This is a genomic window from Hymenobacter sp. BT188, from assembly GCF_014333585.1.
Classification (GTDB): Bacteria; Bacteroidota; Bacteroidia; order Cytophagales; family Hymenobacteraceae; genus Hymenobacter.
The window spans coordinates 229,794-287,464 of sequence record NZ_JACSCW010000003.1; the positions used below are offsets into that span (position 1 = coordinate 229,794).

Annotated in this window: 47 protein-coding genes (2 of these 47 cut by a window edge); 36 read left to right on the plus strand and 11 right to left on the minus strand. The window is 54.4% G+C overall.

The features are described from left to right. Positions 1-996: the 5' end (the start) of a sensor histidine kinase gene (locus H8B13_RS21195; protein ID WP_261990296.1), read on the minus strand. Its footprint begins 1,170 nt before the window's first position; the window shows 996 of its 2,166 coding nt (coding positions 1-996); the start codon lies at positions 994-996; its stop codon lies off the left edge, out of view. A 411-nt stretch (positions 997-1,407) separates the two neighbouring features. On the opposite strand from H8B13_RS21195, the gene H8B13_RS09115 reads away from it, so the two are divergent. From H8B13_RS09115 to H8B13_RS09135, 5 genes are all read left to right on the plus strand, one after another. After that, positions 1,408-2,892 (plus strand): sensor histidine kinase, encoded by a 1,485-nt coding sequence (locus H8B13_RS09115; protein ID WP_187310498.1) that lies wholly within the window; start codon positions 1,408-1,410, stop codon positions 2,890-2,892. A 351-nt stretch (positions 2,893-3,243) separates the two neighbouring features. Then, positions 3,244-3,768 (plus strand): RNA polymerase sigma factor, encoded by a 525-nt coding sequence (locus H8B13_RS09120; RefSeq protein WP_187310962.1) that lies wholly within the window; start codon positions 3,244-3,246, stop codon positions 3,766-3,768. Next, positions 3,758-4,690, plus strand: coding sequence for a HEAT repeat domain-containing protein (locus H8B13_RS09125; RefSeq protein WP_261990297.1), 933 nt, complete (start codon positions 3,758-3,760; stop codon positions 4,688-4,690). The genes H8B13_RS09120 and H8B13_RS09125 overlap by 11 nt, the downstream gene beginning before the upstream one ends. Continuing rightward, positions 4,638-5,510, plus strand: a complete 873-nt coding sequence (locus H8B13_RS09130; RefSeq protein ID WP_187310499.1) for a DUF4097 family beta strand repeat-containing protein — start codon at positions 4,638-4,640, stop codon at positions 5,508-5,510. The genes H8B13_RS09125 and H8B13_RS09130 overlap by 53 nt, the downstream gene beginning before the upstream one ends. Next, the gene (locus tag H8B13_RS09135) at positions 5,507-6,394 is read left to right on the plus strand and encodes a DUF4097 family beta strand repeat-containing protein (RefSeq protein WP_187310500.1); all 888 of its coding nucleotides are present in this window, start codon (positions 5,507-5,509) and stop codon (positions 6,392-6,394) included. Before H8B13_RS09130 ends, H8B13_RS09135 begins: the two co-directional genes overlap by 4 nt. A 91-nt stretch (positions 6,395-6,485) precedes the next feature. On the opposite strand, the gene H8B13_RS09140 is transcribed toward H8B13_RS09135, so the two are convergent. Beyond that, entirely contained in the window at positions 6,486-8,627 is a 2,142-nt protein-coding gene (locus H8B13_RS09140) for a carboxy terminal-processing peptidase (protein ID WP_187310501.1), read from the minus strand. A 264-nt stretch (positions 8,628-8,891) separates the two neighbouring features. Between H8B13_RS09140 and H8B13_RS09145 the strand changes: the two genes are divergently transcribed. The 9 genes from H8B13_RS09145 to H8B13_RS09185 all read left to right on the plus strand — a co-directional run bounded on the left by H8B13_RS09145 (position 8,892) and on the right by H8B13_RS09185 (position 20,395). Continuing rightward, the gene (locus H8B13_RS09145; RefSeq protein WP_187310502.1) at positions 8,892-9,398 is read left to right on the plus strand and encodes a MarR family winged helix-turn-helix transcriptional regulator; all 507 of its coding nucleotides are present in this window, start codon (positions 8,892-8,894) and stop codon (positions 9,396-9,398) included. 160 nt (positions 9,399-9,558) lie between these two features. After that, positions 9,559-12,027: a TonB-dependent receptor gene (locus H8B13_RS09150; protein WP_187310503.1), complete on the plus strand. Its 2,469-nt coding sequence runs from the start codon at positions 9,559-9,561 to the stop codon at positions 12,025-12,027. Positions 12,028-12,465: 438 nt separating this feature from the next. Next, on the plus strand, positions 12,466-15,492 hold the full coding sequence (locus H8B13_RS09155) for a M16 family metallopeptidase (RefSeq protein WP_187310504.1): 3,027 nt from the start codon (positions 12,466-12,468) through the stop codon (positions 15,490-15,492). 353 nt (positions 15,493-15,845) lie between these two features. Continuing rightward, complete coding sequence (locus H8B13_RS09160; RefSeq protein ID WP_187310505.1) at positions 15,846-16,385, plus strand: RNA polymerase sigma factor; 540 nt, start codon at positions 15,846-15,848, stop codon at positions 16,383-16,385. 5 nt (positions 16,386-16,390) lie between these two features. Further along, positions 16,391-17,242, plus strand: a complete 852-nt coding sequence (locus tag H8B13_RS09165; protein WP_187310506.1) for a zf-HC2 domain-containing protein — start codon at positions 16,391-16,393, stop codon at positions 17,240-17,242. A 326-nt stretch (positions 17,243-17,568) separates the two neighbouring features. Beyond that, positions 17,569-18,348 carry a DUF4097 family beta strand repeat-containing protein gene (locus tag H8B13_RS09170; protein ID WP_187310507.1) on the plus strand — a complete coding sequence of 260 codons (780 nt, stop codon included), beginning with the start codon at positions 17,569-17,571 and terminating at the stop codon, positions 18,346-18,348. 51 nt (positions 18,349-18,399) lie between these two features. After that, entirely contained in the window at positions 18,400-19,116 is a 717-nt protein-coding gene (locus H8B13_RS09175) for a hypothetical protein (RefSeq protein WP_187310508.1), read from the plus strand. Between the two features lie 348 nt (positions 19,117-19,464). Continuing rightward, entirely contained in the window at positions 19,465-19,785 is a 321-nt protein-coding gene (locus tag H8B13_RS09180) for a hypothetical protein (protein ID WP_187310509.1), read from the plus strand. 262 nt (positions 19,786-20,047) lie between these two features. Continuing rightward, positions 20,048-20,395: a hypothetical protein gene (locus H8B13_RS09185; RefSeq protein WP_187310510.1), complete on the plus strand. Its 348-nt coding sequence runs from the start codon at positions 20,048-20,050 to the stop codon at positions 20,393-20,395. A gap of 76 nt (positions 20,396-20,471) precedes the next feature. Here the strand turns inward: H8B13_RS09185 and H8B13_RS09190 are convergent, their stop codons facing one another. From H8B13_RS09190 to H8B13_RS09215, 6 genes are all read right to left on the minus strand, one after another. Then, positions 20,472-20,831, minus strand: coding sequence for a hypothetical protein (locus H8B13_RS09190; protein WP_187310511.1), 360 nt, complete (start codon positions 20,829-20,831; stop codon positions 20,472-20,474). A gap of 30 nt (positions 20,832-20,861) precedes the next feature. Further along, a complete protein-coding gene (gene uvsE / locus H8B13_RS09195) occupies positions 20,862-21,779 on the minus strand; it encodes a UV DNA damage repair endonuclease UvsE (RefSeq protein ID WP_187310512.1) in 918 nt (305 codons plus the stop codon). A 49-nt stretch (positions 21,780-21,828) separates the two neighbouring features. Beyond that, positions 21,829-22,788: a cation diffusion facilitator family transporter gene (locus H8B13_RS09200; RefSeq protein ID WP_187310513.1), complete on the minus strand. Its 960-nt coding sequence runs from the start codon at positions 22,786-22,788 to the stop codon at positions 21,829-21,831. 175 nt (positions 22,789-22,963) lie between these two features. After that, on the minus strand, positions 22,964-23,644 hold the full coding sequence (locus tag H8B13_RS09205) for a carboxypeptidase-like regulatory domain-containing protein (RefSeq protein WP_187310514.1): 681 nt from the start codon (positions 23,642-23,644) through the stop codon (positions 22,964-22,966). Between the two features lie 111 nt (positions 23,645-23,755). Beyond that, positions 23,756-24,412, minus strand: coding sequence for a hypothetical protein (locus H8B13_RS09210; protein WP_187310515.1), 657 nt, complete (start codon positions 24,410-24,412; stop codon positions 23,756-23,758). Between the two features lie 157 nt (positions 24,413-24,569). After that, positions 24,570-25,808, minus strand: coding sequence for a metallophosphoesterase (locus H8B13_RS09215; protein WP_187310516.1), 1,239 nt, complete (start codon positions 25,806-25,808; stop codon positions 24,570-24,572). Between the two features lie 124 nt (positions 25,809-25,932). Here H8B13_RS09215 and radC point away from each other — a divergent pair, with 124 nt between their 5' ends. The 7 genes from radC (at position 25,933) to H8B13_RS09250 (ending at position 33,566) form a co-directional block, all read left to right on the plus strand. Beyond that, complete coding sequence (radC, locus tag H8B13_RS09220; RefSeq protein WP_187310517.1) at positions 25,933-26,676, plus strand: RadC family protein; 744 nt, start codon at positions 25,933-25,935, stop codon at positions 26,674-26,676. A gap of 211 nt (positions 26,677-26,887) precedes the next feature. Beyond that, positions 26,888-27,508 (plus strand): DUF1684 domain-containing protein, encoded by a 621-nt coding sequence (locus H8B13_RS09225; RefSeq protein ID WP_187310518.1) that lies wholly within the window; start codon positions 26,888-26,890, stop codon positions 27,506-27,508. Positions 27,509-27,693: 185 nt separating this feature from the next. Next, positions 27,694-30,114, plus strand: coding sequence for a phenylalanine--tRNA ligase subunit beta (gene pheT, locus H8B13_RS09230; RefSeq protein WP_187310519.1), 2,421 nt, complete (start codon positions 27,694-27,696; stop codon positions 30,112-30,114). A gap of 132 nt (positions 30,115-30,246) precedes the next feature. Next, positions 30,247-30,543 carry a hypothetical protein gene (locus H8B13_RS09235; RefSeq protein ID WP_133273963.1) on the plus strand — a complete coding sequence of 99 codons (297 nt, stop codon included), beginning with the start codon at positions 30,247-30,249 and terminating at the stop codon, positions 30,541-30,543. 28 nt (positions 30,544-30,571) lie between these two features. Further along, positions 30,572-30,862 carry a cell division protein ZapA gene (locus H8B13_RS09240; RefSeq protein ID WP_133273962.1) on the plus strand — a complete coding sequence of 97 codons (291 nt, stop codon included), beginning with the start codon at positions 30,572-30,574 and terminating at the stop codon, positions 30,860-30,862. 112 nt (positions 30,863-30,974) lie between these two features. Then, a complete protein-coding gene (rny, locus tag H8B13_RS09245; RefSeq protein ID WP_187310520.1) occupies positions 30,975-32,642 on the plus strand; it encodes a ribonuclease Y in 1,668 nt (555 codons plus the stop codon). A gap of 249 nt (positions 32,643-32,891) precedes the next feature. Next, entirely contained in the window at positions 32,892-33,566 is a 675-nt protein-coding gene (locus H8B13_RS09250) for a hypothetical protein (RefSeq protein ID WP_187310521.1), read from the plus strand. Positions 33,567-33,725: 159 nt separating this feature from the next. Here H8B13_RS09250 and H8B13_RS09255 read toward each other — a convergent pair whose 3' ends face one another. Together H8B13_RS09255 and H8B13_RS09260 are read right to left on the minus strand one after the other, a co-directional pair. Continuing rightward, on the minus strand, positions 33,726-35,369 hold the full coding sequence (locus H8B13_RS09255) for a RagB/SusD family nutrient uptake outer membrane protein (RefSeq protein WP_187310522.1): 1,644 nt from the start codon (positions 35,367-35,369) through the stop codon (positions 33,726-33,728). A 53-nt stretch (positions 35,370-35,422) separates the two neighbouring features. Then, positions 35,423-38,389: a SusC/RagA family TonB-linked outer membrane protein gene (locus H8B13_RS09260; protein ID WP_187310523.1), complete on the minus strand. Its 2,967-nt coding sequence runs from the start codon at positions 38,387-38,389 to the stop codon at positions 35,423-35,425. A 404-nt stretch (positions 38,390-38,793) separates the two neighbouring features. Here H8B13_RS09260 and H8B13_RS09265 point away from each other — a divergent pair, with 404 nt between their 5' ends. The 5 genes from H8B13_RS09265 (at position 38,794) to H8B13_RS09285 (ending at position 46,652) form a co-directional block, all read left to right on the plus strand. After that, the gene (locus H8B13_RS09265) at positions 38,794-40,239 is read left to right on the plus strand and encodes an IS1182 family transposase (RefSeq protein WP_261990298.1); all 1,446 of its coding nucleotides are present in this window, start codon (positions 38,794-38,796) and stop codon (positions 40,237-40,239) included. A gap of 223 nt (positions 40,240-40,462) precedes the next feature. Continuing rightward, positions 40,463-41,386, plus strand: a complete 924-nt coding sequence (locus H8B13_RS09270; RefSeq protein ID WP_222841390.1) for an MBL fold metallo-hydrolase — start codon at positions 40,463-40,465, stop codon at positions 41,384-41,386. Positions 41,387-41,843: 457 nt separating this feature from the next. Beyond that, positions 41,844-43,262: an FAD binding domain-containing protein gene (locus H8B13_RS09275; protein WP_187310526.1), complete on the plus strand. Its 1,419-nt coding sequence runs from the start codon at positions 41,844-41,846 to the stop codon at positions 43,260-43,262. Positions 43,263-43,411: 149 nt separating this feature from the next. Further along, the gene (locus H8B13_RS09280; protein WP_187310527.1) at positions 43,412-45,718 is read left to right on the plus strand and encodes a xanthine dehydrogenase molybdopterin binding subunit; all 2,307 of its coding nucleotides are present in this window, start codon (positions 43,412-43,414) and stop codon (positions 45,716-45,718) included. Then, positions 45,684-46,652: an XdhC family protein gene (locus tag H8B13_RS09285; protein WP_187310528.1), complete on the plus strand. Its 969-nt coding sequence runs from the start codon at positions 45,684-45,686 to the stop codon at positions 46,650-46,652. The genes H8B13_RS09280 and H8B13_RS09285 overlap by 35 nt, the downstream gene beginning before the upstream one ends. A gap of 136 nt (positions 46,653-46,788) precedes the next feature. Here the strand turns inward: H8B13_RS09285 and pucL are convergent, their stop codons facing one another. Then, positions 46,789-47,634 carry a factor-independent urate hydroxylase gene (gene pucL, locus H8B13_RS09290; protein WP_187310529.1) on the minus strand — a complete coding sequence of 282 codons (846 nt, stop codon included), beginning with the start codon at positions 47,632-47,634 and terminating at the stop codon, positions 46,789-46,791. A gap of 57 nt (positions 47,635-47,691) precedes the next feature. Here pucL and allB point away from each other — a divergent pair, with 57 nt between their 5' ends. From allB to H8B13_RS09340, 10 genes are all read left to right on the plus strand, one after another. Next, positions 47,692-49,068 (plus strand): allantoinase AllB, encoded by a 1,377-nt coding sequence (gene allB / locus H8B13_RS09295; protein WP_261990299.1) that lies wholly within the window; start codon positions 47,692-47,694, stop codon positions 49,066-49,068. A 4-nt stretch (positions 49,069-49,072) separates the two neighbouring features. Beyond that, positions 49,073-50,317: an allantoate amidohydrolase gene (locus tag H8B13_RS09300; RefSeq protein WP_187310530.1), complete on the plus strand. Its 1,245-nt coding sequence runs from the start codon at positions 49,073-49,075 to the stop codon at positions 50,315-50,317. 6 nt (positions 50,318-50,323) lie between these two features. Next, on the plus strand, positions 50,324-51,070 hold the full coding sequence (allE, locus tag H8B13_RS09305) for a (S)-ureidoglycine aminohydrolase (protein ID WP_187310531.1): 747 nt from the start codon (positions 50,324-50,326) through the stop codon (positions 51,068-51,070). Positions 51,071-51,171: 101 nt separating this feature from the next. Then, on the plus strand, positions 51,172-51,759 hold the full coding sequence (gene uraD, locus H8B13_RS09310) for a 2-oxo-4-hydroxy-4-carboxy-5-ureidoimidazoline decarboxylase (RefSeq protein ID WP_261990300.1): 588 nt from the start codon (positions 51,172-51,174) through the stop codon (positions 51,757-51,759). Next, positions 51,756-52,094, plus strand: a complete 339-nt coding sequence (gene uraH, locus H8B13_RS09315; protein WP_187310532.1) for a hydroxyisourate hydrolase — start codon at positions 51,756-51,758, stop codon at positions 52,092-52,094. The genes uraD and uraH overlap by 4 nt, the downstream gene beginning before the upstream one ends. A gap of 47 nt (positions 52,095-52,141) precedes the next feature. Beyond that, entirely contained in the window at positions 52,142-53,578 is a 1,437-nt protein-coding gene (locus H8B13_RS09320; RefSeq protein WP_187310533.1) for a DUF6986 family protein, read from the plus strand. Between the two features lie 164 nt (positions 53,579-53,742). Continuing rightward, a complete protein-coding gene (locus H8B13_RS09325; RefSeq protein ID WP_187310534.1) occupies positions 53,743-54,615 on the plus strand; it encodes an EboA domain-containing protein in 873 nt (290 codons plus the stop codon). Between the two features lie 61 nt (positions 54,616-54,676). Further along, positions 54,677-55,582 carry a TatD family hydrolase gene (locus H8B13_RS09330; protein WP_187310535.1) on the plus strand — a complete coding sequence of 302 codons (906 nt, stop codon included), beginning with the start codon at positions 54,677-54,679 and terminating at the stop codon, positions 55,580-55,582. A 12-nt stretch (positions 55,583-55,594) separates the two neighbouring features. After that, the gene (gene eboC / locus H8B13_RS09335) at positions 55,595-56,506 is read left to right on the plus strand and encodes a UbiA-like protein EboC (protein ID WP_187310536.1); all 912 of its coding nucleotides are present in this window, start codon (positions 55,595-55,597) and stop codon (positions 56,504-56,506) included. 137 nt (positions 56,507-56,643) lie between these two features. After that, positions 56,644-57,671: the 5' portion of a 3-dehydroquinate synthase gene (locus H8B13_RS09340; RefSeq protein ID WP_187310966.1), read on the plus strand. Its footprint extends 130 nt past the window's final position; only the first 1,028 of its 1,158 coding nucleotides appear in the window; its start codon is at positions 56,644-56,646; the stop codon falls past the right edge of the window.

Here is a 57,671-nt window from a genome sequence, read left to right on the forward strand (position 1 = left end):
AAAGCCCAGCGCAATAATGCCCGCTGCCCGCTTCGCCTGCCGAAGGGCGCCTATGGTAATGCGTAGCTGCTCTGCTGTAACCAGCAGCATAAAGCCCACGGTAGGATACCAATGGAGCCCCTGCCCGAACATCAATAGCAACAAGCTGAAAATATTGGCTATCCAGAGGGCGTAATAAATGCGCCCAACGCGCATATAGAAGAAGCTGTAGAGCGCCCGCACGGCCAACACGCTCCCTATCTGTAGGCTCGCGTAGGATACGATATCCATTCCAAGGCGTAGCCCATGCGCGCCTATATCATCCAGAAAACCAGTGCAGAAAAAGGCGCTGGCTTCAGCCATAGTATACAGCGCGAAGTAAAAATTAGCCCGCTGATTTGGGTTATAGACATAGAAAGCGACATGCAGCGTGCTTAGCAGGAGCAGCGCCCCAAACAGAAGCATGTCAGCCACCTTATACTTGGCTTCCTGCTTAAACTCTTCCTCGATCTGCTGCAGGCCGCCCAGATGCCCTTGAAAGAAAGTGGGGACAAAAAAATCGTTGAAGGTGGAAAAAGCCCCCCAGTGCGCAATTCGCACGGCTAGTACCTGCTCGTCTTCATCAGCGAGGGGCAACTCGATAGGCTCCCTATTGGGCCAATAAGCCTTTACCAGCACGGGTATGGAGCTAACCACTCCGTATTGACGCAGCAGCTGCCCATTCAGGTAAATCTCTGAGGCGGCGTATTGGGAAACGGTCAATATCAGGGCTTTGCGTTGAAGCTCAGGACTTACTTGGAAGCGCAGCCGCAGCCAGCCAATACCCGCCTGCTCCACTTGCGGCAGCTGCCGGGGCGGAAGCGTGGGGTTGATCGGTTGCCAGTTTCGGTCGTCGATGTCCGGCTGCGCCCACTGCTCATTGTCGCCGGGTTGAAATTTCCAGCCCTTATCGAGTACAATACCGCCGGGGGGCATTTTATCGAAATAAACAGCCGTGTCAGCGCCCGATTGTGCCATTCCTACCCGTATGACACAAATAAGTGCCAGTAGCAGCAGAGCTCTTATAGGCAGATAGCAGTGCATAATAGGCAGGGGTGCTTCTGATGCGGTATCGAGAAATACCAGCTTCTGCAGCCGGTTATGCTCGTAAGAAGACAAAATACTTATGTCTGATCAGGCATAAGCGTGAGGGAGTAAGAAAGGCACTATAACCGGCCTGCGCAGGGCCTTAACGGGTAGATGAGCAAAACTAAATGCAGTATGATTATAGGCGGAACAATTATAAATGAATCCATTTCAACTAAATTACTTATTCTTAACCATTCAGCCTATCTGTTTCATTTCTTAAGCCATAAGCAACGGTAATGACACGCCCTTGTCATTCTGGTGGCTTCAGCATCAATCTACCCTTAGTCAGTTAGTTCTGCTATGCTCACACTTCACAAGTCGGCGGGGGATAGTGCTCCGGCTGGGCTTCTGGCTAAGCTAATTTTGCCCTTTCAGCAAGTGTGGAAGCGCATCATTAACATCGGAGTGCACAAGGAGCTTACCGAATGGCAATGGAAGCGGGTGCGACTGCTGAATGGTATAAGCGCTATTACGATTACCATTTATGCCGGCTACGTTGTCGTGTTCTTCAACTCCCCCGACTGGCTAACGTTTCGGATCTGCCTCGCGGGCGTTTTCCTGAATTTGCCGCCTTTTATTCTTAATCATTACCGGCGCTACAATGCCTCGGCTTACTACTGCATTCTGAGTGTCACGGTGTTGTGCTCGTTTATTGCTGTTGCCCGCAGGTACGATGGGGTAGAGTATTACCTGATTTCCAACAGCATTGTCGCCATGCTGTTCTTCCGCAAATTCTGGAAAATACTCATGCTGTTTTCGCTCAACTTGGCCGCTTATTTTGCGGTACGATACGCTATGGAACATGTGCAACCCTTTCTTTATGTGAAGGATAGCTCGTATTTCTATAATGCCAACGTGCTGCTGTTTTTCATGACCTTGTTTTTTGTGGTGTATTATTTCCGCGCCGAAAACTTTCGGCAGGAACAGATGCTCAGCCAGAAAAACGAAACCCTGGGCCAGTCGCTGGAGCATTTGCAGAAGACCCAGGACCAACTGGTGCAGCAGGAAAAGCTGGCTTCCCTGGGTGCCCTCACCGCCGGCATTGCCCACGAGATTCAGAACCCCCTCAACTTCGTTGATAACTTCTCGGAGGTGGGCATAGAGCTGGTGGAAGAGCTACGCCAGGAACTGGACCACGAGCCCATTTCGGAAAAGCGCAAGCACACCATAACGATGCTATTGGATGATCTGGCCCAAAGTCAGAAGAAGGTAAACGAGCACGCCGACCGCGCCGGCAACATTGTGCGGGGCATGCTTTTGCATTCGCGCGCCAGTCGGGGGGAGCGGCAGCCCACGGACCTGAACGCGCTGGCCGACGAGTACCTGCGCTTGGCCTACCACGGCCTGCGCGCCAAGCACAAAGACTTTAACGCTACCCTCTCTACCGATTTTAACCTGCAATTGGCGCCCATAACCGTGGTAGTTGAGGATATCAGTCGGGTGCTGCTGAATTTGTTTACGAATGCCTTTTACGCGGTTCATAAAAAGGCTACCCAGTTGCCGCCCGGCAATAATTATAAGCCAACCGTTTCGGTGAGTACGCAGCGGGCGGTGAACGGCGTGTTGCTGCGGGTGCGCGACAATGGCACGGGCATTCCGCTGGAAGTCATCGACAAGATTTTCCACCCGTTTTTCACGACCAAGCCGCCGGGCGAAGGCACCGGCCTGGGCCTCTCCCTCAGCTACGACATTGTCACCAAAGGCCACGGCGGCACGCTCACGGTGAACTCGGAAGTCGGTGAGTACAGCGAGTTCACAGTCTGGCTGCCGGAGTCGCGCGCCTGAAAAAAGCCCCCCGTCCAGTTTGGCTGTAGAGACGCGACACTTCGCGTCTCCCGTTGCTGAGGTTGTTTAGTTGTTTAGTTACCACGCGGTTGGTCGTTCAACGAGGAGACGCGAAGTGTCGCGTCTCTACATTCTTTGCGAAAACCTAACCGACACAGAAGAACCCAACGCTAAAAAAGCCCCCAGCCCGCTGTATCTGCACTTTGAGGTTGGGTAAATAGGTCTGGGGGGCTTTTTTATAATAAAGTTGACGACTTCCTGTAACCTTCGGGAGTTGGCGCGGTGTCCACATCAAAATAAGCCCAAAAACTACCTTTCAACCGGTTGAACTCGCTCACAGACAATGCGCTCATGCTTCGGGTGAAGGCCGGAGACGTGGACCGGATGGGGTTGCTTTTTGAGCGCTACCACCGCAAGCTGTTCGGCTTTCTGTATCACATGCTGGGCCAGGCCGATGCCAGCGAAGACCTGGTGCAAACGGTGTTCTACCGGATGCTGAAATACCGTCACACCTTCACTGGCGACGGGGAGTTCAGAACCTGGATGTACCACCTGGCCCGCAACGTGCTGGCCGACCATGTGAAGAAGAATCGGCACTCGGTTCGGCATTCCGATGTGGCCGATTACGCCGAGAAGATTGGCGGCGGAATGGGAGCTGATGAGCAGCTCCAGCGCGAGCAGGAAGTAGCTGCCCTGCACAGCGCCCTGGCGAAGCTAAGTGCCGAAAACCGCGAGGTGTTGGTGCTGAGCCGCTTCCAGGAATTGAAATACGAGGAAATAGCCCGCGTGATGAACACGACCGAAGGGGCCGTGAAGGTGCGCGTGCACCGGGCCATGAATGAATTGAAGTCAATCTACTTGCGAATTGAAAACTGATGGGAAGGCAATGAACTGCGACCACATAAAAGAGCAACTACCTGATTATCTGAACCACCAGCTGCCGGATGCCGACCAGTTTGCGCTGGAGGCTCACGTAGCCAAGTGCCCCGAGTGCCAGGAAGAGTTGCAAACCATGCAGCAGATGTGGCAGATGCTGGGCAGCGTGCCTGTGCCGGAGCCCAGCGAAAACCTGCGTCCTGAGTTCTACGCTATGCTCGCTTCCTACAAAGAAAGCCTGCCCACGGCATCAGCTAACCCGCTGGGGGGCTTTTTTGGCTGGCTACAAAGCTTAATGCTGCCCCAGTCCGCGGTGCGGCTGGCATACGGCCTCAGCTTATTGGCTATTGGGCTAATAGGCGGGTATTGGCTGAACAATAAAAAAACGGCCGCCACGCCGGAGCAGCAGCAACTCGCCACGCTGACCACGCAGGTAGAGCAAATGCGCCAGGTAATGCTGCTCTCGCTCATCAAGAACCCCTCGGCCAGTGAGCGGCTGCGGGCCGTGAGCTACACCAAGGAAATAAGCGGCCCCAATGACCGCGTGATTGACGCTCTGCTCAGCACCCTGAATCATGACGATAACGTGAACGTGCGCCTCGCCACGCTGGAAGCCCTGGCCGAACTGGCCGATGAGCCGAAAGTAAGAATGGGCCTCGTGCAATCATTACCGCAGCAGGAGTCGCCACTGGTGCAGTCGGCCCTGGCCGATGTGATGGTGCAACTCCAGGAAAAGCGGTCGGTGCAGCCCTTGCGCCGCTTGCTCAAGCAGCCTGATCTGAATCAGACTGTGAAAGATAAGATCAAAGAAAGCATCAAAAACTTGTCAAACGGCCAGCCTGCTGCGCCCTCCATTTCAAACGACTACGATGAAACGTTCCTTTCTCCCCAGCCTGATCGGTCTGTTGGTGCTATTGTCTAGCTGCCAGCTCTGGGCTCAAGACCGCGAAAACACTGAAAAAATCAACAAAGAGTTTGCGCTCACCGCTGACGCCGCTCGTAGCACGCTGGCTGTATACAACATCTTCGGCTCGGTGCGCGTGCAAGGCTACAGTGGCAATAAAGTGGTTATCGAAGCCACCAAAACCATCACCGGCCCCGATGCGAAAACCATAGAGCAGGGCGTGAAGGAGGTAAAGCTAGGCTTTGAGCAGCGCGGCGATAGTGTTATCGCCTACATCTCTGAGCCGTACGACTCCCGCCCCCGGCGCAATAACAACCGCAACAATGACCGCGACATAGAATACAAAGCCATCATCGACTACGTGGTGAAAGTGCCGTCGCAAATGCACGTACACGTCTCGACAGTAAATGATGGCGAGGTGATGGTGCAAGATGTCAGCGGTTCGCTGCGCGCCTACAACGTGAACGGCGCAGTTACGCTTAAGAATGTGAAGGGCACCACGAAAGCGCGCACCGTGAACGGCAATGTGGAAGCTACCTACCTGGCCAGCCCCCCCGAAGCTTCCTCCTACAACACCATCAATGGGGATATCAAGGTGACGTATCCCGCCAACTTCTCAGCGGATGTGCATTTCAAAAGTATGCACGGCGAACTGTTCACGGACTTCCCCCAAGTGGAAACGCTACCGGTACAAGTAACTCAAAACAAGCAAAGTACTGGCAGCGGTACCAAATACAAATTAACCAAGGACACAGCGGTACGGCTGGGTAAGGGCGGAAAGGACTTCCGCTTCGAGACCCTCAACGGCGACGTGACCATCAAACAGCAAACCAAATGAAATCCCCTTTGCATAGTCAATTCCGCCTTCGCCAACTACTCCAAGCCAGTCTGCTAGCACTGTTACTGACTCCTTCGCTGCCGCTTCTCGCCCAAACCCGGGAGAGGACGAGGGAGCAAACAAGTGAGCAGGTAAAAGAGCAGGTAGTCGTAGCGCTGACCTCGCCCGGTAAGCCCGGTTCGTTGAACGTGAAACTAGTAGGCGGTTCCATCAATGTGGTGGGCTACAACGGCAAAGACGTTGTAATTGAGGCATCAGCCCGTGGCGAACGACGCGGCCGAAGTGCGCCAGCCGGCGACGCCTCTGGAATGCGCCGCATCGACCGCAACCCGAGCTTCGACCTAACGGCGGAGGAACGAGACAACAAAGTGTATATCAAGACGAACTCCTGGCAGCAGCCTATCGACTTGGTAATCAAAGTACCACAGCAGTTTTCGCTGAAAATCGGCACGGTGCAAGACGGCGATATTGTGGTGGAGAACGTGAGTGGAGAGCTGGAAGTCAGCAACGTGAACGGCAGCGTGCAGCTCAAGCAGGTGTCGGGTTCGGCGGTGGCCAATACGGTAAACGGATCCGTGGTTGCTACTTTCAAAAACGTCACTAGCGGTGCTCCTATGGCTTTCTCTACCGTGAACGGCAAAGTCGATGTGACCTTTCCCGCTAACGCTAAAGCCGCCTTCAAGATGAAATCCGATATGGGCGAGATTTACAGTGACTTCGATCTGGCCACTGAAAAAAGTGCCCCCAAAGTCAACAAGACAGCTCAGGGCGGTACCTACCGCGTCAGCACCGACGATTGGAGCTACGGTAAGATCAATGGTGGCGGCGCCGAGATTATGATGAAGTCGCTAAACGGCAACCTATACATCCGCAAGGCCAAGTAGAGACACATATTTGTGTCTCGTTGTTGCTCTCGTTGTTAGGCCCGAACCGCGCGCCCATTGTTGTTCAACGACGAGACACAAATATGTGTCTCTACAAGGCATCTTTGATTACCGCCACGGCTTCGCGCAGGGCCAGATCCTTACGCAGCGGCTTCACAAAGCGAGCAGCGCGGTTAATCAACGTGGTATCGGCAGCAGAAGTGGTAGCTGCGGCCGTGAGGGGGGCAATTTCTAGGGCTGGCAGCAGCTTTTGCGACTCCGTGTACTTATCGGAAGCGGCTCGCGTCAGTTCCTGCTCGGCCCGGTAGCCCGCCAGATTCAGCGAAACCTTGGTGTCGTTCTTTCGCTTCTGCATCCGCTCCACCGATTCGGTGATGAGTTTTAAGCCTGGGCTGGTGGCTACGCGGTTATTACTGGCGGCCGCCAGCTGCGGCAGAGAAGCAGCCCCTGACCACGTCTTATAAGGAGCAGGCGCAATTTCGTCCCAAGGCAATGGGTACTCGGTATCTTTTTCGCCATCACCAAGCGTGCTGTAAGCATCCGGCACCACTACATCCGGTGTCACGCCTTTGAACTGCGTGGAGCCGCCATTGATGCGATAGTATTTCTGTATCGTCAGCTTCAGCGAGCCGAAGGGCTTCAAGCTGTTAAAGGTGGCGGGCAGCACCTGATCTAAATCGAACATCTGCTGCACGGTACCTTTGCCATAAGTGGTGTTGCCCAGAATAAGTCCCCGCTTATAATCCTGGATAGCAGCGGCCAGAATCTCGGAAGCCGAGGCGCTGTACTTGTTTACTAGCACTACCAACGGGCCTTCGTACTGCACATCATTGTCGGGGTCGCCGATAATCTGGGCGGCCCGCTGCCGGCTTTTTATCTGCACCATTGGGCCGGTTTTCACGAATAAGCCCGCCATTTCTACCGCATCCTGCAAAGAGCCGCCGCCATTAAAGCGCAAATCGAGTACGACGCCCTGCACACCTGCTTTCTTCAGCTTTTCCAACTCTTTCTTTACATCGGTGGCCGAGCTGCGGCCGCCATTATGGTTGAAATCGGCATAGAAGCTGGGCAGTAGAATGTAGCCGATTTTGCGCTCGCCTTCATTCACCACCGCCGACTGAGCATAGGTTTCTTCGATAATGACCACGTCGCGGATAATGCTGATAACGTGGGTGCTGGCATCGGGCTTGCGCACCGTTAGGCGCACTTCCGTGCCTTTCTTGCCCCGAATCAGCTTCACTACTTTATCCCGGCGCATCCCACTGATATCAACTGGTTCCGCATCGCCTTGGGCCACACGCAGGATGATGTCGCCGGTTTTGAGCTCGCCCTGCCGATAAGCGGCGCTGCCGGGCACAATATCCGCTACCAAAATCTGGCCGTCTTTCTCATTGAGTAAAGCCCCGGTGCCTTCGAGGCGGCCCGTGAGCGCAATATCAAAGTTGTCTTTGTCCTGGGGGGCAAAATATTCGGTGTGCGGGTCATAGGCGTTCGTGAGAGAGGAAGCGTAGAGGGCCAGGCGGTCGGCAGCGTCGGTTTGCTTTACGTCATTGAACCACTCATCATAATACTTCAATACGCGCTTGCGAGCATCCGCTTCCAGCTCGGCTTCGGTGCGCTTAGTTACAGGGCCAGCTTGCTTCGACGCCAACGGCTTTTCGGCTTTTTTAGCTTGCTCGTCCATCATTTCCGATACCTGAACCAGCGTCTGATACTTGAGCAACCGGTGCCAATAGTCGCGGCGGGCAGCGGCATCGACTGGGTAATCAAGCTTGTCGGGGTCCGTTTCAAACGACTCCGCTACGGTCAGATCGAAAGGATTGGCCAGCAGCTCACGGTACATCGTTTGGGTTTCCGCGATGCGCTGCTCAATCAATTTGGTGCTCAGGTCCAGAAAAGGATGGTTGCCTTGCTTCAACTCATCATCAAGCGCATTCTGATACTTGCGGAGTTGCTGCACATCGGCTTGCAGCAGAAAGCGATGACCCGAATCGAGGCGCTTCAGATACAAATCAAATACCCGCTGCGAGAACTTGTCGTCGATGAGCTGGGGCTGGTAGTGCGCTTCGCTCAAGCCCTGCACCAGCGTTTTCAGTAGCACCTCATCCTTCGGATTGTCCACCTGCACGCTACCCGACCTTAGCCACGAAGGGGGGGAGTTGAAGGCCGTTAAACCAGAAATGCCGAGTAGCAAAACGGTGCTGTAAGTAGCAATAGCGCGGGTAGAAAGCATGGCAGAGCGAGTAAGAAACAGAGGAAAGCCAGGTGAAAAGCTGATCAGTACGCTTAGCAATAAGGTACGAAGAATTAAGCTACAACATATATGAAGCCGGAATACGATAAAGATGGAATCATGATAGGCAGGTTGTTCCAATGAGGAAAATTATTTCGGGTGGCTTCTTCCTCTCAGCAATCATTATGATATATCATTAAAAATTATTTCGTTTGTGTGCAACTTCGATGATATGTCATAGTCTGTAGTACGAAATCTTTCGTGATGCTAAACGAAATCCTCTTTTATTCCCTCGACCGGGCCATCCGGCAATACCGCAAGTTCGCGCAAGCCAACATTGACCGGGCCGGTATCGACATCACCGTAGACCAGTGGCTGGTGCTGCGCGTGATTGAGGAGCACAATGATTTAACCCAAGCCGACATTGCCGACCGGGTATTTAAAGATCAGGCATCGGTGGCCCGCATCATTGCCCTGCTGCTGAAGCGCGGCCTGATAGGAGCAGAGCCATTGCCCAATGATGGTCGGCGCACCCAACTGCGGGTAACCGTAGCTGGCCACGACACACTGGTAGCCGTGCAGCCAGTGGTACTCAGCAACCGGGCCACCGCCCTGGAAGGCCTAAGCGAAACCAGCTTGGACCAGATGCGGCAGGGCTTGGAGCGCATCTATACCAATTGCCTGCCTCCTCAGACAGCACTTGAGAACGCAACTCAACCATCACCTGCCGAAAAACTTCGGCCTGTTGCCAAAAGCTCTTCAGCTCAGTAAAGTCGGTCTTTATGTATACAAGCTATCGTCCTCCGCCTGCCTGATCAGGCTACTTTGCCCCCCGGCTTCTCTGTAAGCCACCCTCCTAATTCTTGCCTGTAAATACCGTGGCCAAAATGGTCACGCTTCTCATTGTGCCCATACTTTTCTCCCTATATCCATGCTAACCTTTCTTCTTTATCTGCGCTTACCGGCTGCAAAGCGCGTTTTTTACCTTCTTCTGCCATGCTTGCTTGTCGGCTTTAGCGCCACGGCTCAGAGCCGCGTGAGCGGTACTGTCCGTAGCGCCGATGCAGGTACGGGTATTGAGTACGCCACCGTCACGCTGCACCGCGCCGCCGACTCTGCCATGGTCAAAACGGAATTCAGCGATGCGCAGGGGGCTTTTCGCTTCGAGCAGGCCGCCCAGGGGCGCTACTTAGTATCGGCGGCGCAGGTAGGGTTTGTGCGGACGTGGTCGGGGCCGTTTGAGGTGACGACGGAGAACTACACGCTGCCGGCTTTGGTACTGAAATCCAGTCAGGCTACGGCGCTGAAGGAAGTAACGGTAATTGGGCAAAAACCCTTGTACGAGCGTCTGGCAGACCGTACCGTAGTGAACGTGGAAGGCTCGACGCTGGCCGCCGGCAACACCACGCTCGATGTGCTCAACCGGGCCCCCGGCGTAACCGTGGACGGCAGCGACAACCTAGCTTTGCGGGGCCGGCAGGGCGTATTGGTGCTCATCGATGGCAAGCGCCAGCCCATGACGGGAACCGAGCTAGCCGACTACCTGCGCGCGTTGCCCGCTGACCAACTGAAAAGCATTGAATTAATAACGAACCCCCCAGCCAAATACGACGCTCAGGGCGGGGCCGGCATCATCGCCATCAACCTCAAAAAAGACCAGCGCCAGGGCACCAACGGCTCCGTGAATGCCAGCTACGGCCGCAGCCAGTACGATAAGTTTACGGGGGGCTTTTCGCTTAATAGTCGGCGTAAGAGCTTGAATACGTTTGGTAGCTATACCTACTCAGACCGTGAAGGCTTGGGTAAACTGGATATTTACCGGGATTTCTTCGATAACAGCACGGGCAGCCAAGTGCTTATCGGCAGCAGCGACCAGCAAAACAGTAGTATCAGCCAGTCGAAGACGCACAGCGGCCGGATGGGCTTTGACTACAACTTCTCGGAGCGCACCGTGGTGGGGGCGGCTTTTAGCGGCTTGTCCAACAAAGGTCCTGGGCTCGCGCGCAACCAAACCACTCTTTTTGATGGCACAGGTACTATTGCCGATGTATATAATGCCAATACTAATCGGGATTTTCGGTCGGCAAATGGCACAGCTAATCTGAACTTCAAGCATACTTTTGCCGACTCGGCAAACAGCGGCGAGCTGACTGCCGACGTAGACTATGCTCGCTACACCCTCGACCGTTTGCAGGAGCAGCGCACCGAATACTTACTACAGGAGCGTACTAGCAATTTACTTGTTGGTGATCAGGAAGGCGATTTGGCCATCATGTCGGCGAAGGCGGACTATATACAGCCCCTGCCCCGCAAAACGCGGCTGGAGGCCGGCGCCAAAATCAGCCGAGTTACCTCCGATAATGATGTGGTGTTTAGGAACACCGAAGGCAGTTTGACTACGATTGATCTCAACCGCACAAACCGCTTCAAATACGAGGAAAATATTGGCGCAGCTTACCTGAATCTGAATCGGACTTTAGCCAAAACCACCTTGCAGGCGGGCCTGCGCGTGGAGCAAACGAAGGCCATTGGTCGCCAAGTGGTTGGCGACAGCTCGTTCCGGCGCAACTACGCTCAGCTCTTTCCCAGTGCGGCTATAAAGCGCACCCTCAACGACAAAAATGAGGTGAATCTGACCTTGAGCCGACGTATTAACCGACCCTCCTACGGCCAGCTTAACCCCTTCCGGATCATTATCAACCCGACTACTTCGGGAGCGGGCAATCCTAATCTGCTGCCCGAAACCAGCTACAACGTGGAGTTGTCGCACACCTTCAAGCAGAAATTTACCAGCACGCTCAGCTATAGCCGCACTGATAAACCTATTATTGGCGTAGTGCAGCCCGAAACGGACTCGACCGTTATATCAACTGGCGTAAACCTGAGCCGCCAAGACTACTATGCTCTGACGCTGACGGCTCCTTTGGAAGTCAAGAAATGGTGGCAGATATACAACAACGCCGTATTCTATTACAGCCGTTTCATTGGCGACTTGGCCGGCACCTCGCTCGATAAAGGTCGGCCCGCGTTTAATATCACCAGCAACAGCACTTTCACGTTTGACAAAGGCTGGGGGGCAGAATTGAATACTCGCTTTCAGTCAGGTGAGCAGTATGGCTTCCTGCGCGTGAAGCCCAATGGGCAAGTATCGCTAGGCGTGCAGAAATCGGTGTGGGACCGGAAGGGCAACATCAAGCTGAACGTGACGGACTTATTCTACACGAATAGAGTGCGCGCCGTTTCGGCCTACGATAACTACGTGGAGCGCTTCTACCAGCGCCAGGATTCGCGCGTGGCTACGCTTTCCTTCACCTATCGTTTTGGCAATGACAAGCTAGCCCCTACGCGTCGCCGGCAAGGTGGCGCCGAGGATGAGAAGCGCCGGGCCGGCGGATCATAACATCCTCTTTTTCGGAAAAGCCCCCCATCTGTAGCGCGGTTACAGTTGGGGGGCTTTTTTATGAAAAAATGAAGCAGGAGAGGGGAATAGCCGCCTAACGCGGTACCACCACAAATGAAACGTTTTTCAAATCCCTACATAGAGCCGTTACTCGGACCATATACGCTCATCGGCTTGTGCGGACTCGCTGGGATACAGTATCAATAGAAAGAACAATACTGGCGGCGGCACTGCTCAACCGGGAAAAAAAGTGAGTGGTTGGCAGCAGCTATGGGCTGGGATAAACTGCGGGCAAAGCATTCTTTTTCTCCAATAGAATAGTTAGCCTAAAATATGATAAAAAACAGGTATTATTGGATGGGAATATGTGCCTGCCTTCCCGGTTGCTCGTATTGCCTCGCCTCACCCCTTTCTCACTACTCGTAGAACGTACTATTTATGCGCCCCAAATCCGTGTGGCTGCTGGGCCTCGGCCTAGCCCTGGCTCTGCCCCCTGCCGTGGCTCAACAAACCCCCGCCCCGAAGAAAACCACCAAGCCAGCTCCCGCCCCCGGGGGTACCAAGCTGGTCGAGAAAGTCTCCCGCAAGGGCTCGGAACTGGTTATTCCCTACGAAAAATACGTGCTGCCCAACGGCCTGACGTTGCTCGTGCACGAAGATCACAGCGACCCGCTGGTACACGTCGACGTAACGTACCACGTGGGCTCGGCCCGCGAATCCATCGGTAAGTCGGGCTTTGCTCACTTCTTTGAGCACATGATGTTCCAGGGCTCCGACAACGTGGCCGACGAGCAACACTTCAAAACCGTGACGGCGTCAGGCGGCACTCTCAACGGTACTACCAACCGCGACCGGACCAATTATTTTGAGACCGTCCCGAACAATCAGCTAGAAACCGCTCTCTGGCTGGAAGCTGACCGCATGGGCTTCTTGCTTGATGCCGTCACCCAGCCAAAGTTTGAGGTGCAGCGCTCGACCGTGAAAAACGAACGGGGCCAAGGGGTAGACAACGTGCCTTATGGTAGAACGTGGGAAACGATGTATAAAGCGCTCTACCCATATGGGCACCCCTATTCCTGGGACGTCATTGGCTACTTGGAAGACCTGGACCGCTCGGACGTAAATGATTTGAAAAACTTTTTCCTGCGCTGGTACGGTCCTAATAATGCGACCCTTACGGTGGGCGGGGATGTGAAACCGGCCGAAGTAGTGAAACTGGTCGAGAAGTACTTTGGCTCTATTAATCGCGGTCCGGCCGTAGAGAACGTGAAGCTGCCCGCCCCCAAGCTCACTGCTGACCGCTACGTGAGCTATGAGGACAATGTGCGTTTTCCGCAGCTGGTCATGGTATTTCCGACGGTGCCCCAGTATCACCCCGACGAAACGGCACTGGATGCGTTGTCCGAAATCATGGGGCAGGGCAAAAACTCCTTGCTGTATAAGAACCTAGTGAAAAACCAGAAAGCGGTGTTGGCTCAGACTATCAGCCGTCCCTCGGAGCTATCCGGTGAATTTCTGATTCTTGCCCGCAGCTTTCCGGGTAAAGGGCTTGATAGCATGGAGGTGATTGTGCGGCAGACCCTAGCCGAATTCGAGAGAACCGGCGTCACGGACGAGCAGGTGCAGCGGTTCAAGTCCAGCACGGAAGCGCAGGTCGTTAATAGCCTGGCCAGCGTGAGCGGCAAGGTGTCGCAGCTAGCCGCCTACCAGACCTACACCGGCAACCCGAACCGGTTGACCGAGGAACTCAAACGTCTGCGCGCGCTCACCAAAGCGGATGTGGTACGCGTCTACAACCAGTATATCAAAGGCAAAAAAGCGGTGCTAGTAAGCGTAGTGCCAAAAACTGCGCCCAACCTGCTAGCGAAGGCCGATAACTACACGGTCTCGAAAGAAGGATTTCAGGCCCCGGCCGATGTTTACCAAGGCCTAACGTACGTCAAAGCGAAGGATACGTTTGACCGCAGTAAGCAGCCGAAAGGTGGCGCGAATCCGGTGGTACAAGTGCCGGCCGTGTGGCAGGAGCAGTTCAAGAATGGCCTGCGCGTGATGGGCACCCGCAACACGGAGATTCCGTCCGTCACGCTGCAGTTAACCATTCGCGGCGGGCACCGCTTAGAGCAAGCCGACCGCACCAAAGCGGGCATTGCTTCGCTCACGGCGGCCATGCTCAATGAAGGCTCGCAGAAATACTCAGGCGAAGAGTTCACCGCCGCCCTCGACCGCCTGGGCAGCACGGTGCAGGTAATTCCGGGTGATGACAACACGACGGTATATGTGCAGTCCTTGACCAAAAACCTGGATCAGACGATGGCCTTGGTAGAGGAGCGCCTGATGCGCCCCCGCTTCGATGCGGCTGACTTCGCCCGGATCAAGAAGCAGACCCTGGAAAACATTGCGAACCAGAATACACAGCCAGTTACTATCGCTAATAAGACGTACAGTCGTCTGCTCTACGGGGCGGACGATATCATGAGCATCCCGACCAGCGGTACCCAGAATTCGGTGCAGAACATCACCCTGGAGGATGTGAAGCAGTTTTACGCCAAGTATTACGCGCCCAATATCTCCCACTTAGTGGCAGTTGGCGACGTGGAGCAGCAAACGCTGGTCTCGAAGCTGGGCTTCCTGGAGAACTGGAGCCGCAAAGAAGTGACCTTGCCGGCGGTGACCGTGGCCTCTAAGCCCGATAAGACCAAGCTGTATTTTGTGAACAAGGACGGCGCAGCTCAGTCGGAAATTCGCATCGGCTATTTGGCCCTGCCCTACGACGCGACCGGCGATTACTATAAGGCAGACCTCTCGAACTACGTGCTGGGCGGTGCCTTCAACTCGCGCATCAACCTGAACCTACGCGAGGACAAAGGCTACACCTATGGCGCCCGCTCGGGGTACGCCGGCAGCCGCTATGCCGGACCGTTTACGGCCTCCGCTGGAGTGCGCGCCGATGCGACGGCTGCCTCCGTCAAGGAGTTCGTGAAAGAAATCGACTCCTATCGCAAGAGTGGTGTTACGGACGAAGAGTTGGCATTCCTGAAGTCGTCGGTAGGGCAGCGCGATGCGCGTCTCTACGAGACGGGGCAGCAGAAAGCGGCGTTCCTAAGCCGCATGCTCGAGTATGATCTGAGCCCGGACTACTTGAAAAAGCAGACCGAGATCTTGCAGAATCTGACCAAGGAAGACGTGAAGGCCAGCGCCGAGAAATACCTGCCCTTAGAAAGCATGGTGCTGGTGGTAACCGGCGACAAGCAGCAACTGCCCGAACTCCAGAAGCTAGGCTACGAGGTCATCGAGCTGGACCTGGATGGCACCCCCGTCAAAGCAGATATGTCCGCTTCCTACAACGTGGTAGCGCCCGCGGCCCCCGAAGAAGCTCCTGCTACCGACAAAAAGGCCAAGCGGAAGATGAAAACGGATAATGGTAAGAAGATGAAAATCAAGGAGAAAACAGAAAAGACTAAGTAGCCTTTTTCAGTAGACTAGCCTGAAGCCTGGTTCCGTGAGGAACCAGGCTTTTTTGCGAGTATATATTTCAGATAAGCAGACAGGTCCTACTGTTCGGCTTTGACCCTGATAATCATTTCAGGCATCATCGAGCTACGTCTACAAAAAAAGCCCCCCACTATAACTCCTGTACAGCGGGGGGCTTTTTTGTGCTTTGGTGATAGAAGTCTTGGCTGAATAAGTAACAGGGTAATCGTCCGCATTATGCTGAGGTTTCAGCTATCTTTTGCCTTGCCGAAAAAATATTTCAATACCCTTGTAACGATTGCCCGATCTCCCGGTACTCGCTGCAATCCAACTCCAAAACTCACGCGGTGGAAACCAGAAGCGACGAAGAACTAATGGCAGCCGTTCAGGCCGACGACCTCGACCAGGTGGTGCCGTTGTTCGAGCGCTATCAGGGGCCACTGTTCAACTTCCTCTACCGCCTTACCAGCGACTACGAAACCAGTCAGGACCTCACGCAAACCGTGTTTGAGCGCCTGCTGAAGTACCGGGCCAGCTATCGGCCGGGGCAGCCCTTCCGGGCTTGGGCTTACCAACTGGCCCGCAATGTGCACACCGACCACTGGCAGCGCAACCAAAAAATGCGCACGACCGACGTGGTGGAAGTGGAGCGCAAGGGGGCATTGTGCGGAGCCGCCTTCCGCCACACGGCCGCTGTGGACCGCGAGCAGGATTTGCACGAGGCTATGGCTATGCTGCCGCCTGCTCAGCACGAAATCCTGGTGCTGCACCGCTTCCAGGGCTTCAGCTACGAAGAAATAGCAGACATGCTGGGCTGCACGGCGGGCGCGGCCAAAGTAAAAGCGCACCGGGCCTTACAAGCCTTGCGCACCATTTATTTCAACTAACGACCATGAATAGCACGCCTTCATCCTCCGAATGCCTCGACGTAGCCGACCTGTTGGTGGACTATGCCGAGCACAGCCTGCCCCCGGAGCAAACGGCCCGGATGGCGGCTCACCTAGCTAACTGCCCTCGCTGCCAGGAGCGTGTAGCTCAGTTGCAGGAGCTGGGGGGCAAATTTGAAGCAGCCGAGCCCGTAAGTCCTCCGCTAGCGCTGCGCGTCAACTTTATGGCTGCACTTGAGCGGGAAAAAGCGGCACTGGTGAAGCCCGAATCGGTAGGGGACGAGGCGAAAGTAATACGCTTAGAGCCTGCTACATCGGAGCAGTCAGGCATGTGGTGGCTGCGGATTGCTGCAAGCCTCCTGCTACTGGCTACGGGTGTGCTGCTGGGCAATCTGTGGCGGCCAATGGGAGCTGATGTTGCCGGCATCACCACGACTGAGACTACAGCCGACCCACGCTTTCGTGCGCTCAAGGTAAATCCTGCGGCGCCTTCCCTCTCTGCCAGCGACCGGATTCAGCTGGTAAATGAGATGGCTGGTGGAACGGAGGGCAGTGCCGACCCAACGGTGCAGGCACTCATCAACACGCTCAACTTCGACCCAAATACCAACGTGCGACTGGCCGCCGGGCAGGCGCTGTATCGCCTCCGCGACGACCCACGAGTAGGAGAGGCCTTCGTGCAATCTCTTACTATTCAGACCGACCCCAACGTGCAGATCATGCTTATTGAGCTGCTGGTAGCTCTGCGCGAACGGCGCGCTGTGCCTGAGCTGGAGCGTTTGTCGCAGCGGCGCGATGCCTTGCCCATCGTGCGCCAGCAGGCAGAGTCGGGGCTGGGTCAGTTGATACAGATATAAAGCACAACGGCAAGCCGCGTGAGGCAGCTCGCTCGCTGACGATAAAGTAGGAACTGTCATGCTGAGCTTGTCGAAGCATCTCTACTGATTAGTAATCAATGGCACTGCAACGAAGCGGCAGAGATGCTTCGACAAGCTCAGCATGACAATACCATTGCACGCGAGCTGCTTCGGCCTCTGCCTGACCGCCGTTTTTAACTCAACATAAATACACAGTTCAAATTTCTCTTTCAATTCATTTTCCCAACGAACCGGGCTTGAAAAAGCCCCCCGGAAGTCGCGGTTGCGGGTGCGTTCGATTCCTTTTTACTCCACCTCCCTTTGTCATGAAAAAGACCCTGTTTCTCATTTTTATCTTCCTGCTAGCGGCCAGTACCGCCTCATGGGCCCAGGAATACAAGCTTAAGCTCGGCGGCAAAGCCCACAAAATCGTGCTGGATATGAACGGCAGCGACGTCACGCTGGAAGGCTACAACGGCGATGAGCTCATCATTCGGGGTAACGGCTTTGAGCCTGCTCCAAAGCGCGCCGAAGGGCTGCGGCCTGTGTACAATTCAGCCGTAGACAATACCCGGATCGGCCTCTCAGTAACCGAAAAGGACAATGTTGTGCGTGTAGTACAGGCCTCCCGCAAGGATACTGACTACGTAATTCGGGTGCCGCGGCAAACAGCGGTGGTGTTTACCCAAACCCAATTTGGCAGCGGCAACCTGAAAGTAACCGACTTGCAGGGCGACCTGGAAGTGAACATGAAGAACGGCGACGCGCAGCTCCTGAATATGGGCGGCGGAGTTGTAGCCAACAGCATCAGCAGCGACATTATCGTGCGCTACGCTGGGGTGGGCAAATCTCCCAGCTCTATTTCCAGCGTGAGTGGTGCGGTAGATGTTACGATGCCGGCCAGCAGCAAAACCACGCTTCAGCTGCGCACCATTTCGGGTGAAGTCTATACCGACTTCGACATCAACATGGGTAAAAAAGGCAACGATGACGACGGGTTGCGCCGCGTAGGTGGCCAAACCGTGGAGGGCACCGTGAACGGCGGCGGTACCAAAATAGCCCTGCAATCAATAAGTGGCGACGTGTTCGTTCGCAAAGCCAAGTAATATTTCTGTCTACATATCAATTAGTTACACCATCCTAATCACTGCTTTGTCATGAAACTGTTCCTGCTACTTGGGACCCTGGGCGCCCTGCTTCTGGGCACGAGCCCGGCCGAAGCCCAGAGAATAATCGAGAAAAAAGCCCCCCTGAGCTCGAAGCAGCGGCTGGTGCTGGATCTGCAACAGGCCTCCAGCATTCAGATCAAAGGCGGCAGCGGTAAGGAAGTGGCCGTGCGCGCTTCGGTTACCATCAACAATAACAAGCTTAACGACGCTCTGTTGCTGACCCTGAACACGCAAGGCGAGGAGGTGAAAGTAAAGTCGGCGTTCGATAAAGAGATGCTGCGTACCAGCAAAGAGGCCGACTGCCCCAATGGCGAGGGATACAGCACCTGGAACGACACGGGTGATAATGGTAAGGGCTCGTATCGCCTCTGCGCCCGCATCGATTACGTGATAGAAGTGCCCGCCAGCGCCACTGTTCAAGTGAATACCATTAGCGGCAACATTGAGGTAAAAGGTCTGAATGGCCCACTGGAAGCCAAATCTATAAGCGGCTTCGTGGATGTAAGCTGGCCTGCGGCAAAAGGCGCTGAAGTAGCCATGAAAACCATCACCGGTGAGGTGTACACCAACCAGGATATTGCCTTGAATGGTAACAAGAACAACTCGCCCGTGGGCTACCAGGTGCGCGGCACGCTGGGCAGCAGCGGCCCGGCCATTCGCCTCGAGTCCATCAGCGGCGACGTGTTCTTCCGCAAGCAGAATTAAGCCGCGCCACATTGGCTAAGGGTGGGTCTGGAGGGCAAATACCTGAGTAGTGAGTGCTCTGAGGTGGCCGGCGCATAGTGTCTAAATTAATAAAATCGGAGCTGGTAAACGTGAAATAATCTGCATTTTTAAAATACTTTCATAAATCGTAAAATCTGCTTTGTGAACGCGTTAGGTATGTATTGAATAGGTGGAACAGAGGCTTTTTGTTCGAATAAATACTAAGCTATGTAACATATTCGTTCCTGTTTCCGTTGAGGGCTTGCAATTATCTTCTGACAGATATTGCTAGTGCATTTGCACTTACTCTTGACTTTCAAAAATCTCTTTTCAACCTAGTACTGTATTATGAAAAAGTCACTGATTTTAGTCGCTTTGTTGGTTGCCGGAATTTCTGCTGCTAACGCCCAGACTACCACTACTCAGAGCACGACTACCACGCAGCCAACGACGCCTACCACGACTCAGAGCACCACGACTCAGACGACTCCGGCCACTGACGCTACCATCAACACCACTACAACTGCTCCTGCGCAAACTTCTACTACCGTAGAAACGCAGAGCACTACCACGCAGCCAGCCGTTGCCGCTCCTAAGGACAAAGCTGCTGATGTGAAAGTGAAGAACAAAAAGAAGAAGTCTAAAATGAAGTCTGATCCGAAAGAATAAGCTTTTTAACCTGATTTCGATCTAGTAAATAAGGCCTGCTTTACGCACGTAAAGCAGGCCTTATTTATTTTTACTTGCCTATAATTCAGAGTAAATTAAATCTCTATTTCTGTATTTGTTTTGACTATTTCTATAAGATTAGAAAGCCAAAATTATATACATCGTTAAAACTAAAAGTGGTCGCTACAGTTCGGATTACGTACTTATTATAGTGAGTCACAGATTTGTAATGAAATTATCCTGATTTGATTCTCTGAATAATATGAAAACGAAATTCCTTTTTGCTGCTTTGTTGCTGAACGCATCAGCATACGCCCAAACAGCCCCCGCGCCGGCCACGCCTCCTGCCTCTACTACTGCGCCCCCGCAACCAGCTACGCCGGCTCCCATTAACCCCGCCACAGCGCCCCAGAATACGGAGCGTGGCACCATCGACCAACGTGCGCCGGCAGCGGCTGCTACCCAGGAGCGCGTGCGCAAACGACAGACAGTGATGGATGGGCAAGCTTCGCCGGGAATAGAAACCACCACTGACCGCCGCACCAAACGGATGAACGATAAGAAGCGCCCAACCCGCGAGTTGCCGCCCGCTACGCCGCCCAAGCGCTAATCCTTATTTGGACTATATAAAAAAGCCCCCCAAATAGTACTTGGGGGCTTTTTTAAGGGTGTTAATTCCTTATTCCTTATTCCTTAAGCTTGGAGCTGTGTTGCAGCAGCAAGTCACCGAGGGCACGAAGGGCGGCTTGAGAATCGGGAGTGGCGTGGACGGCGGCTTGAAGCGTCTGTGTGCCCAGCATATCCAGGGAATCGCCAACGGCCACGCCATCAATTCCGTCGGTATTGCTGAGCAATGTTTGCAGATTGCCGAGCTCCCGGTCGATGTCTTGTAGCTCCGGAATACCGCTTTGTTGCAGAGTTTCCTGCCAGGTATCAATGTTGGTATGAGCCGTGCTCAATGGCAGGGAAGTAAGGCCACCGTGCAAGGCGTGTACAGTGGCGGCCAGCAGTTCAGCACCAGATTGGGGGGCGTTTTTTTCGGACATTGGAAGAAGAATGAATGACGTGTGGTAAACCTAAGCGGAGGCGCTGAGCGGAAGTGGCGCTGCCAAACTCAACTCGCGCAGAATAGCCACGGCGCGCAGGGCGCTGGCTTCTTTGTCTTTGATTTCAAGCATCATATCCACGTCGAGGCCGTTGAGATGGGTAATAAACTCGCGGAACCTATCCTCATCTAGCGAGGATGTATGCTTGCCTTTGCGCTCACCAAGCTGCTGGGAGCTGTAGTCCATCATCAGCACGCCGTCGCGGGTGGGGTGCCAGGTGCCGGCCGCCAGCCGCAGCGCTTCCTGCATGGTCTCCTCGTGGTTGAGGCATTCGTGGTGGAAGTTGTCGAACAGAATGGGAATACCCACGGCTTCGTGCACCCGCAAACAATCGCGCAGACTAAACAGGCGATCATCGTTTTCAATCACCAACCGTACCTGCACCGCTTCCGGTAAAGTGCGGTACGTGGCAATAAAGCGCTCAATGGCCACGTCGCGGTCGCCGTAGAGGCCGCCCACGTGAATTTGCAGCTTGGCGGTGCTATCCAGTCCCATCAGATCCAGCATCGAGCCCTGATACACCAGCTCGGCAATGCTGCGCTCCACAATGCCCGGATCGGGTGAGTTAAGCACCACAAACTGGTCGGGGTGGAAGGAGATGCGCATCTGCTCGGCCTTGATATAATCGCCAATGGCGCGGAAGTGGGGGGCAAATTCGGTCTGCCACGGAAACGTGTTGACCGCATGCGAACCAAAAGGCACGATGCCGGAACCTATTCGGAAGAAGAGCAGGCCGTGCTGGACATTGTACTCCAGAATGCGCTGTAAACATGTCAGGTTGTTGGTAACGGTAGTTACCACGCGCTCATCGGTGTAGGAAGCCAGCCGAAATGTGGTGGCAGCGCTACAGTCGAGCGTTTCATTTACGCAGGGATACCCAATTTTCATAGCCTCAGCTTACGTGCGTTCCGCGACGGCTGTTGTACAAAGCTGCTAATCAGCGGGGCAGGAGCGCGTCACTGCCTTCGTGCTGGGCCTTGTTGGTGCGCTCTACTGACACGGCACGGGCCTCAATAAAGATGCGCTGCACATCGGGGTGCAGCTTGCGAATACCCTTCTCCAGCCGGTCAACCGCCTCTTCCACCGCCGTCGCCGACAAGCCCGGCTGAAAGTTTACGTCGAGGGCCAGAAAAACATCATTTGGCCCAAAATGCATGCTCAATGGCCGTTTGGCGTTCAAAATGGAAGTATCGGCCTGCACTAGTGCCCGAATGCTTTGCAGAACCGCCGGATCGGCGCCTTCGCCAATGAGCAGCCCTTTGCTTTCATAAGCTAAAAATATCGCCGTTAGCGCCAGAATACACCCGATAACAATGGAGGCCGCACCATCGATATATGGATTGTTCAGCGCATGACCCAGGAATACACCAGCCGCCGCTACCAGCAAGCCCAGCAAGGCGGCAGTATCCTCAAAAATGATGGCAAAATTACCGGGGTCTTTGCTCGCCCGCAGCGCTGACCAGAACGGCTTTCCTCCGCGAGTGGCATTGAAGTTTTTCAAGGCCAGATACAAGGCTCCGCCCTCAAATACCGTTGCCAACCCAAGCACCACGTAGTTCCAGGTAGGGTCAGAAAGCGGCGCCGGGTTTTGCAGATGCGAAATGCCCTCGTAAAAGGACATTCCTCCTCCAATGGAAAAAATCAGAATAGCCACAATCAGCGACCAGAAGTACAGCTCTTTGCCGTGGCCGAAAGGGTGATTATCATCGGGGACCTTTTTGCTGCGCCGAATCCCGAGCAGTAGCAGCAGGCCGTTGCCCGTATCCACGACCGAGTGAATGCCTTCTGAGAGCATAGCCGACGAACCTGTGAAGCTGGCCGCTACAAATTTAGAAACAGCAATAGCCGTGTTGGCGGCAATAGCAGCGTAAATACCAGTTTTGGAGGAGTTGGCCATAAGCAGATAAATTAGGAGCGACACGCGCTATTGTAGCCTTATCAACTACTTATGATTTATCTACTGCTCCTTAACTAAGGCTAGCGCAACGCAGATACACGTGTGGTGATGTACCTGAACAAACGCTGGGATAGGCCCTAAGGTTAGTAATTACCCTAATCCAGGCTGAAGCCTCTTACTCATACCCCCGGTTATCCTTGAAATTGCGATTGTACCGTTCCCGGTCGCGACGGGCCTGCTCCATTTTCTTCTTCAGGGCCTCCTGCTGTTGCAGTTCCTCCATCTTGCGCCGCGCCTTGCCTTCTCGCGAAAGGGCGTCATAGAGCAGACTAGCCGGGTTTTCAAGGGAGGCAACCGGCGCTTTGGGAGCCGTTGAGTCGACAGGGAACAGCGGCTTGGGCGCTGGGGGGCGTTTTACGGCGTTGGCGGGCGGCGTGGGGCGGCGCACGTTGCGCAGGGCCTTTTTTATCTGAGCATCGGCCGGGCGGCCTTCCTGCACTCGCACCTCGCCCAATTGAATGCTGGCGCGGTCGAGTTTTACCTGTACAATAAGCTGAGAAAGCCCCGAGCGGCCTAGCGCCATTCGCTTGGTTGCAAAGCCAAGCGAAATAAACTCCAGCGTATCAGTATACGCCACGTCGATGCGGAAATCACCGTCGTTATTGGCTACTACGCCGGTTTTGTTGCCCTTAATACGCACTGTAGTACCAGGCACTGGCTTGCCATCGGCGGCGTTAGTAATTGTGCCCGATACGCGCAGCTGAGCCGAGGCCGACAGGGCCACCAACAGGCCCACAACCAGCAGCAGCGCGGCTTTATTCCAGAATCCGGTGAATAAACGAGACAATAAACCCATCAACGATACTAACGCAACCAAACTGCAAGGTAGCCAACTACAGAGTCAAAAAAAGCCCGCACCGTTGCAGGTGCGGGCTTCCATTAACCAGAAAACCGACGGAGCGGTTTCTTATTCCTCTTTCATCTTGGTTTCGCCGTCGTCGTCCACTTTTAATTTGGAGTCGTCGGCCTTCATCTTCATCTCACCATCCGACTCCGCTTTCATTTTGGAGCCATCGGCGGCCTTTATTTTCATCTCTCCGTCCGATTCGGTTTTCACCTTTGTACCGTCGGCATACTTGGTTTTCGTGTCGCCGTCGGCTTCCACTTTCGTTACGCCTTGGTCAACAGTTGAAGCTGTGGGTGCGGGAGCTTCATCCACGTACATTTCCTCGGCGTAGTTCATGCGGTTGGCTACATACGCTTCGTACTGAGCTGGGTCGGAGAAAACGGTTTTGAACTGCGTATCGATTTCGGTATTAATGCTTTGCATAGCCGCGTACATACCCGTAGTGTCGGTGGCGTACTGCGTTTCCAGCTCAGCGAGGCGGCGCGAGCGTTCGAAATAGATATCCTCGGCGCGGGCCACCACGGTTGTATCCGTGATTTTCAGGTCGTTAGCCAGACGCGTGGCAATACGATTGGCGCGGGTACGAGACGCGGCAGGCGTCGTAACGGTCTGCGTAGTCGTCGTAGTTGTGGTGGTAGTTTCGGCCGCTTTTTCCTGCGAGCAGGATGCAAATGCCAACGCACCGGCGCAGGAGAATAATAAGAGGGTCTTTTTCATGACAAAATTTAAGTAGGGAGAGAAGCGGTCCGAGAATCAGACCACGGCCGCTATACGCTCTAGGTTGGTTGTAGTTGTATAATTGAATTATTATATATAAAAAAGCCCCCCAGCACCAGTGCTGGGGGGCTTTTTTATATATAAGTAATATGGCTAGTTACGCCCGACGCAATTCAAACACGGTTATTTCGGGTAAGAAACCCACCCGGCCCGGATAGCCAATGAAGCCCAGACCCGTATTCACATACAGGTACTGCTGGCCCTTATTATACAAGCCAGACCACTGCTTATACACGTACTGCACGGGGCTCCATTTGAAAAACGGCAGGTTCACGCCAAATTGCATGCCGTGGGTGTGGCCCGAGAGCGTAAGGTCGATGTCGGGGTAGTTGAGCACCTCGCCTTCCCAGTGCGAAGGGTCGTGGGAAAGCAGAATTTTGAACGGAGCGTCGCCGCTGGCAGCGTGGGCTTTCGGCAGGTTGCCGTACTTGGGAAAGCGCATCTGGGCGCCCCAATTCTGCACGCCGAGCACGGCTATTTTCTCGCCGTCGCGCTCTATCATGTGGCTTTCATCCATAAGCAAGCGCCACCCGATTTTGGCGTGGTTCTGAGCCAGGCGGGCCAGATTTTCGCGCTTAGCTTCCGGGCTGGGCCACTCCACGTAGTCGCCGTAGTCGTGGTTGCCGAAAACGGAAAACTTAGGGAGCTGGGACTGAATCTGGGCTAGCGTATCAATGTGGGTTTCTACCTCGGTAGCCACATTATTCACCAAGTCGCCGGTCATAAAAATGAGGTCGGCACCCTGCTTATTAATTATCCTGACGGCCCGTTCCAGCGGCTCGCTTGAGTTGAAGCTGCCCGTGTGCAGGTCCGAAATCTGAAGCACTTTAAAGCCATCAAATGACGCCGGCAGGTTGGGAAAGCGCAGCGTTACACGTTTCACCTGATAGTCGGTAGCGCCCCGAAACATGCCCCAGATAAAGGCCACAAACGGAATACCGGCCACCACCAGCGCCAAGCCGCTCAAAAACTGACTGCGCGTGATGGGCGTGCCTGTAGCGGCCGTGTCGCGCTGCGTAAACTGCCGCACCGCCCAGCGCCCTGCCCGAATCAGGTCTTCGGGCAGCAGAAACAGCATGACCACGATTTTGGCCAGTAGCAACCCAAGCAGGAAGCTGGAAACATAGGTTTTGTATGGCGCGGGGCCGCTGTAGCGGGTGGTAATGGCCCAGATAGCCAAGCCCCAGGACAGCGCCGTGACAATCCAATAAATGGCTCCGGCAATTCGGCGTCCGCTAATGGAGTTGGCCGGAATAAGGGTTTTTATAGCTTGGTAGCCGTACCATTCGGCTAAAATGAGCAACAGGATGAAGGGGAAACTCAGAATTCGTGACATGCAGGTGGAAAAGATGGATTCCGGCGGCTTTGGTTTAGTTATTGGAGCTACCGGGTAAGAACAGGATAGACGGCTGACTACAACTTTTACTTTAAGCGCCAGCCCTCAGCAACAATAGTGCAGTATGAAATCAGTTGACAATCTGGCGGAAGAAGCCGCTGCCCCCGTGCGTTACGTAGCGCCCACTTCTTTCGGTATTAAAAGCTGGGCCGAGGAAGACCGCCCCCGCGAAAAGCTCCTGCAAAAAGGCCGCTCGGCCCTTTCGGATGCAGAGCTGATGGGGATTCTGCTCGGCTCGGGCACCACAAAGCTCTCCGCTGTAGACGTAGCTAAGCTGATTCTGAACGCGGTAGAAAACGATTTGAATGAGTTGGCCAAATTGTCGGTGAAGGAGCTGATGCGCCATAAAGGTATCGGGGAGGCGAAAGCTATAACCATCGTGGCGGCCTTAGAGTTAGGTCGGCGTCGCAAGGAAACAGCCGCCGCGGCCCGCACCACCATCACCTGCTCGCGCGATATCTACCAACTCATCCGCCCCAATCTTCAGGATTTGTCCCACGAAGAATTTTGGGTAATTCTGCTCAACCGGGCTAATGTAGTGATGCGCAAGCAGCCCATTAGTAGCGGGGGAGTGGCCGGCACCGTCGCCGACCCGAAGATGATTTTCAAGCATGCCCTGGAACAGTTGGCCAGCTCTATTATCCTCGTGCACAACCATCCCAGCGGCAACCAGAAGCCCAGCGCCGCCGACATCGCCCTCACCCGCAAGCTCAAAGAAGCCGGCCAATTTTTGGATCTGCCCATCCTCGACCACCTCATTTACACCGACCACGGCTACTACAGCTTCGCCGACGAAGGCGTGCTGTGATAGTCGCACGCGTAGAGACACAACTATGTGTCTCGTCGTTGAACGACCGGTACCGCATAATTTTACTACACAAACAATATCAGCAACAAGGAGACACAACTATGTATCTCTACACATGCGGACAATATAAAAAAGCCCCCAGTGTCTCTAGAGGGCTTTTCTGTTGCAAACCTAGCAAGAGCCGCCGCGCCCCGGTATCTTTGCCGTTACCATGCGCCTCAATCCCAAACTCTTTATTATCCTCGGCCTAGTTCTCGTGCTCGGCTATTTCCTCCAAGACCTCGTGCTGAACGACGAGCAGTATGTTGCTCGCATCGAGAAAGCCCGCCACGCGAAAAACGACGAGTTTCGGCGCGTACAAGGCTCGCCGCTCTCCGCCGAGCAGCGTCAGGAGTTCGACAGCCTAAACTACTTCGCGCCCAACAAAACGTACCGCCTCACCGCCCAGTTTGAGCCCTTTCCCGTGCGCGACACCATCGCCATGCGCCTCACCGACGGCAAAGCTGAAAAGTATATACGCTGGGGCCGCGCATCGTTTGAGTGGCAAAAAGAGGCGCAGCGCCTCACCGTTTTCCGCAAAGCCAACGGTCCCGATACCACGCTCTTTATTCCCTTCACCGACAAAACCAACGGTTTCGACACGTACGGCGGCGGCCGCTACCTCGATGCCGAACCCGTAGCCGATGGCGACGACGAAATCGTGCTGGATTTTAACACGGCCTACAATCCATTCTGCGCTTATAATGTGTCGTTTGCCTGCCCCGTGCCGCCCGCCGAGAATATCTTGTCGGTGTATATTAAAGCTGGGGAGAAGTCCTTTCACAAGGATTAAGGTGCTGTTAGCAGTTGGCTGAAAACACCCTTACGGTTTGCTTTAAGGGAAATAGTCGAGTCTGATTTCTGTTCCGCAACGGCGCAAACTAAACTACTGTTGCCTTTGCAAATTTCTACCTTTACTTCACTAGCAGTGTAAAGTGCTGCTATGTTTGGTTACTGCTTACTGCCTATTTATCACCCATGAAAATATCCCTCGACTGGCTTCGTACCCTTATTCCCACCGATAAATCGGCCACCGAACTAGCTGCCCTGCTCACGGGCTCGGGCTTGGAAGTGGAAGGCGTAGAGGAGCTGGAAAGCATTCCCGGCGGCCTGCGCGGCGTAGTAATTGGTGAAGTGCTGACCTGCGAAAAGCACCCTGACGCGGATAAGCTGAGCCTGACCACCGTAGCCGTGGGCGACGCCACACCCCGCCAAATCGTGTGTGGTGCTTCGAATGTGGCTGCTGGTCAGAAGGTAGTGGTAGCCCTAGAAGGCGCCACCCTGCACCCGGCCCAGGGCGAGCCATTCAAAATCAAGAAGTCCAAGATTCGCGGCGCGGCCTCCGAAGGCATGATTTGCGCCGAGGATGAAATTGGCATCGGTACTTCCCACGCTGGCATCATCGTGCTCGACACCGATCTGCCCAACGGTACGCCCGCCGCTGAGTATTTCGGGTTGGGTTCGGATGCTGTGCTGGAAATCGGCCTGACGCCTAACCGCGCTGACGCCGCCTCCCACTACGGCGTGGCCCGCGAGCTGCGTGCTCTCCTGCGTCAGCCCTGTCACTTGCCCGATGTAAGCGCGTTTTTGCCCCCCACAGCCGCCGCGCAGAATGTGCAGGTGCTGATTGAGGACGAAGATGCCTGCCCGCGCTACGCCGGCTTGCTGCTGGAAAACGTGCAGGTCGGTCCGTCGCCGGAGTGGCTGCAGCGGCGGTTGCGCAGCATTGGCTTGTCGCCGATCAACAACGTAGTAGACGTGACCAATTTCGTGCTGCACGAGTTGGGTCAGCCCCTGCACGCTTTCGACGCCGACCAGATTCCTGGGGAGAAAATTCGGGTGAAGCGCGCCGCTGAAGGTGAAAAATTCACGACTCTGGATGGCACGGAGCGCACCCTGCGCGCCGAAGACTTGGTAATTGCCGGTGGGGGCGGGGAGCCGATGGCCCTGGCCGGCGTGTTTGGGGGGCAAACTTCCGGCGTGAGCGCTATTACTAAGCGTGTTTTTCTGGAAAGCGCTTACTTCACGCCCGCAGTAGTACGTCGTACCAGCCAAACACACCAGCTCAAAACCGACGCTTCCTTCCGCTTCGAGCGCGGCACTGATCCAAATATGGTACTGGTGGCCTTGCAGCGGGCGGCCTTGCTGCTCCAGGAAGTAGCTGGCGCTACCATAGCGGCGCCCATTGTGGATGAATACCCCAAGCATGTGCTGCCAACCACGGTGCGTCTGCGCCTTTCACGGGTGGAGCGCCTCGTAGGCCAGCACATCGCCACCGACCGGATTCGTCATATCCTGACTGATTTAGAAATTACCGTTCAGGCCGAGAATGGTGACGACTGGTGGCTGATCGTGCCATCCTTCAAAGTAGACGTGACTCGCGAGGCTGACGTTATCGAAGAGATACTGCGCATCTACGGCTACAACAATGTGGCCTTGCGTCCGCACAACTCGGCTTCCTTTCTGGCCAAGTTCCCAAATCCTGACCCGGAGATTCTGCGCCAGAATACGTCTCGTCTGCTCAGCGGCCAGGGCTTCTCTGAAATCATTACCAACTCCATTACCAACGCCCGTTACTTCGAAGCCGAAGGGGAAACCAACGAAGCTCTGGTGCGCGTGCTGAACTACAACAGTGCCGACCTGAACGTGATGCGCCCAACAGTGCTGCACAGCGCCTTGGAAGTAGTCCGCTACAACCTTAACCGCCGTCAGCGCGACCTGAAGCTGTATGAGTTCGGCAAGACTTACTACCGCAAAGCCGACGGCCAATACGAGGAGAAAAACAGCCTGGTAATTCTGCTCACCGGCAACGCCACCGCCGAAACCTGGCAGCATAAATCCGAAAAGGCTACTTTCCACCACCTGGCCGGTGCTGTGCAGCAAGTCCTGACGGCTTTGGGGCACGCTACGCCCACGTCCCAGCCTGTACAGCACCCGTACATCGCTGGTGGCTTAACGCTATTGGCGCACAACCAACCAGTGGCTCATCTGGGGGGCGTTTCTGGCGGCGTGCTCAAGCGCCTCGACGTGAACCAGCCCATATGGTACGCCGAGCTGGACTGGGATTGGTTGGTTAAGAAATACAAGAACGCGTTGGTGGCCCGCGAACTGCCTAAGTTCCCGGAGGTGCGCCGCGACCTGTCGCTGGTAGTCGACAAAGCCGTAACCTTCGACCAGCTTCGTCAGATTGCCCAACGTGCCGAACGCAAGCTGCTACAAGGCGTGAACGTGTTCGACGTGTACGAAGGCGACAAATTACCGGAAGGCAAGAAGTCGTACTCCGTTAGCTTCAATCTTCAAGACCTCACTCAAACGCTCACCGACCAAGCCATCGACGGCGTAATGCAGCGCTTGATTCAGCAATTTGAAAAACAGGCTGGGGCCGTAATTCGCCGTTAGCTGAAGCGTCACAGTGCGTTTGAACTCGCGCTCCAAGCAGGAAGTTTGGGTAACAGGTGAAATCCTGCCAAATTGCCTGAGCGAAGCAGGCGAATTTACTGTGGCGCTTATTTATTAAAATAATTCTCCCGCATGGCCTCCTCTCAGCAGCTTGCTCAACTAGACCGCCTAGAGCGGCAGGTAACCACCTTAGTGGCTGCCTATCAGCAGTTGCGCGAGGAACTAGCCGATGCTCAGACGACCATTCAGCAGCTTCACGCCGACGTACGCGACCGGGAACGGCAGCTCAAGGATTTCCAGAATCAGGAGAATATCGCTAAACTTGTCCATACCATAGCAGAGGAACCTGCCAACGCCAACGAGCTTAAACTGCGCCTAAACGAATATATCCGCGAGATTGATAAGTGCCTTGCCTATTTGAGGGAGTAATGACCATCGAACGTCCAGCCAACTGCTGATGAGTGACTTAGCCATTAAAATTCGTATTGCTGAACGGGACTACCCCATGCGCGTTAGCCCCTTGGAAGAGGAGCGTCTGCGCCTGGCTGGGCGTCAGCTCAATGAACGGATCAAGGAATTTCGCGAACAGTACGGCATTCAGGACAAGCAAGACTTGCTAGCCATGATTGCCCTATCCACAATGGCTGACGGCTTGAAAGTCAGCAAAGAAAAGGATGGCACTGATGCAGCTCTTACTGAGCGCCTTACGCGCTTAGATAATCTGCTTTCGTCGCTGGTGCTCGGCTGAGCACTGGCGCAGTTTTATGCCCGACTGGGCGGGGCCTACGCTCCGCTACTTGGAGATTGTTGGGCAGATTTTTTTGTTATGGTTTATTAGTACCCCCTAAAAACCATAACTCATGTCCAACTACATAATCTATATTGTTCTAGCCGCCATCGTCGCCCTTGTGGCTGGCGTGGTGCTAGGACGCCTGCTGGCCGGCAAGGCCAGGCAGGACCACGAAGCCCAGGCGCAAGCCCGCGCCCAGCAACTTCTTCAGGAGGCAGAAGCCCAAGCCAACCGCACCCGCGACGAGCGCATTCAGCAGTCCAAGGATAAGTTTCGTCAACTCAAGAACGAGTTTGAGCAGGAAAGCAAGCGCCAAAAGCAAGCCTTAGAGCAAGAGCTAACCGAACGCCGGGCCACCGTACTAGAACAGGAGCAGAGCATCAAGCGCCTCACCGAAACCACGCAAAAGCAGCTCGAACAACTACAGCGTAAAGAGCAGGACTTAGAAACCCTCCGCGAAAAGCTTCAGACCGATGCCCAGCAGCAGCGCGAGCGCCTCGAAAGCCAAGAAGAAAAGCGCCGCATTAGCCTCGAAACTCAGCAAGCTAAACTCCAACAAAAAGAGCACGATCTCGATGCCCGCATCCACGATGTGCAGCACCAACTCGAAACCATTGCTAACCTCTCGGCGGCCGAGGCCCGTGAGCAATTGGTAGAGTCGCTAAAAAATGAAGCTCAAATTCAGGCTTCCTCTTATATCAAAGACGTAGTAGCCCAGGCAAAGCTATCGGCTACCAAGGACGCTAAAAAAGTAGTGCTGGAGACCATTCAGCGCACGGCTGCTGAGCACGCTATCGAGAACTGCGTATCCATTTTCAATATCGAGTCGGACGATGTTAAGGGCAAGATCATTGGCCGCGAAGGCCGCAATATTCGCGCGCTGGAAGCGGCAACGGGCGTGGAAATCATCGTTGATGATACTCCTGAAGCAATCATTATTTCCGGCTTCGACCCCGTACGGCGTGAGGTAGCGCGCTTGTCGTTGCACTTGCTGGTGAAAGACGGCCGTATTCACCCTGCTCGCATTGAGGAAATTGTAGCTAAAACTCGCAAGAACATCGACGAGGAAATCGTGGAAATCGGCGAGCGGACCATCATCGACCTCGGTATTCACGGCCTGCATCCTGAGTTGATCAAGATGGTAGGTCGGATGCGTTTCCGCTCTAGCTACGGCCAAAACCTGCTTCAGCACTCGCGCGAAGTAGCCAACCTCTGCGCCACTATGGCCGCTGAGCTAGGCCTGAACGTGAAGCACGCCAAGCGCGCCGGTCTTCTGCACGACATCGGTAAAGTGAGCACTGAGGAGCCGGAACTGCCCCACGCCATCCTGGGCATGGAGCTGGCCAAGAAGTACAAAGAGCACCCCGATGTCATCAACGCCATTGGTGCCCACCACGACGAGATTGAGATGACCGCTATGGTCTCGCCTTTGGTGCAGGCCTGTGACGCCATCAGCGGCTCACGCCCCGGTGCCCGCCGCGAGATGATGGAGAGCTACATCAAGCGCCTGAAGCAGTTGGAAGAAACAGCAGTAAGCTTCGATGGAGTACTCCAGTGCTACGCCATTCAAGCCGGCCGCGAGCTGCGCGTAATGGTGAATGCCGACAACGTAACCGACGACCGCGCCCAAGAGTTGAGCTACGAAATCTCGCAGAAGATTGAGAAGGAAATGCAGTACCCCGGCCAGATCAAAATCACGGTTATTCGGGAAATGCGCGCCGTGGCTTACGCCAAGTAGAGAGTCTCTGCTTTCATAACAAAAAAGCCCACCAGCATTCGTGTTGGGGGGCTTTTTTTATAGAAATCTACTGGCTGAAATAGTTGATTTAAAGCCACATTCACCTATTAGTAATTCCTTATATTCGAGACTATTTATTCTATCTATATGATTCTATCGTTACTCCGTACAATCGTAATCATTCCGATAGCAATACTATGTGGCTCAACAGGTTGCTCAGTATATGTTCCCTTGCAACCTAGCACACCAATGCTGCGCAACAAAGGGGAAAGTGAAGTAGCGGCTAGCCTGTATCTTTCCGGCCGGCTAGAGGGCTCGGTGGCGTACTCCCCGGTTAAACATGTGCTGGTGCGTGCCGCAGGTGGCCTGCTGCCTAGCAATGGTGATTCCGTTGATTTTCATATCCGCCAGTTTGAACTTGGCACTGGCACCTATTGGTCGCTTTCCGATCGGTGGCTAGTCGGTGCCATGGGTGGCTACGGTCGGGGCCAGAGTAACCGACGCTTCAAGGAAAATGATTTTGAGTATTTCGGGCCCGACACAGTTATCAGTTTTAACTATGCGGCCCGATTCAACAAAGTTTTTGGCGAAGCTTTCGTGGCTTACGAAGGTGAGTGGGCCACAGTCGGCGCAGCTTATCGTCTATCACAGGTGCGGTTTTCTTCCTTGACTAATAATGGTTCGCCGGTTGATCTTCGGCGCATGACGCGTAGCGAGCCAATGTTATTTATGCGTTTCGGTAATAGAAGTGGGTTTCTACCTTGGGGTCAATTTCAATTGGCCGTTAGTACGTCATCGTCGCCAGGCTATCGTGGCGACACCCCCCTTGAGCTGCAACTCGATGATATCAAACAAGCGCGTGTTTTTACTTCAATTGGGTTTTTCATCTACCCACACCGACTTAAAAAGTTTACCGACGATTAAGCTTAGTCAACCGTTAACCAGTAGGAGCACTAGATAGTAAGTACTATGTAATCGTGCTAACGATATGCTAAACAAAAAGCCCCCCAGCACGAATGCTGGGGGGCTTTTACTGTGATAGAACTCCTGGATAAAATTCTGATCGGGCTAAAGCCTAAGGGACTACCGGTAGCTCGGATTCTGCGTGAATTCCTCTTTGTTCAGGATAGCATCTAGCTGACGCTGTGGAATAGGGCGAACCGTATGATATGGTTGAATACTGGCTCCTGCCTCCGGGTTATTGGCCTTTACGCGATCTACGAGCTTGTTCGTGCGCTTGAGGTCGAACCAGCGTACCTGCTCACCGGCCAGTTCGCGGGCCCGCTCGTCCAGAATAAAGTCCAGGCTCAGGTTTGAGGCCGTTATGCGCATATCGGCGGCTTTGCCAGGTAGGGCCGCCCGCTCCCGCACAGCGTTGATAAGGGTGGTAGCCTGTGTCGTGTTGCCCAGCTTAAACTGCGCTTCAGCGGCCATCAAATACACATCGGCCAGGCGAATAACGTAGGCGTCGCGGGCACTTTGCTCCTCCTGAATAGTGGGGCGAGTAGGGTCTTCAAACTTACGCAAACACACGTACTGCAAGCGGTTTTTGGCAGTGCCGTTGGCGTTGTATATCGTGTTTACGTCGTAGGTCACGTACTTCTTCGACGCCTGTACCGAAGCAGAAATAGCCTTTTTGGTGGCTAGAATGGCGGTGTCGCCCACGGCGAAACGACCAGTTACGGCCGTGTTAGCTAGCCAAACCGTGCGGAAGGAGGCAGCGTAGCGTGAGTCCTTAGTTTCGTCGAACAGGTTCAGCAGAAACTTGGTTGGCATGAAGCGGTTGAAGGGACGGCCATTCGCTACGTCGCGAACCATACCAGGCTGATCATCATACTTCATTAGCCACATCAAATGGCCGTTGTTGCCGCCACGCGAGTGGCCATCGGGATAAAGTGTGTTGTCTACCCGGTCATTTAGCGTGAGTTCTTTCGTGTAGTTCACGGCCCACACTATCTCCCGATTTTCCAGGTTGGTCATCGACCATAGGTCGGCGTAACGGGGAAGCAAAGTAAAGTTGTAGCCCGAAATTACTTTCTGCGCGAGCGTGGCTGCCTGCTGGTTGTCGCCGCGCGTCAGGTAGATTTTCGCCAAAAATGCTTCGGCTGCTGGCTTGGTCACGCGGCCGTATTCGGCGGTAATGTTGGGCAGATTAGCAACGGCTACGTTCAGATCATCAACAATCTGTTTGTAAAAGGTGTCAACCGGCGTGCGGTTGGCAGTGGTTTGCACCCCAGATGTTTCGGTGGTCGTGAAATGCACATCACCCCAGGTCTCTACAATATGCCAGTAATAAAAAGCCCGCAGGAAGCGCAATTCGCCTTCCCGAACGCTTTTCTGCGCGTCCGTCATCCCCGAATCCTTCACCCGGGAAATACCAGCATTGCAGAGGTTAATGGCGGTATACAACTTGCCCCACACGCTTTCCACTGCCCGCGAGCTGGATTGCAGGGTGGTGTATTCCGTCAGATCGGGGTTCACGTCGCCGGCGCCGCGGAGCCAGAGGTCAGTGCCCATTTCCGACATGCTGATGCCGTCTTCCTTGCCGTACCACCAACGTGTGTAAGAGTACGCCGCGTTTACTAAGCTCTCAAAACCGGCTGGTGTGGTGTACACGGCATCGGCGGTCAGGCCCGAGGGGTTGTATTCTTCCAATTGCTTTTCGCAGGCGGTCAGAAAGGCCAGCGCGCAGGCTGCAACTCCTAAACTTATCTTCGATAATTTCATCTTCTTCGTCAAATACTGGTTGAAAACACAGGCAGCGGCTATAAAAAAGCCCCCTAGAAGCCTAGGTTGATGCCTGCTGATATCACGCGCGGAATGGGAGTGGTGATAGCACCACCGCGCTCGGGGTCGTAGTTGTCAATTTCGCTGAGCGTCACCAGGTTCTTACCCTGCACGTACACGCGGGCCGAACTGATAGCCACTTTTTCCAGCCAGGAGGCTGGTAGGTTGTAGCCGAGCGTCACGCCGCGTAGCTTCACATATGAGCCATCGCGGTAGCCAAGCGTGGTGCCAAACAAACCATTCTGGAGCGTGCTCTTCGATAAGGCCGCGTCAGGGCGTGGATAGTCGTTGGAAGGGTTTTCGGGTGTCCAGTAGTTCTGGCGCGAGCTATTCTCAATTCCCTGCGGATCAAAAATCTGGGCGTAGTCGTAGTTGATCATCTGCCCAATGCGCGCAAATACCTGGAACGAAAGGTCGAAGCCTTTGTAGCTCAGATCGCTGCTGATGCTACCGCTCCACTTAGGTACGGCCGTACCGAGCACACGCCGGTCGTTGGCCGCTGTGATGCGCCCGTCGCCATCCAAGTCTTTTACTTTGATCTGACCAGGCTTCTGGCCGAATGCCTTGGCTGCATCTGCCTCATCCGTTTGCCAGATGCCGATCTTCTCGTAGTCGTAGAACACGCGCACCGGCGAGCCAATAAATAGGCCGTTGGTAATATCGTTGGTACCAGTACCCAGTTCCAGAATCTCTTCTTTGTTCTTAAACCACGTCAGACCCACGTTCCAGGTGAAATCTTCCCGCTCAACCACGCGTGCGTTCAAACCTACTTCCACCCCACGGTTGCGGGTCTTACCGATGTTTTGCGTGATAAACGATACGCCTGAGGACAGCGGCAGGAAACGGTTCAATAGCAGGTCACTCGTCTTGGTGTCATACACGTCTACGGAGCCCGTTACGCGGTTATCGAGGAAGCCAAAATCGAGGCCGACGTTCTTGGTCAGCGAGATTTCCCAGCCCAGCTCGGGGTTGCCGATGCGGTTGGCAAAGGTGTAGCCCGCGGCAGCCGTTTCGCCAAACGCATACGGAATGCGCGACAGCAGGCTCTGCGAAGAGTAAGCAGGCACATCGTAGTTGCCGGCCCGGCCGTAGCTCGCGCGCAGCTTCAGGTCCGTTACCGACGTTATATCCTTCATAAACTCCTCGTCGATGATGCGCCAGGCCACGGCGGCCGAGGGAAAGAACGAGCCTTTGTTGCCCCGCGCCAACTTGGAAGATAAGTCTTCGCGGCCGGTCAGCGTCAGCAGATACTTGCCTTTGAAGCCGTACTGCACGCGGCCCGTAAACGAGATCAGCTTGCTGTCGGTGTAGGCGCTATTGATGCCAACTTGCTGGTTCGCATTGGCCAAGGCAAAGAACTCTTGATATGCCAGCAGCTGATTACGGCCCTGCGCATTGGAATTTTCGGTATTGAACGTCAGCAGTGACGTGACGCCGGTGGCGGTCAGCGAGTGGTTGCCGAAGGTCTTGTTGTAATTGAGAATATTCTCCCAACTCCAATTCGTGTCGAACTGCGTACCGTACGACGACTGTGAAACCTGTCCGTTGCGGTCGAGGGTGTACTGGCCTTGGTAAATGCCTGTGCGGCCGTTGGACAGCGTTAAACCCAGGTTGGAGCGCAGGTTTAGGCTCGGCAGAATCTGATAGCTAATGTAGGCCGTGGAGAAAGTGCGGGTAGTACGGGTATTATTGGTGTAGTTATCCGGCAGCTCATCTACCAGCGGGTTGATAAAGGCTTGGTTGTTAGGATAGTTAATAATTTTACCATCCGCATCATACGGCGTACCCAAGGGATTAATCTTATTCGCTTGGTTGGTAGGGTCGCGGCGGGTATTCTGGTTGTAGTAAGTCAGCTGGTTTTGCAAGCCAATGCTGACCTTGTCATTAAGCGCCTGGTCGAGGTTCGCTCGAAAAGAATAGCGGTTGAGGTTGTCGTTGCGGAACAGGCCCTGCTCGTTATAGTAATCGCCCGACAGGTAGAACTTGGTCTTCTCCGAGCCGCCCGACAAGCCAATCTGATGCTCCTGTTGTACCCCATCGCGGAAGAGCAAGTCGGCCCAGTTAGTAGAGGTGCCATTGGCAATGGCTTCCAGCTCCGTGGCCGTAAAAATTTTCGGGTCATCGGCGATGGTAGCCCACCGGCCGCTGGTGCGGTTGGCTTCGCGCTTCTGCGCCACAAACTCGGCCGCGTTGTTTACCTCCGGATAATAAACCCGGTCGGTGATGCCGTAGTAAGAGTTGAGCGTAACGCGCGTTTTGCCTGCCGCGCCTTTCTTGGTGCTCACGATAATAACGCCATTTGCCCCCCGGGCGCCGTAGATGGCCGTAGAGGCCGCATCTTTGAGCACCTCCATAGAAGCAATGTCGTTAGGGTTGATGTCCTGAATGGAGTTGTACTGCACCCCATCTACCACAAACAGCGGCCCGTTGCTGGCATTGATAGAGCGGTTACCCCGCACCGTAATATTCACTGGCGCTCCGGCTTGGCCCCCGGCGCTAACGATGTCAACGCCCGGCAGCCGTCCCTGCAACGACTCCATGACGTTCGCCACGGGTACCTTTTTCAGGTCGGCCTCTTTCACGGAAACAATGGCACCCGTAACGTCACTCTTTTTAACCTGACCGTAGCCAATTACAACCACCTCATCGAGGGCCTTACGATCGGGAGCGAGCTTGATTTTGAGGTCAGTTTGCGAGCCAACGGTAATCGTTTGCGTTAAGTAGCCGATTGAACTCACCGTCAGGCTGGCTTCGCTACCGTCGGGCACACTTAGCAAAAAGCGCCCATCCGGATCAGTCGAAGCACCTACAGTAGTATTTTTGACCAGTACCGTTACGCCCGGTAGTCCTTCGCCGGTGACGGCGTCCAGCACCTGTCCCGTTACCGAACGGGATTGTTGGGCCCAAGCCGGCATTCCTGCGCAGAGCAAGATTGCTGGTAAGAGTAGTTTGTGCTTCATGTAATGGAGATAGATTGGGATAGAAGGAGTTACGTGGCTCTAAGTCCGCGTTAGGTATGTATGCAGGGCGCCGCGTTCGTGCGCGACTGAAGCCATGAGTAGCTTCTGCAGAATGTCGCTTTTACCTTAGCCTTCATCTAGGCTCTGGATGGCTCACACGACAAAATACTAGCGGCGTATAAGCGCTAGAAAACCTCTTTTTGGAGATTACTGTGGTATAATGTTAAATATTCCCACGGCCTTTGATTTGGCTGGGGGGCTTTTTTTTTATGCAATCGTTATCGGGAACGTTGCCGGTAGACTGGTGCTGCTCGCTTCCTAGTGGAATAACTTAGTTTATGTGGCTGTTGCAAAAGTCAACTTCATGGGGGCGTGCGGGTTGGTAGCATATGCTCGGCTTTCACATGATCCAGACTTCGCTGCTGAAACTGGTGCCCGCGCGCCATTTCTACCAGCAACGGCTGCCGACCGTCGACTTCCGCTTCGTGCGGCCACTTTTTGCGCCTTTCTATAGCACGGGCGGGCGGCCCTCGCTCGATCCCGTCGTATTTGTCAAACTGCTGCTGGTCGGACACTTAGAAAATATCACCTCCGATCGCAAGCTGCTGGAGCTGGCGCAGTTGCATCTGGGCATCCGCGCTTTTCTGGGCTATGATCTCGCGCAGCCCTTACCATGGCACAGCACCCTGTCGCGGACGCGGCAACGCCTGCCGGTGGCCGTCTTTGAGGCCTGCTTTACCCAGGTAGTGGGGTTATGCATCCAACAAGGTCTCGTCAGTGGTCATACCCAGGTGCTTGACTCAGCGTACATCAAAGCCAACGCCTCGATGAGCCGCCTCCAGCCCAAGCGTTCCAGTGGGGCTGCGGAGGCGGGCCCCACACTGGGGGATGGCCAAGCGCCACGCATCACGGCTACGCTCGACCGCTTAAAGCAACTCCAGCGCTTCCACGCCGCGATCCTCAAAGCCGCGCCGAACAAACCGGGACGACTCGTCAGCAATCTTACGCACTACAGCCCTTCTGATCCCGAGGCGCGCATTGCTTTCAAGTCGAGCAAGCCCCGCATCCTGGCCTATACTGCCAGTGTGAGTGTCGATGCCGCTCAACACGTGATCACCCACATCCATGCCGACCTAGCCGACTGGCGCGACAGCCGCTATCTGCTCGCTATGGTCGACGCGACCCAGCAGCGGTTGAACACCTTTGGGATGGGAATGACCATTGTCGTCGCGGATGCGGGCTACTGTTCGGGGGAGAACTACGAGCAGTTAGAGGTGCGGGGCCTGACGGGCTATATTCCGGCCCATGGCGGGTATAAAAGCGAGCACGCGGGCTTTACCTACGATGCCGCTACGGACAGCTATACTTGCCGTCAGGGCAAACAACTGCCCTTTAATAAGATCTTTGTTGATCCGCAGGGTAATGCGAAGAAACGTTACATGGCCAAGGCCGCCGAGTGCAAGATCTGTCCGTTAGCCGAGCAGTGCAAGGGCAAAAAGGCCAAGGAGAAGCGGCTACATCATACGCCCTACAAAGCCCACTACGAGCGCATGTTAGCACGCCTAGCCACGCGAGTCGGCCAAGGCATGCGGCGGCTCCGCTCCGCTACCGTCGAACCAGTGTTAGGCCGCTTGATTAACTACTTTGGCTTGCGCCACCTCAGCCAGAAAGGCCAAGCTGGGGCCGCCAAAGTCATGTATCTGGCCGCGATGGCCTATAACCTGAAGAAGTGTCTACGCTTTAATTCCTTCCAGCCCGGTGGGTGGGGAATCGCGCTCCCAGCACCGGCGCCCTTTCGTTGGCTTCTGCTCTACTTTTGCAACAGCCACGGCCTTTATACGACCTCTTGACTGACCCCGATCTGTTTGGGACGCGCCACCTTCCTGCGGATCCGCTGGCCAGCTTGCAGTCTGCGCGAAATATGATACCTTCAGTAGTCGCCGGTCTCGGCGCCTCCTATCCTCTCGGGGTGCTACAGGTGTGCCACTGCCGGATGGGGTATCTGCAGTTCGCATCCTTACCCTGGCCGCCATGCTCTACCTGCTTTCCCGCCTTGTCGTCCTCGCCGCGACTTTGTTGAGCTGGGGCGCTGCCCCGGCCCAAACCTTGAAGGTGACCTTGCTGGGCACCGGAGCGCCCATTCCCCGCTTCGACCGGTTTGGGCCCAGCATCTTAGTGCAGGCGGGGCCGGCCACCCTGCTCTTTGACTGCGGGCGGGGCGCCACCCAGCGCCTCTGGCAGCTCAAAATTCCGCTGGGGGCGGTCCAAACCGTGTTTTTTACCCACCTGCATTCCGATCATGTCGTCGGCTTTCCCGACCTCTGGCTCACGGGCTGGCTGCCCACGCCCTTCGGAGGGCGCGCCGTGCCCTTGCAGGTGCTGGGCCCGACTGGGACAGTGGCCATGCTGGCGGCCCTGCAGCAGGCCTACGCCTGGGATCTACGCGTCCGCTCGACCCAGGATGTGCCCGCCCCGAGCAGCGCCCTGGCAGCCCGTGACATCACCCAAGGCGTGGTCTATGAGCAGGCCGGGGTCAAGGTCACCGCCTTTGCCGTGGCCCACGGCGAGCACCTGCAGCCCGCGTTGGGGTACCGGGTGGACTATGCTGGCCGGTCCGTGCTGCTCTCGGGAGATACGGGCTTTAGCGAGAACCTGATTCGGTTTGGTCAGGGCGTCGATGTGGTGGTGCACGAGGTAGCGGCCGCAACGCAAGAGCTGCTGCAGCAATCCGAAACAGCAAAGCAAATCGTAAGCTACCACACTCAACCCGAAGAGGCAGGGAAAGTCTTCACCCGTATTCATCCCCGGCTGGCCGTCTATTCCCACATTGTGCTGCTCTCGACAACCCCGAACCTGCCGCCCCCGGGGGCCGAGGTGCTCGTGCCCCGTACCCGGACCACGTACGCTGGCCCCTTGGAGCTGGGCGAGGACTTGATGACCATCGAGATTGGCGAGCGCATCACCGTGACCCGCTTCCCCCCGTCTGGAATACGATAGCCCAGTCGGTTGAAGCGGGAAGGAAGGTCGTATAAGCCGCGTGGCTGTTGCAAAAGTCTGGCAGTAGACTGAACACCGGTTACTTGAACCTCCATCCGCTGTTAACGAGGGGCCATCCTCCAGCCTTTTACACTCTTACAGCTACCAATGCGACCCTTTAGATTCTCTGCGGGGTGTTTTGCAACAGCCACTTATATTCGGTTAAGCTAGAATTAAAAGCTTGGCAATATGGCTCATATTAATACCTGCATCTGGTCGTGACAGCTTGCGGTAATATGGATAGGCTGACCGTCGAACTACTCCTGTCGTCTCCGTGCCTATGACTTTATCAGCGGAAACCCAATAGCTGTCATCGCGGCTACTCTACTGTTCTGTAGCCGCGTTTTCTCTACTCAGCCACTCACGATTATCTCACTCAAATCAAGTAACTTCCGCAAACACCTCAAATGCTTTTCCCTTGCTGAAGTTTATTCTCAACAATCAAGAAGTAGATACGGACTTGCCAGCGGGTACCGTGCTGCTGGACTTTGTGCGCTATCATCAGCACCTGCCGGGCACCAAAATCGGGTGCCGGGAGGGCGACTGCGGCGCGTGCACGGTGCTAGTGGGCGAACTCGCTGAGAATCAGGTGCGCTACCGTTCGTATACTTCCTGCCTTACGCCCCTAGGCAACGTGCAGGGCAAGCATGTGGTGACGGTAGAGGGAATAAACATGGATGGCCTGAACCCGATTCAGCAGGCCATGGTAGACGAATCGGCGACGCAATGTGGGTTTTGTACGCCGGGCTTTGTGGTTTCATTGGCAGGTTTCTGTTTAAGCGGGCAAAAGCCAACCACGCAGAACGCCATAGCCGCAGTGGATGGCAATATCTGTCGGTGCACGGGCTACAAATCCATTGAACGGGCGGCTGCAAAAGTTGCACAACTGTTGGAAGCAAGAGAGGGAGAGGAGCCCGCAGATTTTGTAACTCAGCAGCAGATTTTGCCCGAGTATTTTACATCAATTAAAAGCCGTCTGCGGGCGCTGGCGGCGGATAGCGCACCCAATGGGCACGTTCTGAACGGGGCACTACAGTTTGTAGGCGGCGGCACCGATCTATATGTGCAGAAGCATGACCAGATGAAAGAGTTGGCTGCTCGTTTTCTGTTCAATCAGGCCGACTTACAAGGGATTGTTCGCCAGGAAAACCGCTGCGTAATTGGTGGCGCGGCTACAGTGAGCGACTTAGCCGAGTCGGCGGTAATGCAGCAGTACTTTCCTGCGTTTCGTCCGTTTCTGCGGCTGGTGTCATCCACACCGATCCGCAACATGGCCACCGTGGCAGGCAACTTCGTCAACGCTTCCCCCATTGGCGACTTGACGATTATGTTCCTAGCGCTGGATGCGCAACTCGTGCTCAGCGACGGGCATACGGCGCGCGAAATTCCGTTGCGTCAGTTTTATAAAGGCTACAAAGTTTTAGAAAAAGCCCCCCAGGAGAATATTACGGCCATCTGGTTTGAGCTGCCTGCTTCAGCTACCCGCTTCAACTTTGAAAAAGTAAGCAAGCGCACTCATTTGGATATCGCCAGCGTCAACTCGGCCTGCTGCTTTACGGTTCGAGATGGCTTACTTATAACAGCTGCAATTTCGGCCGGTGGCGTAGGCCCCATTCCTATGCTTCTGCACAAGACTTCCGAGTTCTTGGTAGGCAGGGAGGTTTCGGAAGAGCTTATTCAGAAAGCGCTGGAAATAGCGCAGACCGAAATAGCACCCATCAGTGACGCCCGCGGCACTGAATCATACAAACGCCTCCTGTTAAATCAGTTGATTAAAGCTCATTTCTTGGCACTGTTTCCACAGTTGAATGTGCAGGAATTGATGCGGCAGCCATAAACCTTCCAGAAATAGAACGTCATGCAGGGCGGAGCGAAGCATCTCGCGTGCGGTCGTTATATTACTGCTCTCTCATCAGCACGCGAGATGCTTCGCTACCGCTCTGCATGACCGCCTTTAACGGCCGTTAATTATAAGTCACTACCACAATGAAAAACATAGATTCTGGTAACCATACAAAGGGGCAGTCAGTCTACCTGGATGACATTCCGTTGGTGGCCGGGACTCTATTTGGAGCTGTATTTAGTTCGCCGGTCGCGCACGGGCACATTCAGCAGCTGCATTTGACGGAGGCCGCGCAGCACCCCGGCGTGGTGCGCATTTTTACTCGCCAAGATATTACCGGCGAAAACCAGATTGGCGGTATCATACCAGATGAGCCGCTGCTGGCGGAACACGAAGTAGATTTCTGCGGAATGCCCATTGCTTTCGTGGTGGCAACGTCGGATGAAGCAGCGCGCGCGGCGGTGAAGAAAATCAAGGTTGATATCACACCGCTGCCGGTAATTACCGACCCGCGTGTGGCGCATGCTCAGGGTGAACTGATTGTGCCGCCCCGCACCTTCCGCCTCGGCGATACCGGGCAAGCTTGGGAGCAGTGCGAGTATGTGTTTGAAGGCACAGCTGATACCAACGGCCAAGAACACCTCTATATCGAAACGCAGTGCGCGTATGCTATTCCGCAGGAAAACAGCGAGCTGAAAATTTATTCTTCGACCCAAAGTCCCACAGCCGGGCAGCGTATGGCGGCGCGGGTGCTGGGCGTGCCCATGCACCAGCTGGAAGTAGATGTGATTCGGCTGGGGGGCGGTTTTGGGGGCAAAGAGGATCAAGCCAACGCTTGGGTAGCGCTGTGCGCGCTGGCCGCGCATCATTTGCGCCGCCCCGTGAAATATGTGCTGCACCGGCTAGAGGATATGGCCATGACCGGCAAGCGCCACCCATACTCTTCCGACTTTAAAATCGGACTGGATAAAGACCTCAAAATCGTAGCCTACGAGGTTGACTTCTACCAGAATGCCGGAGCCGCTGCCGACTTATCGCCGGCCATTATGGAGCGGACGTTGTTTCACACCACCGGGACCTATTTTATCCCTAATGTGCGGGCCACGGCTTTTAGCTGTCGCACACATTTGCCCCCCAATACGGCCTTTCGGGGTTTTGGTGGTCCGCAAGCTAAATTTGTGATGGAGGCCGCCATCGCTACTGCTGCTGAAAAGCTTGGTATAGAGGCCTGTGTAATTCAGAAAAAGAACCTAAATCAGACTGGCGACGAGTTCCCTTTCGGGCAAAAAGCCGTGAGTGAGGCGCACGTTTGCTGGCATAAGGCGGAGGAGTTATACGACGTGGAAAAGCTGCGGCAGGAAGTTGAAGCATTCAATGCCGCTTCTATCCTCTACAAAAAAGGCTTGGCGCTGATGCCGATTTGCTTTGGTATCTCGTTCACTAACACGTCTATGAACCAGGCGCGGGCGCTGGTGCATGTGTATTATGATGGTAGCGTGAAAGTGAGCACCGGCGCCGTGGAAATGGGGCAGGGCGTGAACACGAAAATGCTGCAAGTGGCGGCCCAAACCTTGTCCATCAGCCTCAGCAAAGTGCGGGTGCAAACCACCAGCACCAACCGCATCGCCAATACGTCGCCGTCCGCCGCCAGTGCTACCGCTGACCTGAATGGCAAGGCCGTGCAGCTGGCTTGCCAAGCCATCGTGCAGCGGCTGAAAGAGGTTGCTGCTCAGGTGCTGCAAGCACCCGAAACTGATATTGAACTTCGGGATGAACAAGTGCTGCTCAATGGCCAGGAAACAGAGCTAGACTGGAACAAACTGGTTACAGCCGCTTTTTTAAAGCGCGTAAGCTTATCTGAGCACGCGCACTATGCCACGCCGGAGGTGCACTTCGATAAAGCTACTGAGAAAGGCCATCCGTTCGCTTACCACGTCTACGGCACTGCCATTACTACCGTGACCGTGGATTGCCTGCGTGGCACGTATCAGGTAGACGCGGTGCGGGTGGTGCATGACTTTGGCCGCAGCATAAACCCCGCCGTTGACCGTGGGCAGATTGAGGGTGGCATCGTGCAGGGAATAGGATGGATGACGCTCGAAGAACTGCTTTACGACCCAGCGGGCCGGTTGCGCTCCAATACGCTTTCCACCTACAAAATTCCTGATATCTATTCGGTACCGAAGGAAATTGCCATTGAACCCTTGCAAACCGATCAGGACAACCTCGCTATTTTCCGCTCCAAGGCCGTAGGCGAGCCGCCATTTATGTATGGAATTGGCACCTATTTCGCCCTGCGCAACGCCATTAAATCCTTCAATCCAACTTCCCCCATCGCCTTTGATGCCCCGATGACCCCCGAGAAAGTGTTGCTCGGGTTATATCCGCAGTCGGCCATCGGCACCCCACAAGTATATGAACGGAGCCTGCGCCACGTGGCTGCTTCTTAGCGAAAGTTTGCGCCGGGGCGTTCCGGCCATGCTGCTATATGTGGTGCAAAGTCAGGGCAGCAGTCCGGGCCGGCAGGGGTTTGCAATGAGTGTGGATGCACACGGCGCTATGCAGGGCTCTATTGGGGGCGGCATTATGGAGCACAAGCTGGTGCAGCTGGCCCGTGAGCGCCTCACGCAGCCATCGTCAATGAGCTCATTGCACCGCCAGATTCATAACAAAAAAGCCCCCCAGGACCAAAGTGGGATGATTTGCTCTGGCGAGCAAACTGTGCTGCTATACCCCGTGCGGCAAACGGATGGTACCGCCATTCAGCAATTGCTCTCAGCGCTCCAACACGAGCAAACCGGCACGCTGACCCTGACGTCGGGGGGCATTTTTTTCGAAGCCAATAAGCAGCCAGCGCAGGATTATTTGTTTCGGCCGGAGCCCGAAGATGCCTGGCTGTATGAGGAAAAAATAGGTCATAAACACCAGCTGCACCTCATCGGTGGCGGCCACTGCGCCTTGGCTTTATCGCGCTTGTTGCAGTCGCTCGATTTCCGGGTTCACCTCTATGAAGACCGACCGCAACTCAACACGTTCTTAATTAACAGCTTCGTTCACGAGAAAACGACCGTCGCCAGTTACGCTGACCTACGAGAGCTTATCCCCGACGGCGAAGATCAGTACGTGGTTGTCATGACGGTAGGCTACCGCACCGATGATATTGCCGTGCGGGCGCTGCTGGGCAAGAAGTTGCGTTTTCTAGGTTTGTTAGGCAGCCAAAAGAAGATAGAAAAGATGCTTGCTGACTATCAAGCAGCGGGCATTCCGCCTGAGCAACTAAAGCGCTTACACGCCCCTGTTGGCCTGCTCATCAATAGTCAAACACCCGAAGAAATTGCTATCAGCATCGCCGCTCAGTTGATTACGGTGAAGAATGCGAAGTGATTAATACCCTACCGACCGTCATGCAGAGCGAGAGCGAAGCATCTCGCGTGCTGATGTCTAATTACTAATTCTGCTAAACACGCGAGATGCTTCGCTCTCGCTCTGCATGACGTTTGGGGGGCTTTTTTATAGCCATTTACTCGCGCACTACAGTACCCGTGATATAGCCGAAGGGCTCATCCGTAGCGATGAAAATCTCGTTGTTATTCTTCATCCCAAACTGCTCTAGGTTGAAAGGAATATGGTGCTTGTTAGGCATGATGAGGCTGACTTCTTTGACCACCTCATTTTCCAGCAGAATTTGCTCCCCAATGGCATATAAAGTGTGCTGCACCGAAAGGCTCTTCTGCCCGGCAAATGTGCGCAGCAGCAACGTGCGAATTTTTTGGTAAGTGGCTTCAAAATTCAAGTCTAGAGTCGTGTATTCCCAGGTTGCTTCGCATTTGGTAGCCAGAATGCGGTCCGTAGTTTCTTTCAAAACGGTGTACTCGTCTTGGATATACTTCTCGAAAGCTGAATCGGTGGTTTTTAGCAGCAGTAAATCTTGGAGACCAACGGACACCTGCACACCTTGGGCGGTCTGAGTGATGATAGCGCGGCGCTTTTCTGAGCTGCCGCCCGTGAAGGCGTGTGTGTGCGCTTCCCCATCGAAAGCCATGCGCTGCCAACTATGTTCTACCAACTCGATTCTGACCTTGCTTACCTGCGGATTTCGCGTGAAAAAGAAATTGGCCAAGTGAATTCCGAATGCTTCGATAGTGGTGGTGAAGTGCTCTTTGGCCAGCGCATACACCGTATTCTTCTGCGTGTCGGTGGGGAGAATATTGGAATTGTCGCCGAGGGTGTGGGCTGTTTCGAACTCGCCTTCGAGTGCCACACTTACCGAAATCTGGCGAAACTCGTGGTGGTCGGCGTGGCGGATAATCTTGGAAAGATTAATCGCATTTTTGCCGTAGGCATTGATTCCTAGTTTGATACCCATTCTCGTTGGCTGGTTACGCATGGAAAGATTTCCAATCTAGAAAATTATCCTGCTAGATTGAAGGACCAATCTTGTCCATCGCCCATTCTGCCCCCTCGCATGCTGGAAGCAGCTATAAAAAGTAAAAACGTAGTGACGCCGCAGGGTATACTGGAGGCGCTGATCTTGCTTCGGGATGGCCAGATTGTGGATGTGGTGCCTGCCACTACGGCTATCGATTGCCCGATTATCGACGTGCATAATCGGGCGGTGCTGCCCGGCGTAATTGACCCTCACGTACACATTAACGAGCCCGGCCGCACCGAGTGGGAAGGCTTCAACACAGCCACCCGCGCCGCCCTAACCGGCGGCCTGACCACGCTGGTGGATATGCCCCTGAACTCAGCGCCAGTGACAACTTCAGCCGCTAACCTGGGGCTGAAGCTAGCTGCTACGAAAGGTCAGCTGCATACCAACTGCGGATTTTGGGGCGGCATTGTGCCGGGCAACGCCAGTGAGATAGAAGGGCTGATTGATCGTGGCGTGCTTGGGTTCAAGGCGTTTCTGACCCATTCCGGCATCGACGATTTTCCTAACGTCACCGAGCAGGACCTACGGCAGGTGATGCCGATTCTGGCCCGCTACGGCCTGCCGCTGCTGGTGCACTGCGAGCTAGCTACCGACAACGAAGCGTGGAAAGCTGGGGATAAACGGTCTTACCAAAATTACCTCTCATCGCGCCCTAAACAATGGGAAGATGACGCAGTGGCGCTGATGATTCGGCTGTGCGAGGAGTATGATTGCCCTACGCACATCGTGCATTTGTCATCGGCCAACTCTATTGCGTCGATTGTGGCGGCTAAGGCCAATGGGTTGCCACTGACCGTAGAAACCGCTCAGCACTACCTGTTTTTCAACGCTGAAAACATTAATGACGGGCAGACGCAGTTCAAATGCGCTCCGCCTATTCGGGAGCAGCCCAACAATGATGAGCTGTGGGGGGCTTTACAGGCTGGTATTATCGACTTCGTAGCCACTGACCACTCGCCCGCACCACCCGATTTGAAGCAACTGAAAAGCGGAGATTTTACCACGGCCTGGGGCGGCATTGCGTCGTTGCAACTGGCCCTGCCCGTGCTCTGGACCGCCGCCCAAAAGCGTGGCGCCAATCTGACGGACCTCGTTCGGTGGTTAAGCACGAACCCCGCGAAACTCATTGGCCAGCAAGCGCGCAAAGGCCAAATTGCCGAAGGCTTCGATGCCGATCTGCTGGTGCTGGAGTCAGATCAAACTTTTACTGTCACGGCTGATATGCTGCAACATCGGCATAAAGTGTCGCCTTATATTGGGCAGGAGCTGCGCGGGGTAGTGACCCAAACGTTTCTGAAGGGGCGACAAGTGTACGATCACCCCAACTTCACGCACCTCAATCAGGGTGAAATTATTACGCGCTAGTTGCATGGATGCCTACGTACACCGCGCGGAGCAACTCTTACAGCGCATTAACACCCTGGCCGCCATTAGCGAAGACCAAAGCTGCGTAACGCGCACCTTCGGTACGCCTGCTTTTCTAGCAGGCAGTGCTTTGGTAAAAAGCTGGATGGAAGAGGCCGGGCTCGAAACTCGCATCGATAGCATCGGCAACGTGCGTGGCCGACTGGTTAGCCCACGGCCGGGAGACAAAACCTTCGTCATTGCCTCCCATATTGATACGGTGGTGAATGCTGGCAAATTCGACGGGCCGCTAGGCGTACTGCTGGGACTAGATTTGCTGGAACAGCTCGTGCAACGAAGAGTCGAGCTACCGTTTCATATTGAGCTTATAGCGTTCAGCGACGAGGAAGGCTGCCGGTTTCATACCACGTATCTAGGTAGCAAGGTTGTGGGGGGCTTTTTTGAGGCTGACTTACTCCAAAAACGTGATGCAACTGGTATCACTCTGGCGGAAGCCGTGGCAACCATGGGCGGCGATACGCAGCAGCTTACGCACGATGCAATTCCCGCCGATAATTGGTTGGGTTACTTTGAGGCTCACATTGAGCAAGGCCCGGTGCTGTACGAGCGTGCCATTCCGGTGGCCCTCGTAACTGCCATTGCCGGGCAGCAGCGCGTTGAAATGGTCTTCAAAGGCATGGCCGGCCATGCGGGCACGGTGCCGATGAACATGCGGCAGGATGCGCTGTGCTGCGCCGCCGAAGCTATTTTGGCTATCGAGCAGTTTGGCCAAGAGCACCAGCAGACGCTGGTTGCGACGGTGGGCAAGCTCGATATTCGTTACGCGGCCAGCAACGTGATTCCTGGCGAAGTGGTGTGCAGCCTTGATCTGCGGAGTGCGGATGAATCGCGCTTGACTTGGGCCTATCATATGCTACAAGAAAAGATAGAGGCCATTGCGCAGCAGCGCGATATCACGCTGACCTGGAACCTCATTCAGCAGACGGCACCAGTGACGTGCGATGCTACCTTAAACAGCCTGCTGGCTCGCGCCATTGCCTACTCCGGCTACCCAGTAATTCCGCTGGTCAGCGGGGCCGGCCACGACGCTGTGCCGATATCCAAAGCCGCGCCGGCTACCATGCTGTTTGTGCGTTGCTTTAAAGGCATTAGCCACAACCCTTTAGAGAACGTGGAACTGACCGACCTGGCGGCCGCGCTGCGGGTCGCCGAGCGTTTCCTAACCCAACTCATTTCCCACCATTCGTAATTCCCTATGGAAATTTCCGCCTTAACCCGCTCTGTCGTCAAGCGCAATCATGCCGTTATTAGTCCTGATGGCTACATCAATAGCAACGTGCCGGGCTGGACGGGCTGCACTGTGAATGTGATTATTAATGAGCAGATGGGGGCTCGGCTTTGCCAAACGCTGGTGACGTTACAGGCTGGGGGGCAATTAGTTGGCAAAACGCAGGCGTCGCAGATTTTCTTCTACGTAGTAGAGGGTCAGATTCAAGTCAGCGTCGATGGCCAAGATCGGGTGCTTTCCACCGGCGAGTTTGTGTATGTGCCTGTCGGTAAGGAATACCGTTTCGAAAATCCCACAGTTGGCACTCAGATTCTCACCTTTCACAAAGTTTACGAGCCGCTGGAAGGCCACGAGGTGCCCGGCATACTGTTCGGTGAGAAGGACGACACAAAGGCGCCCATCTACATGAACGATGAGGCTCTGCGCATTCAGGTGTTGCTTCCCGACCACCTCGGCTTTGATATGGCCGTGAATATCTTCACCTACCAGACGGGGGGCAATTTGCCTATGGTCGAAACCCATATCATGGAGCACGGCTTGCTGTACCTCCAAGGCCAGGGTATCTATATGCTTGACCAAGAATGGTATCCCATCAAGAAAGGCGACTCTATCTGGATGGCGCCCTATTGCCAGCAGTGGTTCACCGCCATGGGCAAAGAACCCGCCGTGTACATCTACTACAAAAACGTCAACCGCTTCCCCACAGTGGTGTAGATTATAATTCTATAGGCATTCATGCTAAAGAAGGTCATGCCGAGCGGAGCGAAGCATCTCGCGTGTTTAGTTAGATCAGTAGTCCCACTACCGCGAGCGAGATGCTTCGCTCCGCTCGGCATGACGCCATTGAGTATGACCGCCTTTCAGCTTTATATAGATTGATAAAAATGACTTTAGATGAACTCAACAACCTACCGAAACCCGCGCTTATCGAGACCCTGCGCCAATGTTGCTGGAGCACAGCTTGGGTTGAGGCTATGGCCGATAGATTACCGGTGCCGGATAAGGAAACATTGTTTGAGCAAGCCGCTAGCATCTGGTACAACCTTTCGGAGCACGATTGGCGGGAGGCATTCACCCATCATCCGAAGATTGGAGATATCAACTCATTGAAAGAAAAATTTGCTGGCACTAGCACTAGCACTAGCGCTTGGGCCGCTGGCGAGCAGGCAGCGGTGCAACACTCTTCCCAAGTGGTACTGGAGGCTTTGGCTGAAGGAAATACCCGTTACGAGGAGAAATTCGGGTATATTTTCATCGTCTGTGCCACTGGTAAATCGGCGGAGGAGATGCTGGCGCTGTTGCAGGCACGGCTACCCAACCAGCCCGACGAGGAAATGAAAATCGCCATGGGCGAACAAGCAAAAATCACTCACATTCGGCTGGAAAAACTATTAGCAACATGAGCCAGATTACCACTCATATTCTCGACACTACCAGAGGAAAACCTGCTCAGGGCGTAGCTATTGCCCTTTACAGCCAGCATGCGGAGACGTGGCAGGAACTGGCTCGCAGCACAACTAACTTGGATGGTCGCGTTGCGGATTTGCTACCGGAAGGGGAGTTGTTAGCGCGAGGAATCTACAAGCTAAAATTCTTCACCCAAGAATACTTTGATCAGCACGCAACTACCGCTTTCTATCCTTTTGTGGAGATTGTCTTTGCCGTTACTGCGCCGGAGCACTACCACGTACCGCTGCTGTTGAACCCCTTTGGCTACTCCACCTACCGCGGTTCCTGAAGCTGGAAACTGGCTGTTCCCATCCCATCCAAATTTGCCCCCCGCTTATGAAGCTCAGCATACAAGACTCCGATAAAGAGCAATTATTGAATCAGCTCGGCGTCGCTAACCTTAAGTTTCAGCAAACTTATCCCGGCGACAAGCCCGATCGGCAGCCCGTGCACACGGTGTACGGCGGCGCCAACCTGTTTAAATCGGATACCTGCGTGCGCATGGGCGACATTGCCCTGAACAACCTCCGCACCTACGCGCCCAACTTTGTGGAGCTGGCCAACGTGCTTCAGCTCAAAGGCTACGAGCACTTGCCGAAATCGGGGAAAGATATTGCGGAGCTAACAGCCAAGCTGGACACCCTGACGCCGGAAGAGCGCAAAAAAGAAGTGGCCTGGCTGGCGTATTCGGTGTACAATAAGATCCTCGCCAAGCTCAAAGCTGAACCTGTCGAAGACTTCCGGATTGACTTTGAAGACGGTTTCGGTAACCGCCCCGACGCAGAAGAAGATGCCACGGCTGTGCAGGCTGCCAACGAAGTAGCCATCGGGATGCAGAACGGCACGTTGTCGCCGTTCATCGGCATTCGCATCAAGCCGTTCACCGAGGACTTGAAGCAGCGTTGTGTTCGGACGCTGGATATTTTTCTGACGACCCTGCTGGAAAAAACCGGCGGAAAGCTGCCCGAAAACTTCGTGGTGATGCTGCCCAAAGTGACGATTCCGGAGCAGATGACGACGATGGTGCGCTTGTTCGAAATCCTGGAAAAGGCGAACAATTTGCCCCCCAACACCTTGCGGATGGAAACCATGGTAGAAGCCACCCAAATCATCATGGATGAGGAAGGCCGCAACCCGCTGATGCGCATCATCCGGGCCGGTGAGGGCCGTTGCATTGCCGCTCACTTCGGCACCTACGACTACACGGCTTCGGCCGGCATCACGGCGCGCTACCAGACCATGGCGCACCCCGTCTGCGACTTTGCCCACCACATGACCAAAGTGGCGCTGGGCGGCACCGGTATTTTCCTCTCCGACGGCGCCACCAACGTAATGCCCATCGGTCCGCACCGGGGCGACAACCTGACATTTGAGCAGCAAAAGGAAAACCGCGAATCAGTACACAACGCGTGGCGGCAGGGTTTCCATCACACCACGCACTCTCTCATCAACGGCCTCTACCAGGGCTGGGACCTGAACCCGGCGCAACTACCGATGCGCTACGCGGCTACGTATGCCTTCTTCCTGAGCAGCTACGAGGACGCCGTATTTCGCCTGAAAAGCTTCGTGGAGCGCGCGGCAATTTCCACGCTCACCGGCGACATTTTCGATGATGCCGCTACGGGCCAAGGCTTACTTAACTTCTTCCTGAAGGCACTTAACTGCGGGGCAATTACGGAGGAGGAAATCACTGCCACCGGGCTTACGAAGGAGGAAATTAATACTCGCTCCTTCTTTCGCATTCTGGAAAGCCGCCGCAAGCATAAAGGATAGCCCGCTTTTTACGCCTGCCTTTTAATTTAGGCTCGACAGCTTGATAGTACCAAAAAAAACACTAATTATACAAAAGATGACTAGCTACTAGTTATTGAGCCCTCGCATGTTCAGATAGGCTCTAACAAGTTACTGATTGCCCTAATCATTATATCTGGGTTAACATGCAGTTAGATGCCTACACATCTTATTTATCAGCAATTCTGGCCGCAAATCAGACGGAAGCAGGCGCTGCATGGCTGCACAAGCAGATAGCAAGCTTACACTCTGAAAAAGCTTTCTATTTAGCCTTCAGCCAAGTTCCTCGTTTTGTAGGAAAGCAGCCTCTGTACCTGACAGTGGATCAACTGGCCGAGGCCGCACAGTTACGTCCAGGGTTTAATCCTGGGTTGTGGACAGTCGATCAGGTGGCGCGCACGTTGCTGCTGCTGAAGGTCCCGCACCATAACTCAACCGCATATTCCTACCTTTTAAATGAGCTTTTTAGTGTAGCTGATTTAAGTGAATTAGCCACGCTTTATGCTGCGCTACCACTTTTGCCTTATCCAGAGTCACACCGCGAGCGGGCGGCGGAAGGGGTTCGCACCACGATGACGAGTGTATTCGACGCCATCGCGCTGAATAATCCTTATCCCCACGACTATTTACCAACTGAGGCCTGGAATCAGATGGTGCTGAAGGCAGTGTTTAATGCGCGGCCACTACATCGGATTTATGGGTTGGACAACAGGCGTAATGCAGCGCTGGCGCATATGCTCATCGATTATGCGCATGAGCGCTGGGCTGCTGGTCGGGCGCTCACACCGGAGGTGTGGCGGTTAGTAGGCCCTTACCTCACAACTGATAATATGCCTGATGTTGAGCGGTTATTTCAAAGCTCAAATGAGTTGGAAAACCAAGCTGGCGCTCTGGCATTGGCAGAAAGTAATTCACCGGAAATCAAAGATATGTTGAGTCAGCACGCAGACATAGAGATGAAAATAAGGAGTGGCGATTTCACTTGGCAAAGCATCGGAGAAAGAGCTTACAAAGCTTAAAAGCCAGTATGCTTTACAACCTTTTGTATACGCCTGATCAGTTACCTAAACCCCCTAGAGTATGTTATTTATCGATCCGCACGTGCACATGACTTCCCGCACTACCGATGATTATGAGGCTATGCGCAATGCAGGAATTGTGGCCATTATAGAGCCGGCGTTCTGGATGGGACAGCCTCGTACGCAGGTTGGCACCTTTAAGGATTATTATAGCCACCTAATTGGCTTCGAGCGGTTTAGGGCTAGTCAATTCGGGATTAAGCACTACTGTACTATCGGCCTGAATTCTAAGGAAGCCAACAACGAAGCGTTGGCCGAAGAAGTCATGGAGCTACTGCCCTTGTTCGTCTGTAAAGAGGGCGTTGTTGGCGTGGGCGAGATTGGCTACGATGACCAAACTGCTGCTGAGGATAAATACTATCGGCTGCAGCTGGAACTAGCCAAGGAAGTGAGCTTGCCGGTCCAGATTCACACACCGCACCGCGACAAGAAGAAAGGCACCCTGCGCAGTATGGAGGTAGCCCTAGAGCATGGGCTGGACCCTTCAATGGTCATTGTTGACCATAACAATGAAGAGACGGTGCAGGATGTACTCGATCGGGGCTTCTGGGCGGCTTTTACTATTTACCCACACACCAAGATGGGTAATGAGCGCATGACAGAGATAGTCAAGCAGTACGGTCCTGAACGTATTTTCATCAATAGTGCCGCCGACTGGGGCATCAGCGACCCGCTGGCTGTACCCAAAACTGCCCATTTGATGCTAGAACGGGGTATTCCGGCCGAAACGGTGCGCTTAGTTACATATCAAAATGCGCTGGAAGCATTTGGTCAAAGTGGGCAAATGCAGGAAAGTGAGTGGCTTACAACAACCCAGATTGATCAGAGTCAGAAGTTCTCTGGCAACTCGATTTTGCGGGGCGGCCAAACTCCCAAAATTGACTCTGACACCACTATCATTCGTTAAAAGCCCGTCGCTATGAGTCGATTCTTTGCCCACCTTGTGCTAATGCGACCTGCCAATATCATCACGGCCATCGCCGATATTCTGCTTGGCTTTGCGGCATCGGGCTCGGTCCAAATGATCTTACATGATGGCCCTGCTTATTCATCGCATCCTCAGCTGACCAACTTGTATTGGCTCGTGGCAGCTACCATAGGCTTGTATGGCGGCGGCGTAGTGTTCAACGACGTATTCGACGCTGACCTTGACAGAAAGGAGCGCCCCGAACGCCCCATTCCTAGTGGGGCGGCCAGCCGCCTGAGTGCTAGTCTACTAGGTGCGCTGTTGTTGCTGGCCGGCGTGGTGGCTGCGTTCCAGGTTTCCAGCACCAGTGGCCTGATAGCCCTAGTAATTGCCGTTTTGGCCTTGGTGTATGATTCGTTTAGCAAACACTATTCAGTGCTGGGTCCGTTGAACATGGGAGCATGTCGGGGGGGCAATTTGCTGCTTGGCTTAAGCGCTTTGCCCGCGGCCGTGGGAGAGTATTGGTATCTGGCCTTGCTGCCGATCGTGTATATCGCGGCTATTACGGCTATCAGTCGGGGTGAAGTGCACGGTGGCGACAAAAAGATCCTGCTGGGGTCGGTTGGCTTATACAGCCTGGTTATTGGCAGCATTTTACTCCTGATGGCCTTGCCGCAGATCAATGGGTTGTACACAATCCCATTTCTGGCTTTATTCTGCTACCTCATTTTCCCGCCCCTTTTTAAGGCAATTTCTTCTTTAAAGCCTCTTGACGTCCGCCTGGCGGTTAAAGCCGGAATTATGGCGTTGATTCTACTCGATGCTACGATAGCCGCTGGCTTTGCTGGTTGGTGGTATGGCCTGATCGTTCTGGCCTTATTTCCGCTTTCCCGGTTGCTGGCCAGAGTGTTTGCTGTAACTTAAGAACCAGTACTTTATACTACTTTAAAAAAGGCAACCCTATTCCGTTGAAAAACGATTTTAACCTTCTCTTGTCTCAGTTTTGAATAGGTAGAGAAGAACGCTTTTCGTGCAGTAATTTACTTCTGTTCTACATGCATATTTCTCCTCTGAAGCAGCAATTTCAGGTTGCTTTTTCTTATGATGTTCATTTTACTGAGGGCTTGTTTAGCGCGCACAATAAGCTGATTCGTGATGTGCTCTCGCAGGATGGAGGAGCCGAGCCACGCAAAATATTCTTTGTAGTTGATGATGGGGTAGCTGCACAGCATCCGCAACTTATAGGTGCTATTACGAACTATGTCGACTCGCATGCGGAAGTCATGCAGCTTAGCGGCCCGATTACCGTAATTCCGGGCGGTGAACAGTGCAAAAACGAGCCGGCACTGGTGCAGCAGTTGCTCGATGCTGTCAATACTTACCACATCGACCGTCACTCGTATTTTGTGGGAATTGGGGGTGGAGCCGTTCTGGATTTGGTTGGGTACGTGGCCTCAGTGGCCCATCGGGGCATTCGGCATATCCGCATTCCTACCACAGTGTTGTCGCAGAATGACTCGGGTATTGGTGTGAAAAACAGTGTTAATGCTTTCGGGAAGAAGAATTTCCTCGGGAATTTCTCGCCGCCCTACGCTGTCCTTAACGACTTTGAATTCTTGCTGACGCTGGAAGATCGGGACTGGCGGGGTGGTATTGCGGAAGCTTTAAAAGTGGGTCTGATTAAGGACGCGAAGTTTTTTGCGTTTATTCAGGATAACGCGGAAAAATTGGCTGCTCGCGATATGCCTGCCATGCAGTATTTAATTCACCGCTGCGCTGAAATGCACTTGCAACACATAGCCGGTGGAGACCCTTTTGAGCAAGGTTCTTCCCGGCCACTGGACTTTGGACATTGGTCGGCGCATAAGCTTGAGCAGTTGAGTAATTACCGCATCCGGCACGGCGAAGCAGTTGCCATCGGAATTGCCTTAGATTCAGTGTATTCACATTTGCAAGGTCGAATCAGTGATGCTGAATTAGATCAGATTATTTCCGTTATCCGCACACTGGGTTTTGACTTGTATGCACCTGAAATGTCGGCGCATTTGGAGGACGCTTCGCATCCGCAAAGTATACAGCATGGGTTGCA

Excerpts from the sequence above, each read along its gene's own strand:
- H8B13_RS09115 (WP_187310498.1), top strand. The coding sequence starts at position 1,408 with ATGCTCACACTTCACAAGTCGGCGGGGGATAGTGCTCCGGCTGGGCTT.
- H8B13_RS09120 (WP_187310962.1), top strand. The coding sequence starts at position 3,244 with ATGCTTCGGGTGAAGGCCGGAGACGTGGACCGGATGGGGTTGCTTTTT.
- H8B13_RS09130 (WP_187310499.1), top strand. The coding sequence starts at position 4,638 with ATGAAACGTTCCTTTCTCCCCAGCCTGATCGGTCTGTTGGTGCTATTG.
- H8B13_RS09135 (WP_187310500.1), top strand. The coding sequence starts at position 5,507 with ATGAAATCCCCTTTGCATAGTCAATTCCGCCTTCGCCAACTACTCCAA.
- H8B13_RS09140 (WP_187310501.1), bottom strand. The coding sequence starts at position 8,627 with ATGCTTTCTACCCGCGCTATTGCTACTTACAGCACCGTTTTGCTACTC.
- H8B13_RS09145 (WP_187310502.1), top strand. The coding sequence starts at position 8,892 with ATGCTAAACGAAATCCTCTTTTATTCCCTCGACCGGGCCATCCGGCAA.
- H8B13_RS09150 (WP_187310503.1), top strand. The coding sequence starts at position 9,559 with ATGCTAACCTTTCTTCTTTATCTGCGCTTACCGGCTGCAAAGCGCGTT.
- H8B13_RS09155 (WP_187310504.1), top strand. The coding sequence starts at position 12,466 with ATGCGCCCCAAATCCGTGTGGCTGCTGGGCCTCGGCCTAGCCCTGGCT.
- H8B13_RS09165 (WP_187310506.1), top strand. The coding sequence starts at position 16,391 with ATGAATAGCACGCCTTCATCCTCCGAATGCCTCGACGTAGCCGACCTG.
- H8B13_RS09170 (WP_187310507.1), top strand. The coding sequence starts at position 17,569 with ATGAAAAAGACCCTGTTTCTCATTTTTATCTTCCTGCTAGCGGCCAGT.
- H8B13_RS09175 (WP_187310508.1), top strand. The coding sequence starts at position 18,400 with ATGAAACTGTTCCTGCTACTTGGGACCCTGGGCGCCCTGCTTCTGGGC.
- H8B13_RS09180 (WP_187310509.1), top strand. The coding sequence starts at position 19,465 with ATGAAAAAGTCACTGATTTTAGTCGCTTTGTTGGTTGCCGGAATTTCT.
- H8B13_RS09185 (WP_187310510.1), top strand. The coding sequence starts at position 20,048 with ATGAAAACGAAATTCCTTTTTGCTGCTTTGTTGCTGAACGCATCAGCA.
- H8B13_RS09190 (WP_187310511.1), bottom strand. The coding sequence starts at position 20,831 with ATGTCCGAAAAAAACGCCCCCCAATCTGGTGCTGAACTGCTGGCCGCC.
- uvsE (WP_187310512.1), bottom strand. The coding sequence starts at position 21,779 with ATGAAAATTGGGTATCCCTGCGTAAATGAAACGCTCGACTGTAGCGCT.
- H8B13_RS09200 (WP_187310513.1), bottom strand. The coding sequence starts at position 22,788 with ATGGCCAACTCCTCCAAAACTGGTATTTACGCTGCTATTGCCGCCAAC.
- H8B13_RS09205 (WP_187310514.1), bottom strand. The coding sequence starts at position 23,644 with ATGGGTTTATTGTCTCGTTTATTCACCGGATTCTGGAATAAAGCCGCG.
- H8B13_RS09210 (WP_187310515.1), bottom strand. The coding sequence starts at position 24,412 with ATGAAAAAGACCCTCTTATTATTCTCCTGCGCCGGTGCGTTGGCATTT.
- H8B13_RS09215 (WP_187310516.1), bottom strand. The coding sequence starts at position 25,808 with ATGTCACGAATTCTGAGTTTCCCCTTCATCCTGTTGCTCATTTTAGCC.
- radC (WP_187310517.1), top strand. The coding sequence starts at position 25,933 with ATGAAATCAGTTGACAATCTGGCGGAAGAAGCCGCTGCCCCCGTGCGT.
- H8B13_RS09225 (WP_187310518.1), top strand. The coding sequence starts at position 26,888 with ATGCGCCTCAATCCCAAACTCTTTATTATCCTCGGCCTAGTTCTCGTG.
- pheT (WP_187310519.1), top strand. The coding sequence starts at position 27,694 with ATGAAAATATCCCTCGACTGGCTTCGTACCCTTATTCCCACCGATAAA.
- H8B13_RS09235 (WP_133273963.1), top strand. The coding sequence starts at position 30,247 with ATGGCCTCCTCTCAGCAGCTTGCTCAACTAGACCGCCTAGAGCGGCAG.
- H8B13_RS09240 (WP_133273962.1), top strand. The coding sequence starts at position 30,572 with ATGAGTGACTTAGCCATTAAAATTCGTATTGCTGAACGGGACTACCCC.
- rny (WP_187310520.1), top strand. The coding sequence starts at position 30,975 with ATGTCCAACTACATAATCTATATTGTTCTAGCCGCCATCGTCGCCCTT.
- H8B13_RS09250 (WP_187310521.1), top strand. The coding sequence starts at position 32,892 with ATGCTGCGCAACAAAGGGGAAAGTGAAGTAGCGGCTAGCCTGTATCTT.
- H8B13_RS09255 (WP_187310522.1), bottom strand. The coding sequence starts at position 35,369 with ATGAAATTATCGAAGATAAGTTTAGGAGTTGCAGCCTGCGCGCTGGCC.
- H8B13_RS09260 (WP_187310523.1), bottom strand. The coding sequence starts at position 38,389 with ATGAAGCACAAACTACTCTTACCAGCAATCTTGCTCTGCGCAGGAATG.
- H8B13_RS09265 (WP_261990298.1), top strand. The coding sequence starts at position 38,794 with ATGATCCAGACTTCGCTGCTGAAACTGGTGCCCGCGCGCCATTTCTAC.
- H8B13_RS09280 (WP_187310527.1), top strand. The coding sequence starts at position 43,412 with ATGAAAAACATAGATTCTGGTAACCATACAAAGGGGCAGTCAGTCTAC.
- H8B13_RS09285 (WP_187310528.1), top strand. The coding sequence starts at position 45,684 with ATGAACGGAGCCTGCGCCACGTGGCTGCTTCTTAGCGAAAGTTTGCGC.
- pucL (WP_187310529.1), bottom strand. The coding sequence starts at position 47,634 with ATGGGTATCAAACTAGGAATCAATGCCTACGGCAAAAATGCGATTAAT.
- H8B13_RS09300 (WP_187310530.1), top strand. The coding sequence starts at position 49,073 with ATGGATGCCTACGTACACCGCGCGGAGCAACTCTTACAGCGCATTAAC.
- allE (WP_187310531.1), top strand. The coding sequence starts at position 50,324 with ATGGAAATTTCCGCCTTAACCCGCTCTGTCGTCAAGCGCAATCATGCC.
- uraD (WP_261990300.1), top strand. The coding sequence starts at position 51,172 with ATGCTTCGCTCCGCTCGGCATGACGCCATTGAGTATGACCGCCTTTCA.
- uraH (WP_187310532.1), top strand. The coding sequence starts at position 51,756 with ATGAGCCAGATTACCACTCATATTCTCGACACTACCAGAGGAAAACCT.
- H8B13_RS09320 (WP_187310533.1), top strand. The coding sequence starts at position 52,142 with ATGAAGCTCAGCATACAAGACTCCGATAAAGAGCAATTATTGAATCAG.
- H8B13_RS09325 (WP_187310534.1), top strand. The coding sequence starts at position 53,743 with ATGCAGTTAGATGCCTACACATCTTATTTATCAGCAATTCTGGCCGCA.
- H8B13_RS09330 (WP_187310535.1), top strand. The coding sequence starts at position 54,677 with ATGTTATTTATCGATCCGCACGTGCACATGACTTCCCGCACTACCGAT.
- eboC (WP_187310536.1), top strand. The coding sequence starts at position 55,595 with ATGAGTCGATTCTTTGCCCACCTTGTGCTAATGCGACCTGCCAATATC.